This is a genomic window from Pseudoalteromonas rubra (genome assembly GCF_000238295.3).
GTDB lineage: Bacteria > Pseudomonadota > Gammaproteobacteria > Enterobacterales > Alteromonadaceae > Pseudoalteromonas > Pseudoalteromonas rubra.
Genome location: NZ_AHCD03000026.1, coordinates 288358 through 346028, shown reverse-complemented (window position 1 = coordinate 346028; position 57671 = coordinate 288358). Strand labels below are relative to the sequence as shown.

Here is a 57671-nt window from a genome sequence, read left to right as displayed (position 1 = left end):
GTGATCAGCGACTGAATATCGCGTTTTAAGCCACTAAACTCGCCTTTGATGGCAGCAATTGCCTGCGCATTGAGGTTGTGTTTTAAGTACAACACGTTGTCTTTTAGAGAATCCAGTACGGGCTGCATTTTTGCTTCACTGGCACGCATTGATCTCAGTAGCTTATCAAATTGACGTTGGGTCTGACGGAGCTTTTGTTCACTCTGACGTTTCAGTTTGGCACTTGAGTATTGCGTCAACTCGTCTTGCCATTCCGCAAACAAGGCCTCGGCAACATCCTCGACTTTGTCTATGTTGGTACGGACATCCTGCGCGGCGGCTTCACTGGCGAGATAGTCATCATTGAGTTGTTCATAGACGCTTTGTAACTCGCCACCGTCAAAGTTGATCAAGGTCGTCAGGCGCTCCAGTGCAGACTGGAACTCCTGCTGCGTGGCTTGTTGTGCTGCTTTGGTATTTTCCACCCGATCGACTAAGATTTCACGTTTGTGCACACCCACTTTTTCCCAGGCGGCATAGTAGGCGCTTTGACAGGCACTGAGCAAACACAGGGTGAAGATGACGAGGCTCTTTTTTATCACAGAATTGTTCATCGGCTTTCCTAATGCGGTTGAAACAGAACGGCTTATACTTAATTGAGACTCTATGAATTATGACTGGGATTGGTAAGATGTGCAAAACTCACTCTGTAAACCTGTGTAATGATGAATGAATTATGGTTACAGCGCCTGTTGCATTTGAGGCAGCAGAGCAAACTGTTTTTAAACGCTCAGCCGCTCTGGTGGCTGCGCTTTTATCAGCGCTGCCAGCAAGATCAGCTCATGATCAATGCTGGCTACCTGGCCTACGTCACCTTGCTGTCTTTGATCCCGCTGGTGGCGGTGGGGGTGGCGATATTTACGGCGTTCCCGGGCTTTCAGGATACACGCGACGCGATAGAGCATTTCATCTTCACGAATTTTGTGCCGACTTCGACAGATACCATTAAAGCCCATATCAGTGCCTTTACTGGCAACGCCAATCAGATGACAGCGGTGGGAATTGGCTTTTTGACGGCCGTTGCTCTGTTGTTGATCCGCAATGTGGACGCAGCCCTCAATCGTATCTGGCGAGTGGAAAAGTCCCGGCCGATGATGATTTCCTTCGCGATATACTGGATGGTACTGACACTGGGGCCGGTATTACTGGGAGCCAGCATAGGGGTGACCTCTTATATCGTGTCTTTGGTGTCGTTTGCCGATCAGGGGATCCCGGGCTTTAGTGGCTTTTTATTGAAGCTTTTGCCCTATGTTATTTCCATGGCAGGCTTTTTTATGCTCTATACTTTAGTACCAAATACACGCGTGTCTTATCAGGCAGCGATACCCGGGGCATTTTTTGCGGCTTTATTGTTTGAACTGACTAAAAAAGGCTTTGCCCTGTATATCAGCCATTTCCCCTCGTATGAGGTGATCTACGGTGCTCTGGCGACAGTACCCATCCTGTTTGTTTGGGTTTACTTGTCCTGGATGGTGGTGCTGTTAGGGGCTGAATTTACTGCCTGTTTGTCCGAAAAGGAATGTGAGGAACAAGACACACCAGAATAAAGAGGTGTGCAATGACTCAATTATATCGGCTGGAGTCTCCGCGACGTAGTTTTCACTTGGCGGTGTCCGATGGGCACCAGCTACATGTTGAAGAGTTTGGGCTGGAGAGCGGGTTGCCTGTGGTGATCTGCCATGGTGGCCCGGGCAGCGGCTTGTGCCGTAGCTCGGCCAGTTATTTTAACCCCCAACGCTATCGGATCATCTTATTTAGCCAGCGCGGATGCGGCCAGTCTTCGCCCCAGCAACTCACCCACAACACCACAGAGTACTTACTGCAGGACATAGATTGTTTGTTGACTTATTTAGGGATCGGTCAGTGTGTGCTGGCGGGTGGCTCCTGGGGTGCCACATTAGCGCTGTTGTTTGCGCAGCGCTTCCCGGAGCGCGTGCAGGGCTTGGTCCTCTGGGCGACCTTTCTGGGGTGTCAGAGCGATTTACAGTGGCTGTATGGTGTGAGCGGTGTGGGCGCGCAGTTTTACCCGGAGCGTTATCAAATTTTTAGCCAAGGGGAAGGGGACTATAAGGCGGTGCTGGCGCGCTATAGCCGCTTGTTGCACTGTAATGATGAAGTCGCCGTGCGGCGCGCTGCGCAACAATGGCATGACTGGGACCGTCAGTTGAGCATTGGCAGTCAGGCATTGCGTTATCAGCTGGACCATGAACAGGCGGTTGTCCAGCAGGCCCGGATCATGGTGCATTACTTCCACTCACGCTGTTTTATCGAGGAGCAGCAGATCTTTGCGTATGCTGACAAACTTAAGCGTCTGCCTGTCTGGATGATCCATAGTCGTCACGACTACGTCTGTCGTTTTGCGATGGCGCAGGCACTCGCGGAACAACTGAATGCACGGTTATTGATCCTCGAAGAAGTTGGGCACTGCGCCACAAATGCAGTATATTCCGAAGCCATACGTCGCGCCGCTGATCTGCTGCTGTGCAAGCTGGCACATTAGGGGCTTTATCAACTATCCGCAAACGATTGAGGTAACAGTGCAGGGATTAATTCAAAGAGTCAGTCAGGCCAGTGTGGTGGTCAAAGGTGAGTGTGTTGGTCAAATTGGCCAGGGGATCTTGGTATTACTCGGGGTAGAAAAGGCCGACGATCAAAAAAGTGCAGACAGCTTGCTGCATAAAATCAGTAACTACCGTATTTTTACCGATACACAGGGCAAAATGAATCTGAGTCTGAGAGACATCGAAGGAGAGTTGTTGGTGGTATCTCAATTTACGCTGGCAGCGGATACCAAAAAAGGCATGCGACCGAGTTTTTCCTCTGCTGCCACGCCAGCCCAGGCTGAGGCGCTTTACGAGTATTTCGTGGCTCAGGCAAGGGCGTCTGGGTTGCATGTTGCTACCGGCCGCTTTGCTGCAGATATGCAGGTCAGTTTATGCAATGATGGCCCTGTGACTTTTAATTTATCGGTGTGATCCTGCCGTGCGCTCAGCGCGTCAGAGAAATAATGTGATTGGCGTAGTCGGGCACTTTGTGTACGAAGGGTTTTTTACCAAAGTTAGTAATAAGCAGGTGCTCGAGCTGTTTTAGCTGCGAATCGTGCTCTGCAAGAAAGTTGATGTACAACCTGCCCCCCTCGTTGAGGGTGGCACGAATTTGTGTGTAAAACTTGTGTTCGTACAAAAATCGGGGGGCATCGAGCTGACTGAACAAATCCAGGATGATCCAGTCATAATGTCCGTTATTCTCCAGTGCCTGATAAGCATCGCTGCAACTGACATTAGAGATGGGATCGCCACCAAAATAGCGCTTGTAACAATGAATAATGTCAGGGTTATTATCGATAGAGGTGATCTGACAATCCGGGTAGCTGATGTGCAGATAATCCCGGATAGCACCTGCACCTAGCCCCAACTCCAGCACTTTGCCCGGGGCAGGACATTTTTGCCACAGCGCTGCTAATATCTGTAAATGCGGAAAAAGCAGCCTCTCCGGATGATTGAGCTCAATCACGGATTGCAGCGTGTCGTTTATCAGTAACCAGCGTAAGGTTTTTTCCTGGCGTACCTGTATGCTGACTTTGCCATGCTTATGCCAATATAGCAGGTGCCCGAGTTGATGACTCTGGTGCACAAACTCGTTACTGATGGTACCGGGTTCAGTAATAAAATCTTGCATAGTTACATCAGCATAGCTTGGCTTCACAGTTCTGCCACCGCGTTTCGTTGAATTTACATGACAAATTGACCAAATCTGGCCAATCATTCCCTGTTGCACACTTTTCTTGTAAGGTAAGGTCCATAAATTAGACAAAAGTTCCCCGCTAAAATGGGGGACCAGTTTGCACGAGCCGGGCACATCATCCCGCAGCGACAGGAAAAGCACAGGAGTCACCATGTTTCAAATAACAGCGCCACAGAGCAGTGAAGATTGGCAAGCGTATTATCAACTACGATGGCAGGTTTTGCGGGCACCTTGGGATCAGCCCAGAGGCAGCGAGCAGGATGATCTGGAGCAGGAAGCTGAGCATCGTTATATCAAAAATAACGAAGGTCAGGTGCTGGGTGTGGCACGCCTGCATTTTAACAATCAGCAACAAGCGCAGGTCCGTTATATGGCCGTTGATGAAGCGCACCGTGGTCATCATCTTGGTAGTCGATTACTGCATGAGCTGGAGAAAATTGCCTGGACGCAGAAGGCCGAAGAGCTGGTGCTGTTTGCCCGTGAACGTGCTTTAGCCTTTTATGAGCGTCACGGTTATCAGATGATTGAAAAAGCCCATCTGTCTTATGGCGATGTACAACATTGGAAAATGGTTAAGCAGCGGCCCTCAGAGCCTGGCTGGTTCCGCCATCCACAGTGGACCCAGGTGTTACAGGATACCTGGCGTGAGTCGATCCCTATCAGTGATGCCATGGGGATCAAGGTTGAAAGCTACACCGACTGGCAATTCTCCACTCGCGCAGATCTGAAAGCGAATCTGAATCTACATAACTCGATGTTTGCGGGATCGGTATATAGCATGGCGACCTTAACCGGATGGGGTGCGACGTATCTGGCGCTTAAAGAGTTAGAGCTGGAGGGCAATATTGTGCTGGCAGACGCCAATATTCAGTATCTTAAACCCTTAACCACAGCCCCCAGCGCCACGGTCACATTGGCCGATTGCAGTGGCGAGTTGAATGCGCTCAATGAAGAAGGTAAAGCCAAGTACCGTGTGCCGGTTAATGTCTACGACGGTGACGTGTTGGTTGCGAAGTTTGAAGGTCTGTTCGTGGTGATCAAATAATGTGCGGACGGCCTGCCCATGCAGGCCGTCATTGTAGTGCTTAGAGCAGATCGGTTACCGCTATACCCAAACCCAGGCGCTGAATGTGTGCGTTGTAGTCAATCAAGCTCTCGCCATAGCCATTAAAATACTGTACATAACCTCGCACCCGAGAGGAGCCAAGCAAAGGAAACGACCAGTCGAGTTGCACCGCACCATGGTTGTCACTGTTGAAGTTGTTGCGGGTCATAAAGCCAAACTCATGGTCGCCATGGCGATAAGCACCACTGAACTCAAAATAGCCCATGTACTTGTGAATATCCGGGTTATCATCCCCTTTTGCCGCCAATGGCTCGGGCTTGTCGTCTTCTGGCAGGCGATACCAGGGTTTGAAGCTAAACACGAAACCTTCATATTCCCAGATAAAGTTTGCATAGAGGCGGTTCCAGGAGCGAGAGTTAGGCTGGCTGCGGCCATTCGACTGGTGTGATGCGCCTAAAATGATGGCCATTTCATCGCCCCACAGCACATTGTCATCATCCAGGAAGTTGATCCAGAAGATCTCCGGTTCGTAATTGGTTTCACGGAACGGGGAGGAGATATCTTTGTTGTATAACTGCCAGTAAGACTGCAATGTGACCCCGACATACACCGCCTGATCTTTGTCTTCAAAATGGCGATAAAGGGGCACTTTCATCGATATTTGATATTTGACTTCCATGTGGTCGAGTGGCTCCCCTTCTTCTTCCTGAATGGCCTTTAAGCCATCAAAGGGGCGAGAGTTGGGGTTTTTGACATAGGTCACTGGCAGAATATAGTTGCGATTGTGTGGTGTCAGCACATTGCGGTTGTTTTCTGTGACCATTTCCCGCGCCATGCGGCGATCCAGTTTGCTGAGGCGAGTCTCTTGCAGCTTCTGACAGTAGAGTTTGAGTTGCTCAATCGTTTGTTGTTGATCACCCGCAATGATCTCATTCAGTACACATTGCTTTATCAACTCCAGATCGTCCTTCGCGTTTTGTTCATTGGCGAGTAGGGTAGAAGGGGCCAGTAAAGATAAAAAAGCGAGTATCCTGAGTTTCATAGGCAGCGCAGTCCTTAGTCAAAAGCAAATTATCATCATAGTATCATGGCAAAGAAAAAACTAAGAAGGGCAAAATTGTCAGCAATATATTTAGTCAAGCGGTGTTTGGTTGATTTTTGTTCATCTTGGCGCTAGGTTAATTAAGCACATTGCATAAAAGGAGATTGAAATGAAAATATCACTGAACAAAAAAAGTATTAAGCAACTGAGTAATAACCAACAGCTGGGCCTCGCTCAGACACCGAATGTAGCTGGTGGTGCATCGGGCCATCCGGCTTGTGAATCACTGGGTTGTGATACGGCGGTGTTCCTTGGGTGTCCGACTGGTCGGGATTGTTATTCTGGCCGTTTTGAGATCTGCATGCCAGATTAATCCCAATTTTACTTAATTCGTGTTCATTTTGACGGAGCAAATAGGACGCTATCTGCGTTAAAAATTTCTCATTTAGCATCTCTACCTTAAGATATAAGTTCGCAAATTTTTGCCTCGCCTATTTGGAAGGAGGTGCCTAAGCGATAGCAGGACGCGGTAGCGGTGTTAGCGACTTTATTTTCTCGCCTCAAAATGGACCAGTTAATTAAACAAATTGGTATAAAAAGGCCGGCGGCAACTTAGGTTGCCGCCCCACCTTAGCAAGTGAGGGTTTGCTCACCTACTCTCACGCAATCGTTGCTTCGCTGTGTATGTCATCGAGCCACAGTTTTGGCCAAGACAGATGGCTCCACTACAGTTCATAGTAGTTGGTGAAAAATTTATATAATTCAGTGCCCTGGTTGACACTGGCTGAAGCGAAATGCAGTATCGCAATGGCATCTTTTGCCAATGTGAGGCTGTGCAGAGGCGTTTCGGATAAATACTGTTCCATGCGCAAAATTCGCGCAATGCATTCCCCTGCTTTGATGTGTTCACCGAGCTGTGCTTTATATTCCACCATGCCACCCATAGGCGCATAGAAAGTCAGGTAATCTTTCAGTGCACAGGCGTAGCGTTTGATGTTCTTTGGCTGATGACTGCCATCTGCTACCACTTCTTTGTGTGTCAGGTAGCTGAGAATGCTGTTGGCATCATGTACGGCTTCATCCAGATCAATTTTTTCTTGTGAACCCAGTTCAACAGTAAAGGCTTCAACGGGCACGGCCAAGTCACGGCCTTGTGCTTTTAAGGCTGTGCTGAGTTGCCACCAGGGGCAGAAGCTGGCTTCATCCATTGCACCGTCAAACTCATTGGGGATCAGCAGCACATGAGGAATGTCAAAATAGCGCGCGCTGTCTGTGGCGTATTCCGGGCAATATAAGTGTTTCGCTGAGATAGGGCCGGTATGCAGGTCCAGTACGATATCAGCCTGATGCGCTAGTTTTTGCAGTGTGAGTGCAATGCGCTTGCCAGTAGTTAGTGTATGTGCCGGCGCATCGAGTAACGCATCGGTTGCCTGACACAGTTGTTCACGGAAGGCGGCGATAAGTGCCGCATCGGAAGCCTCACCGTGCTCAGCAAGGCAGCGCTGTACCTGATCACTATGGTCATGATACATGCGGTTCCAGTTCATGCCGGTAATGGGGTCAAATCTTCCGAGCGTAAACTCCCCCGATTTTTGATTACAGCCGATCGGGTTGGCATAGGGCACCAGAGTGATATCACCCGCCAGAGTGAGGTGCTTTAATTGTTCAAGCAGTGCATAGATCACTGCATTGCCTTGTACCTCCGCGCCGTGCATATTGGCCTGAATGTATACGCTCGGGCCTGTACCATTACCTTGCAAACGGTAGACCGGGATGGTCAAAGGCAGGCCATTGGCGATTTCCCCAACCTGAATATGTTGCTGTGTGATAGTGTTCATAGTTACCTCAGATAATAGTCGGCGGTTTCGCTGTGACGAATACAGTACAATTGACCCTGAGTGAAAACGTACTCTGCGGGCAGCTCATGACACAGGAAGTACGGCATGCTTTCTGTGAAGCCATAAGCACCACACTGGTCAAACACCAGCCAGTCGCCATAGCCGAGATCGTCAGGCAAGTTTTGTGTACCAAGGTGATCCAGGGCTGTACATAATGGGCCATGCAAATGATACTGGCGCTGAGCAGTATTAGATGCACGTAGTGCCTGCGCTGGAAAGGCCTGGCTGGTCACGGCCGGTCGCAACAGGTGGTTGATGCCACCTGCCAGGATGAGTTGATGTTCATCATAATTGCATTTTTGTTCCACCACCGGGTTAAGGTAGTAGCCACACTGCGCCACGGCATAGCGACCCAGCTCCATCCACAATTCTTGCACGCCCGCTTCGGCCTTAATTTTGGCCAGACTTGCGATGACCTGATCCCAGTCGAGTGCCTGCTGGCCTGACTCGTAAGGCACCCCTAATCCCCCACCCAGATCTAAGATCCTCAGGCGCATACCCAGCTGTTGGCTCAGTTCAGTCAGTGGGGGGACCATTTGTTGCCACAGGCTGGCCAGCTTGGAGGCGTCGAGCATGTTGCCCCATTGAAAAATATGCAGACCTGCAAAATCCAGCGCAGGGTAGTCGCGCAAAGTCAGTTGTTGCCACTGCTCACAGCCGAGCCCAAATGGGGTCAGGCTGTCGCCGCCAAGTGGATTTTTGTCTCCTGCCGGCCAGCGTAATTGAACGCGAAGCAGCACAGTTAAAGTCTGTTGACGCTGCTGTGCCGCGTCGTTCAGCCAGCGCACTTGATTGAGGCTTTCAGCAACAAAGGTGGTGACACCAGCATCGAGAAAATGCTGGATCTGGGCCGGGGATTTGGCCGGCCCAGTGTTGAGTACGCGTTCGGCCGCAATGTCCTGGGCCAAGACCTGTGTGAGCTCTCCCCGGCTGGCAACATCAAAGTTGAAGCCGGCTCGGTCCAGTGTTTTAAGGACACTGGATAACGGATTGGCTTTGACGGCATACCAGAGCTTAACCACGTTTTGGGTGGTCAGGTGATTAACATGTTCGCTCAGTGCATCCAGGTCGTAGACGAAGAATGGGATGTCCAGATCAGGGCACAGTGCAGTCAGTTGCTCACGCAGTGGCGTACTCAATGTGGTCATTAGCGTAGTACCTCTTCGAGTTCTAACGACGCATCACTTTGTTCGTCACGGTATTTCACAATCAGTGCACAGGACATGCTCAGCCCTTGTGCTTTGGCCCAGTCACTGGACGCTGGACGCGACCCCGGGATCACAATGGCAAAAGGCGGAATGGCTTCCCCTTTTTCCAGGGTGCGCTCATTCACACAGTCATACACTGGAATGCTGGCAGACAGGCGAACACCCGGTGCCAGCACTGCACCGCGTTTTACGACTACGCCTTCAACCAGCACACAGCCTGCACCAATGAACGCATCGTCTTCAACCACGACCGGGCTGGCACCGACAGGCTCCAGTACGCCGCCAATCTGAACAGCAGCACTTAGATGCACATTTTTACCAATCTGGGCGCAAGAACCCACCAGTGCATGGCTGTCGACCATAGTGCCGGTGTCGATATATGCGCCAATGTTGACGTAGGCTGGTGGCATGATGATGGTACCGGATGCGACATACGCGCCACGACGCACGCTGCTGCCTCCGGGCACCATACGGACGGCATCTTCGGCGGCAAAACCGCGAGGAGCAAGATTGTCTTTGTCTACAAATCCACCCGGGTATTCGGTATTTTGACCAGCCCGGAAAGCCGCCAGAATGCCTTCTTTGACTTCGACATTGGCGTGCCAGTTGCCGTGTTCGTCTTGGTTTGCAGCACGTTGTGAACCATTTTCTAAATTATCTAATAGTGTTGACCAGGTCATAGGGAGCCTCTTAATTCCAGGATAAAATCTGTTCGTTAGCAGCATTCAGTGCCGCATGATTGGTTAATTCCAGGTGTGTGAGCGGTGGCCTCAGATGGGGCGTCGTCAGCGTGCCCTGTAAATGCATCAGTGTCTTTACCGGGATTGGGTTGGCAACGGCAAACAGGCTGCTGATGGCATCGGCCCAGGTAGTGAACAGGTTAGGGCTGGTGCCACTGAGCGCACGGCGGACAAATTCGGCAGTTTGGCGAGGCCAGACATTTGATGCCACAGATACCAATCCGGCCGCGCCTGCCTGTGCAAAGTAAGGCAGCAATGCGTCATCACCACTGTATATCGCCAGGCTGGGTAAGGCACGACGAAACGCTTCAAACGTGGCGATATCACCACTGGCTTCTTTGAGCGCCCACAGGTTGTCGTGATGTGCCAGGTTCGTTAGCACTTCAGGTGCAATGGCAACGGCGCTGCGCCCTGGTACGTTGTAGATCATACAGGGGACGTTTGCTGCGCTGAGTAGCGTATCAAACCAATGGGTCTGACCAACGACACCGGGTTTGGCGTATAACGGAGAGCCGAGCAACAGTGCGTCGATTTGTTGCGTATTACAAAACTCGACCCACTCCAGCTGGGCTGCCAGATTGATACCGCCGACGGCAACCATAATGGGAACCTGGGGGGCAAGCGCACAGACAAACTCAACGATTTTTTTCTGCTCGGGCAGAGTCAGGGCCAGACCTTCACCGGTACTGCCAAGCAGCAAGATGCCATTGTTGGCCTCAACTTGCTGAGCAACGAGTTGCTGTAAACTGTGATAATCGACCTGATCGCACGCGTCAAAAGGCGTGACAAGGGCCGTCCATAACGGGTAGTCAGATAACTGATCAGATAACTGAATGTGTGATTTCATCTCTACCGAACTTCTTGCTGGTCCGGTAGTCAGGAAAGTGTCCTACTCCGAACCGTTTAAAATTCGAAGAGCAATGGACTTAAAAAGAATAGGCTGCTGGCCATATTGTTTCTAAGACCAGAAGCTCTCCACCAAATGTGTTGGTGACAGTCGCTGGGATTCAACCCAGTCGCCCGAAGCAGTACGCAAGCAAAGCGCAGTGCTTCTCGGCGTTAATTCCCCTCTTTGAGTTTCACGGGAGTTTGCTCTCCTCCACTCAAATACCTGAATAACGCACCTCTTCCAGCCCTAAGACGTCCACACTTTTTAGATGCATGGCCGTCTGGATAAAATAGGGTACGGGCGCATTGAAACATTTTGGCCGTCTGGGTGTCAAGTCACTCTCAGCAAAAGTTTGAAATTTAATCTAAACTGGGAAAGAGTCTGGCGCCTGGATGATCTGGCTGGTTTTTGGGAGGGATAATTTGGACAATCTGGTTACACGCTATCGCCTGAAATACCTAGTCGCACTGGTGATCATGTTGCTGGTGTTGACGATGACGACTGGCCTGACTTTGTATCTGCTGGAGCAGCAAAAACAGGTTGCCAGAGTGATCAATGTTGCAGGTATGCAGCGCATGCTGTCGCAAAAAGCCGCATTGCACCTGGAGTATGTCATCATCATGCGCGAACACAACGTGACAGCAGATCGTCAGGCACTGAACAATGCGCTGCAGCTTATGCAAGCCAACCATGATTTTTTGCTCCTGCGCGATGGCGAGCAATACAAGCACCTTAATGCCGAGCTTTATCAATGGTATTTCGCGCAGCCGGGCGATTTGGACAGGCAATTAAAACAATATATGGCGCTGTTGTCCGGGGTTGCCAATCAGCCTGATTTAGATCAGGTCCAGGAGATCCATACCCGTTCTCAACTGTTGTTACAGGACTTAGATCATGCGGTGTTACTGTTTGAGCAGTTTACCAATGAAAAACTTGAGAAACTGAGAAACCTGCAACTGCTGATGTGGTTACTGGGGTTAGCTTTACTACTCGCTGAGATTAAGTGGATATTTTTCCCCATGGAACGCAGTATCACCAGCGCGATAGACCGCTTGCAACAAACACGTCTGAAAGCTGAGCATGCTAACCAAAGTCGCGCCATGTTTCTGGCCCGCGCCAGTCACGAATTGCGGACACCCTTGCAGGCCGTGCTGGGGTATTTGCACTTGTATCAGGAATCACAGCGTGACAGCTACCTTGCGCAAGCGAATAAAGCAGCCCAGCAATTGAAGGCGCTGATCGCGTCTGTGGAGGACTACAATCGCTTGTCTGACGAACAGCAACCAGAGTTAAATTGTCACCCGGCCAGGCTGACCGATACCCTGGGTCAGCCTGTGGCTACTTATCGTCTGCTGGCCAGAGAGAAAGGCCTGGATTTTAGCTATCACTTTAGCAGCCACACGGAAAAAATATTTGCCTGTGATCATGAACGCCTGAGCTGGGTCATTGGTCAGCTACTCGACAACGCTGTTAAATTCACCGAGCAGGGCACGGTGAGGCTGTCCGCCCGCGTGGAGCCAGTCAATCCGGAAGAAGATGAGTTGAACTGGCGTTTTTACTGTGAAGTAGAAGACAGTGGCCCAGGATTTAACGTGGCGCAGATTAAAGCGTCTGCATCGGGCACTAGCCCGGATGGGCACCATTATCAGGGGCTGCAACTGGGGTTAGCGCGTTGTAACTTGTTGCTGGCGATTATGTCTGGTGAGTTGACTTTTTTGCCTTGTGAACCGCATGGCACAAAAGCATCGCTGAGCTTGCCGCTGAAGCGACTCCCGGAGCCAGAGCCAGTAAGCGGACTGGCCCGCCATAAAGTGTTGTTGGTGGAAGACAATCAATTGAATGCCAAAATCATTGAAAAAATGTTGGATAACATGGAGCTAACCAGTATTCATGCGAGCCATGGAGGACAGGCCATAGAGGTACTGGCACACCAGTCTTTTGATGTGATCCTGATGGATCTGAATATGCCGATTATGGATGGTTTTAAAGCCATTAAAGAGATCCGCCAGACGCTGATGTTGTCGACGCCAATTTTGGTACTGACTGCGAATACCTCAGAGCAGGCAATTAAATCGGCTGTGCAGCTTGGCGCGACCGATTATTTGTTTAAGCCTGTTGAAAAAGGGGCGCTGGAGCGCGCCCTGCACAAAATTCTGACCTTTAGCGACGCAACTTAATGTTGCCAACACCGACTTCGATATCCAGGCTGTGCTCACCCTGGCCATGATAGCGTAGGGTTTCACCCACCATATTGCGTTCCGTTTCAGCGTTACCCGGCAAGTCGGAGAGCTTGGTTTTACCGACTCCGGAATCGAATCGCACACGTCGGAAGTCTTTGGCGTCTGCTTCTATCGTGACATTGCCGACTCCCACTTCGACATCGGCGTCATTGTTTAATCCGAGCAATTTGACATTGCCAACATCCACCTCGACATCAAGTTCCATTGACTCAGGGACTTTCACAGTCCAGTCCTGTTTTACGTACTTACTGTTGAGGCTCAGGCTAAGCTCATTGCCTGCCCGGCGGCTTGCCAGCTGCACGTCTTCTAGCGCATCTGTCACTTTATCTATGTCATGCTCGACGGGTTCGAGCTCAATGGTGACCTTGATGGTTTTGCCTGAATGCGTTTGTGTTTTTAATTTACCAATAGGAAACTGGATCTCGAGCTCTGTGCTGTCGGCCAGTTCAAAGGAGTGTGTTAATGTGCGTGTCTCTTTAGCCTGAGCGGTGGCACTTAGCACCAACAGTGCCGCAGTTATCAGATTTTTCTTCATCCTGTTGTTCTTCCATTCTGTCGTATTGATATCTGTATGACGCGGGTAAAAACACAAAGGTTTAAAAGCGACGTAAAAAAATCGCTTTTAAGTGCATTACTTGACCTGTTGTACTGTGAATCCTCGTGCTGCCAGCTGAGTAAGCAGCCCATGCTGCTGGGGTAAATGTAGCGCACCCACGGCGATAAAGTGGGATGATTTGGCCAGCCTGGGTGTTAATGTCGTTACCCAGTTGTTATTACGCTGAATGAGCATGACTTGCTCGGCGTGCTGACCATACTCGGAGTCATCAAAACTCAGTTTATAGAAGGTATTTAGTTTCTGATAATTGCCTTGTTTCCAGGCTGTTATCATTTGGGTGAAGTATTGCTCAAAGTCCTCAACCTGCTTCAGTGTGTCGGCAATCATGGCATCGTTTTGATCGCCCAAAGTACTGAATAAGCTCAGCTGTTGCTCGAGACTTTCCAATTCCATAATGGGCTTTTTGATGCGGGTGGCAAACTCGATTATTTGCTTATCAATGCCATAGTCTTCACTGAATCCCGCTTGTTGATACTCCAGCCGCAGGATGGTGAGCATAACAGACCAGGGCTGATAACTTTCAAACAGCGCGATATCGATTTTGCGCTCAGAGAGATAATCTTTCACTTGTTTATAGGTCACCGGAGACAGGCTGGTTTGCAGTGTACTCCCCGGTTTTTGCAACATAAAAGGCAAGGTTTTGCGTTGTAGCTCCAGAGGACTAATGGCTTCGGTATTGAGTTCGACCACGACTGTCTGGCTGCTTTTTATGGCGGCTTTTATACGTGGATCCAGGCCGTGCATTGCGCTATCTCCAACGTGCACAGTACCAAATAGGTAAGATGTGATACCGTTTTTTTCTACGCTCCATAGTGCAGGTTGTGCGATAGCAATCTGGCTGAGGAGCAACAAAAAGAGTGTACAGACAAACTGTGTCAGGCGAATAAAGTGAGGCATGGTTCCCTCCAAATGTTCAAAACTGGGCACATCATAATCAATTCCCGGAGTAAATCATAAAAATTTAATGTTGTGATGAGCAAGAATGAATCGTGTGGGAAAAAACACTCACTTTAGTTTATTCCAGGTGGGGTGTTTAATTTTGGTATTTTTTATCCTTATTTTGGTGTTATTTTGAATTTTATTTTGTTTTAGTGTGATTCCGGCAAGGAAATGAGCATAATTTTTAGGGTTGACTTGTCGGGGGGCTACGGGTTACTAATAGAAAAAGAGCACAACAGAGCGCTTAGCGCACGTGCAAGGTATTCGTTTTTTCAGAAGAGCAGTGACATGTTAAAAACAGTTTCTCTACTAGTCGTGATTATCAACGTGGTGATTATTATTACCGCGGGGGCTGGTTAGTGCTGTTCGAAAAGTATTAGCAAAAAGCCCCCCGCACTGAAAAGTTCGGGGGGCTTTTTCGTTTTAGGGCCAAATTCAAAGACAAAGGGCAATGGGCAAAACAATGACAGGCGCACAATTGGTAATAGACATGTTAGTAAAACAAGGGGTGAGTTCAGTATTCGGGTATCCGGGTGGTGCCATCATGCCGATTTACGATGCGCTATACGGTGCGCCACTGAAGCATTACCTGACGCGTCACGAGCAAGGCGCCGGGTTCGCTGCGGTTGGCTATGCCAGAAGCACGGGTAAGCTGGGTGTGTGTTTTGCGACCTCAGGTCCGGGCGCAACCAATCTGGTAACGGCGCTGGCTGATGCCATGATGGACTCAGTGCCTTTGCTTGCGATCACCGGGCAAGTGCCTACCGCAGCGATTGGCTCAGATGCTTTTCAGGAAGTCGATGTCTTGGGCATGTCGTTGTCTTGTACCAAGCACAGCTTTATGGTTGAGCGTGGTGAAGACCTGGCTGAGGTGTTGCAACAGGCCATGCACATTGCGCAGTCGGGCCGCCCAGGCCCGGTATTGGTTGATATCCCTAAAGACATCCAACAGGCCCAGGTCCCTGTTCATGGTTGGCAGGCCGAAGCGCATCAGCCAACTCCGCTGTCGAGCTTTGAGTTGGACAAAGCCAACGAGTTGTTAGCTCAGGCGAAAAAGCCAGTTGCTTACGTGGGGGGCGGTGTTCACAGTGCGGATGCACAAGCCGAGTTGATGGCTTTTTTGCAGCGTACGCAGATGCCAGCGGTGTCGACCTTGAAAGCATTAGGCAGTGTAAAGCCTGACTATGCCTATGATCTGGGCATGTTGGGAATGCACGGTGGTCAGGCTGCCAATCTGGCAGTGCAAGAATGTGATTTGCTGGTTTGTATCGGTGCACGCTTTGACGACCGGGTAACCGGTAATCTGGCTAAGTTTGCCGCAGCAGCCAAAGTGATCCACCTGGATATTGACCCGGCCGAAGTTGGTAAGCGTAAACCTGCCGCGGCTTCACTGATCGCCGATTTGAAAGTTTCATTGCCTTTATTGCAGGGCGAATTGGCCCCGGCACCGTGGCGTGCTCATATCAGCGCACTGGCTGAGCAGCACGCCTGGCGCTACGACTACCCCGGTGACAAAGTGTTTGCACCTTATTTGCTCAATCGCCTGAGCCGTTTGATGCCGGATACCGGGGTGGTATGTTGCGATGTGGGTCAGCACCAGATGTGGGTGGCACAACATATGCGCTTTAGTCACCCCAGTAACCATCTGAGCAGTGGGGGAGCCGGGACTATGGGGTTCGGTTTACCGGCTGCCATCGGTGCCCAGGTTGCCCGGCCTGATGACATGGTGATCACGGTCTCTGGTGATGGCTCCATCATGATGAATATTCAGGAGCTGGCAACCATACGACGTAATAATTTACCGGTCAAAATTGTCATTCTCGATAACCAGCGTTTGGGTATGGTACGCCAGTGGCAGCAGCTCTTTTTCGATGGCCGCTACAGTGAGACCAATTTGTCAGACAATCCGGATTTTGTACAACTGGCGGCTGTGTTTGGGATCCCGGGGCAGACCATCACCCGTGCCGATGAAGTCGATGGTGCGGTTGATGCACTATTGGCTTCCACTGGCCCTTATATATTGCACGCTTGCATCGATGACAAAGAAAACGTCTGGCCACTGGTGCCGCCAGGCGCGGCTAACCATGAAATGCTGACGCAATCGCAGCAGCAAAACTAAACTTATTTCCTTTGACGGAGCGAATACCATGAAACATCAACTCACCGTAGCGGTAAACAATCAAGCCATCGCAGTCGAGCGTTTTTTGCGCGTCGCCCGTCATCGCGGGTTTCGCCTGACACAACTGGAACTCCAGGGCCACGAAGAGTTATTTCACGTCAAAATGACAGTAGATAGTGACAAACCTATCTATCTATTGACGTCACAATTAAATAAGCTTGTTGAAGTGCAATCAGTCGATCTGCACACACTACAGCAGGCAATATAATAAATAAGGTTTTAAATAATGACACAAACTTCACAATACATTTGGCACAACGGCGAATTGATCCCATATGAGCAAGCAACCACGCATGTGCTCAGTCACGCCATTCATTATGGTAGCTCCGTATTTGAAGGGATCCGCGCGTACGATACGCCAAAGGGTCCGGCTATTTTCCGTCTGAAGGATCACATTCAGCGCTTATTTGACTCGGCCAAAATCTATCGCATCGAGATCCCCTATACGCAGGAAGAGATCATGCAGGCATGTAAAGACGCGGTGGCTAAAAATGGCTTCACCAATGCTTACCTGCGTCCATTTGCCTTTTTAGGTCACGTTGGTCTGGGCGTGCATCCAAAATCACATCGGGCCGAGGTCACTGTCGCGGCGATGGAGTGGGGCGCATATCTGGGCGAAGGCAGCCTGGAAAATGGCGTTGATGCATGTGTCTCCTCCTGGCAGCGTCTGGCACCAAATACCATGCCAACGGCAGCAAAAGCAGGTGGTAACTATTTGTCATCTCAGCTGATCACCGCAGAAGCCAAGCGCCATGGTTATGTTGAAGGTATCGCACTGGACGTAAACGGCTATCTCAGTGAGGGCGCTGGTGAGAACCTGTTTGTGATCCGCAAGGGCATAATCTATACCCCGCCAACCACGGCGAGCATTCTGCCGGGCCTGACTCGTGACACCATCATGCACCTGGCCAAAGCGCGTGGTTATGAAGTCAGAGAAGAGCCAATCGCGCGTGAAGGTCTGTATTTGGCAGACGAGTTCTTTATGGTGGGGACCGCGGCTGAAGTGGTACCGGTGCGCAGTGTTGATCAGATCCAGGTGGGTGATGGTCAGCGCGGGCCTATCACCGCAGAATTGCAGCAGGCTTACTTTGATCTGGTGAAAGGACAAAGTGAGGATCCGCAAGGCTGGCTGGATTACGTGAACGAATAAGGCCAGCACATTAACGCTTACACGCCGGGCTGACTGGGTCCGGCATACATATTTTGGAATGAGGAAAGCCGTTGCCAGATGGGGCGACGCAAACTGGAAAAGGGGTCAACATGGCAAAGTTACGCAGCAAAACAACCACTGAAGGCAGACAACAAGCAGGCGCCCGTGCACTATGGCGCGCCACCGGTATGACCGACAGTGATTTTCATAAGCCCATTGTGGCGGTGGTGAACTCGTATACCCAGTTTGTGCCCGGGCATGTGCACCTCAACCAACTCAGCGAATTGATGGCGGACGCTATCCGGGAAGCCGGCGGCGTGCCGCGCGAATTTAATACCATTGCCATTGATGATGGCATTGCGATGGGCCATGGCGGGATGTTGTATTCCTTGCCGTCGCGAGATCTCATTGCTGATTCTGTAGAATATATGGTCAATGCGCACTGTGCAGATGCCATGGTGTGTATTTCAAACTGCGATAAGATCACCCCGGGGATGTTGCTGGCGGCACTGCGGTTGAATATCCCGGTGATCTTTGTCTCTGGCGGACCTATGGAAGCGGGCAAAACGCGCCTGGCTGATATCGACATTAAGCTGGACCTGGTCGATGCCATGGTCAAAGGGGCCGATCCCAGCGTCAGTGATGAAGACTCAGATAAAGTGGAGCGTTCAGCCTGTCCAACTTGTGGGTCCTGCTCCGGGATGTTCACGGCTAACTCAATGAATTGTTTATTGGAAGCGCTGGGGCTGGCATTGCCGGGCAATGGCACTACGCTGGCCACGCATGCCGATCGCCGTTTCTTATATGAAGGCGCAGCAAAGCGCATCCTGGCGTTGTGTGACGAGTATTATGGGAAAGATAATGAGGCGGCACTGCCGCGAAACATTGCTAATCAGGCCGCGTTTACCAATGCGATGACCTTAGATATTGCAATGGGTGGCTCATCTAACACGGTATTGCACTTGCTCGCCGCTGCAATAGAAGGGGGAGTTGAGTTCGATATGGCTGACATCGACCGCTTATCTCGTACAACTCCTTTCCTATGTAAAGTGGCACCGGCAACGCCGCAGTATCATATTGAAGATGTTCACCGGGCCGGTGGCATCATGGCAATTCTGAATGAACTGGCCAAAGCCGACAAACTCGACTTAGCAGTAGGCCATGTGGCAGGCGGCACCCTTGGTGAGGTCATTAAGCGCTGGGATGCGACCGATCCGGCCAATGAGCGGGCGCAAACTTTCTATCGTGCTGGTCCCGCAGGTATACGCACCACCCAGGCAATGAGTCAGGAATGTCGCTGGGACGAACTGGATCTGGACCGCGAGGGCGGCTGTATTCGCAGTGTTGAACATGCATTTCGTCAGGATGGCGGGCTGGCGGTGCTGACCGGCAACCTGGCACTGGACGGGTGTATCGTTAAAAGTGCGGGGGTGGAAGACGACATGCTGTGCTTTGAGGGCACGGCTGTGGTGTTTGAATCTCAGGACGATGCGGTTGAAGGGATCCTGGGTGGCAAGGTGAAAAAGGGCGATGTGGTGGTGATCCGCTACGAAGGCCCGAAAGGTGGGCCCGGGATGCAGGAAATGCTGTATCCGACCAGCTACCTCAAATCTATGGGGCTGGATAAAGATTGTGCTTTGTTGACGGATGGTCGCTTCTCCGGCGGGACGTCTGGTTTGTCGATAGGCCATGCCTCTCCTGAGGCGGCCAGTGGAGGCGCGCTGGCACTGGTAGAAAATGGCGATATCATCCGCATTGATATTCCCGCACGCAGTATTGATGTATTGCTTGATGCACAGCAACTCGAGGCACGCAAAGCACAGCAGGCGGCACGTGGTAAAATGGCTTATAAACCGCTGGATCGTCAGCGTTATGTGAGCCCCGCTCTGAAGGCCTATGCCTTGCTGGCAACCAGCGCAGACAAAGGTGCGGTACGCGATTTCGAGAAGCTGGAGGCATTGAGTTAATTATGGTGGCAAAAGAGCTCGATTATTTTCGTGCTGTTGTGCAGGCCAATGTCTCGCCGCTGGTCCGGGAAACCGAGGTCAGCGAGCTGAGCGGGCTTTCGGCCCGGCTCGGACATCAGATCTGGCTCAAGCGCGAAGACCAACAACCCGTTTATTCATTCAAGCTGCGTGGGGCATACAACAAGCTGAGCAAACTACCCACTGGTAGCCTGGTTGTTACAGCATCTGCTGGTAATCATGCGCAAGGGGTAGCATTAAGCGCCGCACACCTGGGCCATCGCGCCATCATTGTGATGCCAGTCACGACGCCTGAGATCAAAGTCAATGCAGTGCGTAATCAGGGAGGCGAAGTAGTACTGCATGGTCATCACTTTGATGCCGCTCAGGAGTATGCGCAGTCCTTGTGTCAGTCACAAGGGGGCGTGTTTGTGCCACCGTTCGATGACAAAGAGGTGATCATTGGTCAGGGCACCGTCGCACGAGAGCTGATGCAGCAACTTCATCATTTGGATGTGGTCTTTATTCCGGTGGGCGGCGGCGGTTTGCTGGCTGGGATGGCGGTTTATATTAAGTCTTTGCGCCCGGAGATCCGGGTGATTGGCGTGGAAGCGCAAGAAAGCGCCTGCCTGAAGGCTGCGATGGAAGCCGGGCGGCCGGTTGAGCTGGAGCGAGTCGGTAGCTTTGCTGACGGTGTGGCGGTGAAGCGCATTGGCAGTGAGACTTTTCGTCTTGCCGAGCAGTTTTGTGATGACGTGGTCACGGTCAGTGCAGACGAAATCTGTGCGGCGGTACAGGATATTTTTGTTGAAACCCGCGCCATCGCTGAGCCTTCCGGGGCACTGGCCACGGCCGGGCTCAAAAAGTGGTGTCAGGAGCGTGACGAGCGGGGCTTAACACTGGCTGCTGTGCTATCCGGCGCGAATCTGAATTTTGACCGCTTACGGTATATTGCTGAGCGCACGGCACTGGGTGCACGCAGTGAAGCCCTGTTGGGTGTGACCATTGAGGAATCCAAAGGCAGTTTTAAACGCTTTTGTCACACTTTGTCTGGCCGGGCAATCACGGAGTTTAATTATCGTTACGCCGGTGGCGATACCGCACAGATCTTTGCGGGGGTCGGTTTACGTGGTGGTGAACAGGAGTTGCAGGAGCTTAAAACCAGCCTGAGTGAAGCGAATTATCAATTTACTGACTTGTCCGACAACGAATTGGCTAAGCTACATATCCGCTATATGGTTGGTGGCAAGCCACCCGTTGCACTGAGTGAGCGGTTATTTCGCTTCGAGTTTCCAGAATATCCCGGTGCTTTAGCGCGCTTTTTAGAGACTTTAGGGAGCAACTGGAACATTACCCTGTTTCACTATCGTAATCATGGTGCCGCGCAGGGAAATGTGCTGGCGGCGTTTGAACTGGGCGCACAAGACAGTGCCCGGTTTGATGAGCATTTGCAGCGTCTGGGTTATCAGTACCAGGAAGAGACCGACAATCCGTGTTTCAGGCAGTACCTTCAGCATGACATGATGCAGGCGGATCGCCGCGTCAGCTAGTTTTGCATTCCGTCCGGCGCCTTCTATAGTTGTAACAGGGCAGGCTCCGGGCGCGTATCACAATGAGTTATCATCACTTTGTATTGGCCATTGCGCTGTGGTGGAGCAGTGCGCTTAGCGCATTGGAAGAGGTGACACTACAACTCAAATGGACCCATCAGTTTCAATTTGCCGGTTACTATATGGCCCTCAACAAAGGCTTTTATCGCCAGCAGGGGTTAAATGTTAAGATTGTGCCTGCCGATCCGGATAACCCGGATGAGCAATTTAAAGTGTTGTCAGGTCAGGCGCAATTTGGCGTAACCCACTCAGGTATCTTACAGCAGCGCTTGCAGGGTAAGCCATTGGTGGCCCTGGCCGCTATCTTCCAGTCTTCTCCTTATTGCTGGATGGTGCGTGCCGACAGTGATATTTATGTCCCCAAAGATTTTGTGGGGAAAAAAATCAGCCACCTTGGGCGAGTTGAGGGGGCTGAGCTGGTGGTGATGCTGGAGCGGGCGGGGATAGATGTCCCACACTTACCCCTGTATGCCGGGCTGGAACCCATCAAGGATTTTATTGCCGGGCGCTTTGATGCCTTGCAGGTCTATATTTCAAACGAGCCTTTTAAGCTGGCACAGCAGGGCATAGCTACCCGGCAGATTTGCCCTAAGCACTTTGGTCTGAACGTCTATGCGGACATTTTATTTACCTCGGAAGATGTCCTGAATTATCGCCCGCAAACGGTTGCCCGCTTTCGCCGTGCCTCCTTACAGGGCTGGCGCTATGCTATGAGCAACCCTGATGAAGCGCTGGCAGTCACACAGGCGGAGTATGCAACCACCAAGAGCATTTCTGCGCTGGCAAACGAGGCCGATAAGCTGATGCCCTTTATTAAAGCGCCAGGCATTGCACTGGGTGCCATGTCTCAGGCTCGTTGGTTGTGGATTGCTCAGCTCTATCGGCTCGATCTTGCTGATTTTCATGAGCAAAAACATCAGTTTCTTTATACTGAGCCGGATCAAGAAGAAGATAGCTGGTCGTGGATGTTGACCCTCGCGGCGATAGTGGGTGTGATCTGTGTGCCCATGTACATACATTTGATCTTCTTCCGTCACCGGCGTTTTACCTTAAAATAACCGCCTGTACTTTGCGAGATGGGCGCAAGCGCATACAATGAGCGCCCTTTAGTTAGTTCGGTATCGGTGGCCAGCATGCACAGTTCCTTTTCTTCTCAGTTTTTAGCCCTGGATGCGTTGCTCACAGACACGCGTCGCTACTGGCAATTACTGGCATTCGATCATACCGACATCCCCTGGCCAGACCTGGAAGAAGCGTTGTTATCGCTGAGTGATGAGGACGTGACGGCTCTGGATCGGGATCCGGAGTCGCTGATAGCGTTTCTTGTACCTTATATTCCGGCATTGCAAACGCTCCCGACGCTGACTGCGCTGACATTGGACGCCACGAGTCGACCAGAGTTTCCCTTTTGGCTCAGCAATGGTATCAAGGGCCGTAAACTGACTCAGTTACAGGACTTCGTTGCGCAGGTATATCAGCCAAAGCTGCCAGTGCTGGAGTGGTGCGCAGGTAAAGGACACCTGGGCAGGTTGCTGGCTTATCTGGGCGCAGAGCATGTCGACAGTGTTGAGCTACAGGCGGCCTTATGTCAGCAGGGGCAGCACAGTGCCGAGCAACAAAAGTTGGCCATGACCTTTCACTGTGCCGATGTACTTAATGATCCGATTGCACAGTATTTTCGACCACGACAGCAGGCCGTTGCACTGCATGCCTGCGGTCGCTTACATCAGACCTTTATGGAGCAGGCGAGCGCTGCACAGTGTGAGCAGATCAGCCTGTCACCCTGCTGTTATCATCTGTTTACTGAGCCCACCTACCAGCCGATGAGTGACGTTGCAGCGCACAGTGCTTTGGATTTGTCACACAGTGACATGAAACTGGCGTTGCAGGAGACGGTTACTGCACCAGGAAGGGTCGCGAAAGTACGTAAACGAGAGGTCCAGTGGCGACTGGCCTTTGATGCGCTGCGCCGTGATGTGACTGGCGATACCCAGTACCTCAGTGTGCCTTCCGTGAACAAGGCGATTTTTTCCGGACCGTTTGTTGATTTCTGTCACTGGGCAGCTGAGCAAAAGCAGTTAGACTTACCGGCACACTTTGATGCTGACTATTACCTGGCACAGGGGCGCGCACGTCAGCGTATCACTGAGCGCATAGAGTTGGTGCGCCATGCGTTTCGTCGCGCCATAGAAGTGTGGCTGGTGCTCGACAGGGTGTTATATCTTGAACAGGCCGGGTATGATGTCAGCCTCTCAGAGTTTTGTCATAAATCACTGACGCCAAGAAATATCTTGATCCAGGCTACACGGTGTCAATCAGCAAAATAAGGAAAAACCATGTGCCAGTCTGACAGCCAGCTGCAACATCTGCTCAATAATAATCGCCAGTGGGCGAAACAGACTCAGACCAATAACCCGGAGTTTTTTGCCAAATTATCCATGCAGCAGAATCCCAATTATCTGTGGATTGGCTGCTCGGACTCCCGGGTGCCGGCCAACCAGATTGTTGATTTGATGCCGGGAGACTTGTTTGTCCACCGCAATGTGGCCAACGTGGTGGTGCATACCGATCATAACTGTTTGTCTGTGATGCAGTACGCCATTGAGGTGCTGAAAGTTGAACATGTACTGGTCGTGGGTCACTACGGCTGTGGTGGGGTACGTGCTGCTTTGGAAGATGCCCGTCTGGGTTTGATTGATAACTGGCTACGCCATGTCGGTGATGTCAAAGAGATGCATCAGGCGATGCTCAATGAAATACACCCTGAACAACGCTGCGATGCCTTATGTGAGCTGAATGTGATAGAGCAGGTTAGAAACGTCTGTCGAACCAATGTGGTGCAGGATGCCTGGGCGCGGGGCCAAAAGTTAACCATTCACGGTTGGGTGTATGGTCTGGCGGATGGCTTGCTCAAAGAGCTGAATACACAGATTGAGCAGGAAGAGCAACTGGCAGCGCACTATGAACGGGCCCTGGTCGATCTGGCCAGGCGATACCAGTTGTAGGGATTACTGTTCTGGCTGGTCGCTGTCTTGTGCTGCCAGCTTAGCCTCTAGTTCGGCCACTTTGGCTTCGAGTTCGGTGAGTTTTTCACGGGTTTTGATCAGTACTTTGCTCTGAATATCAAACTCTTCACGACTGACAAAATCCATTTCTGCCAGTTTATTCTGAATAGCCTGTTTGGTTTTGCTTTCAAAAGTGTCTGCAAGGTTTTTCACACCTTGTGGCATGTTACTGGAGATCTGCTTGGCGATTTCTTCAATTTTTGCTGGGTTGATCATGGGCTGGCCTCTAAGCTTGATTATTGTCTCTATCTTACCTAAAGCGGTCACCGGTTAAAAGCGCTTGGGATCCACTTGAGCATTACGGTAAACTTAGCAGCTTATTGACTAAAGGTGATCACAGAATATGAAACTGAACCCGAAACAAGACGAAGCTGTAAAGTATATCAGCGGACCCTGTCTGGTACTGGCCGGTGCCGGCTCTGGAAAAACCCGGGTGATCACCAATAAAATTGCTTATCTGGTACAAAAATGTGAATACAAGGCGCGTAACATTGCGGCGGTGACCTTTACCAATAAAGCTGCCAAAGAGATGCGTGAGCGGGTGTCACAGACGCTGGGTAAACAAGAAGCCAAAGGCCTTTGGGTATCGACCTTCCATACGCTGGGGCTGGAGATCATCAAAAAAGAAGTCAAAACGTTGGGTTACAAGCCCGGCTTTTCCTTGTTTGACGATCAGGATACGAATCAGTTACTGGCCGAATTGACAGAAAAAGAGCTGGATCGTGACAAAGATCTGCTCAACCAGCTAAAAATGCAGATTGGCAACTGGAAAAATGAACTGATCCAGCCAGAGCGGGCGATCCGAGAGGCCAAAGAGGCACAAAAGGCATTATTTGCGCAGCTTTATGCCCGCTATCAGACCCAGCTTAGAGCATACAACGCGCTGGATTTTGACGATCTGATCATGATCCCCACCTTGTTGCTAAACAGTTCCGTCGAAGTACGCGAACGCTGGCAGGCCCGTTTTCGTTATCTGCTGGTGGATGAGTATCAGGATACCAATACCAGCCAGTATCAGCTGGTAAAGTTGTTGGTGGGCGAGCGCGCCCGCTTTACCGTGGTAGGGGATGACGACCAGTCCATTTATTCATGGCGTGGTGCCAAACCACAAAACCTGGTGCTGCTGAGCAAAGATTTCCCGGGGCTACGCCTCATTAAGCTGGAACAGAACTATCGTAGTGCCGGGCGGATCCTGAAAGCGGCGAATATTCTGATCGCCAATAACCCGCATGAATTCGACAAAAAATTGTTCAGTGAATTGGGTTATGGGGATCCACTGCGTTTGATTGCAACCCGAGATGAAGAGCATGAATCTGAGCGGGTCGTTGCAGAGATCATTTCGCACAAGTTTATGAAGCGGACCAGCTATCGTGATTACGCCATTCTGTATCGGGGTAACCATCAGGCAAGGGTGTTCGAAAAAGCCCTGATGGCGAACCGTATTCCTTATAAAATCAGCGGCGGTATGTCGTTTTTTGCCCGCAGTGAGATCAAAGACATCATGGCGTATTTGCGCCTGCTGGTAAATCAGGATGATGACAATGCTTTTTTGCGGATCGTCAACACGCCACGTCGTGAGATAGGGCCCGTTACCCTGGAGAAACTCGGCAGTCTGGCCAACGATAAACACATTAGCTTATTTGCCGCGTGTTTTGAGCCTGAGTTGCCACAACGCCTCAGTGGTCGCGGTCTGAATGCCTTGATGGGATTTGCCCGTTGGGTGGTTGAACTGAGTGACCGGGCAACCCGGGGAGACACACTCGAAGCGGTTAAAGACATGGTGCGAGAGATCAATTACGAAGCCTATTTGTATGAGTCATCGCCCAGCGCGAAAGCTGCCGAGATGCGCATGAAGAACGTCTCGGAACTGTATCGCTGGATCAGCGATATGCTGACCGGCGATGCGGATAATCCGCCCATGACTTTACCTGAGGTGGTTAGCAAACTGACACTGCGAGACATGCTGGAGCGCAACGAAGAAGAAGACGACAGCGATGCGGTGCAACTGTTGACGCTGCATGCCTCGAAAGGCCTGGAATATCCCCATGTCTTTATGGTCGGAATGGAAGAAGGGTTACTACCGCATCAGACCAGCATCGATGAAGACAATGTTGAAGAAGAGCGGCGTCTGGCGTATGTGGGCGTAACGCGTGCACAGCAGACGCTGACCATGACCTATGCCAAAAGCCGTCGTCAGTTTGGTGAGCAGATCACACCTGAGCTCAGCCGGTTTGTTCAGGAAATGCCGCAAGATGACATTCAAAGTGAGGGCAAGAAACCCGTACAGTCGCAGTCTGAACGTATGGAGAAAGGCCAGGCCAGGGTTGCGAATCTGCGTGCGATGCTGAAACGTTAAAGCGGCAGAGATTCGTGTGAGGAGGGCACTTCGCTTGGCTTAGTGCCCGATAAACTCTGTTGTTTACCAAAAAATAAACTCAGCCCGTGGCGTTCCAGTAAACTTCTGAAGTTCAGGATCGCAGGGCCTTTGGCGATGACCTGAATGGCTTTCAGGGCGGTGACTGCAAGGATCCCCTGCAATTGCACATCATAGCTGTTTTGTTGCAGCACCCGTTTGCTGAATGTTGAGCTGAGCAGCAGATATTTAAAATCAATATGGCTGAGCAGTGCCAGATCGCAGCGGTCTTTGGCAAAATCATTGAGACCTACGGCAATGCCCATGCTGCACAGCTCTTTGAGATTTTCGAGCTGCATGCTGGAGGCGTAGCGGATTTCGCTCTCATCAAACAACAGGCACAGGTGGCTGGTGCGTTGGCTCAATAATTGTTTCAGCTCTGCAAAGGTGGTGCTTTCGAGGATCGCACAGGAGCAGGCAAACAGCACATCCGCAGTTTGCGCTTTGGCTACGCGCCCGGCTTGTTCGAGTGCCTGACCCAGCAGCTGCATTTCTATTTTTAGCTGCTCATCTTTCGCCGCAGCAAATTTCTTAAGGATATCGAAACTGGTGCTGCCCAAAACCGGGTGTTCACCAAAGGCTTCGAGCATCACAATATGCTGACCATGGTTGGCCATATTGACAATCTCAGTGCTGCGAAAATGGATCGGCAGGGCACTCAGGTGATGATATTCCGTTTGTTTGCTTTGCGTGCTGGCTGCGCTGAGCAGTGGGTGATAAAACTCATAACGGCCACGACCGGCATTCTTAGCGTAGTACATGGCGGCATCGGCATCGCGGATTATCTCGTCGGTATCTTTGTAGTCTTTGTTGCTATAAGTAATACCAATACTGGCACCACTTTGCATGCACAGACCTTTCATGCAGAACGGCTGTTGCATGACTCTGATCAGGCGTTTCGCAACGTCTTCTGCTTGCTGGCGATCGCTCAGGTGATCCAGCAGGATCACAAACTCATCTCCCGCCAGGCGGGCTAATAAGTCGTGCTCACGAATGCATTCTGAAAATGCTTTACTGACCCAGATTAAAAACTGATCACCTGCCTGATGCCCAAGCTCATCGTTGATGTCCTTGAATTTATCCAGGTCGATAAACAGCACGGCAAAATTATTTTCCGGATAACGCTGATACTTTTGTAAGGTTTTTTCCAGCTGAGTCAAAAATAACAACCGGTTGGGCAGCGTCGTCAGCGGGTCATGGTGGGCATCATGATAGAGTTGCTGCTCAATCTTTTTCCTTTCCTCGATTTGCATCTGCAAATGTAAGTTGGTCTGGCGCAATTCTTTGGTTTTTTCTGCGACCCGATGTTCCAGTTCCAGGTTACTGGCCTTGAGTGCCTGGTTGGCGAGATGCGTTTGTAACACTGAGGCGATTTGATTCGAGACAAATGAAATTAATTCAACATCCTCGTGATTATATTCGTACTCATGGTTATATGCCTGGCAGGCAATGAGACCAATGACCCCTTTGGCAGTTTTCAGCGGTGCGCCCAGCCAGCTGGTTGCCGCGTTTTGTAGCTGATAATTGTCCGGGCGTTTGACGATTTCATTGTCGATCAATACCTGTGCCCGCTTGGTGTCTATCAGTTGACTGCGTTCAGTGGTGATCACTAACTCGCTGTAACCATTGGCAAATGGACGCGGTTTGTACTGAGTCATCTCATCCACGCTGTACGGGAAGCTGAGCCAGTCTGAGGCCTTGTCATGCAATGCGATAAACAGGTTATCAGCAAAGGTAATGGACCGCATGATCTGGTGAACTTGCTGGTATACATCGTCGATATCACTGAACTGAGTCGCCAGCTCCGCGATCTTAAAGAGGATTTGCTGGCGTTCCAGTGCCCGTTTACGTTGCTCTATTTCCGTATTCAGTGCCTCGTTACTCTGCATTAGAGCACGGGTACGAATTTTAACTTCAGATTCTAACAACTCGCGCTTTTTAACCCGTTCAATGGCGGTTGCCAGGTACAGGGACATGACTTCGAGTAATTCTACCTGCTGCTCACTGTAATGCTGATCCGGTGCATAGTTTTGTGACACCATGACGCCAATAATGGTTTTTTCGCGGAAAATAGGCACACCGACCCAGTGTTCAGCTTGAGTGCCGAGCGCTTTAAACAGGCCTTGCGCACTCATTTGCTCCATCTGCTGACGCTTGAGGTACAAAGTTTGTCGGTTCTTAAAAACGTAGCCCGTTATGCCCTGGCTGAAGTGATTTGCTTCATGCAGCGGCACTGAGATGCCGTCTTTTTCATCGACAAAATAAGACAGCTCCAGCCCCTGAGTGAACTGGTTTTGCAGCACAACATAAAAGCTTTTGCTCGGTAAGTATTGCTCTAAAATGCTATGGATAGCAGGATATAGCAGCGTCAACTCCGCAACTGTGCTGGCCTGCTCGGATAACTGGATCAGGGCATGCTGCAAGTGAGAGTGTTGTTTGTATTTTTTCAGCAAGGACTCTAAACGGTGGTTTTTCCGAGTCAGTTTGCGAACTAAGACGCTGGGATCTTCCAATGATGAAACCAAGAGTTGTTATTGTCTATTTATTGTTCTTATATTTTCATTTTTACAATGAGGGGTCAAGTGCAAAATTTTAATAACAATATGGTGATATTTGTCGTGAACTTTGCGACAAGAGGCGCCTATTGAAGGGGATGTATTACCATCCCCAAGCGATGATTATTTACTTAATCATAAAATCGATGGCTGCTGCAATCTCGTCATCGCTACAGTCCATACACGTACCACGAGGAGGCATGGCATTAAAGCCATTGATTGCGTGGTCTAGCAGTACGTCGTTGCCTTTAGCAAGACGTGGTGCCCAGTCATCAGCTGTTTTAGGTGCACCCAGTGCGCCCGTGCCATGACAAGCGAAACAGGAAGCTTGATATACTTGCTCGCCTGTACGTGGGCCTGTAGGGGCCGCTGCAGCAGTATCTTCGGCACCCGCCAAGTAGACCGAGCCGACAGGCTCAAGACGCTTTTTGATCGCTTCTTCAGTTAAAGAATTGTCGAATGGCTGTGCGATTGCCGCAGTAGATAGCAATAACAGTGCTGCTGAAAGTTTCTTCATTTACCTTGCTCACTTCAAATTGAACGTGATCTATCACGATGGATGACGGAATTAAGCCGATTATAACGTCACCAACTAATTTATAAAACGTAAACTTGATTATAAGCGACTAAAAAATAAAATTTATTGCGTTAGGGCAAAAAATCGCTGGGTTAAGTAAGGAGGAGTTTAGCTGTTCTGCTGCTTTTTTGAGCATGAAGCGCAGAGTAGGCGGCATGTCACCGCCTACCTTCGGCTTACGCGAACTCAAGTAGCTTTTGCACAGCCTTTTCAATGCCTGTGGATGCTTCACTGATAGAGCCTGCCAGCATATAGGCCGGTGTACTGATCACTTTGTGTGTATCATCGACCACGATATCAGCGACACCACAATTCACGTGGCTGGCCCCCAAGGCTTCAACTGCCTGAGCAGTGGCCTCATCATTGCCTATGGTAGCCAGCGTGCCTGCAGGATGGATATGACCAATCAGCGCAGGTGCAATACATAAATAAGCAATGGGTTTTCCGAGTTGGTTAAAAGCCTGACAACTTTCTTTGACTGCAGCCAGAACGCTGGATTGCGCACCTTTAAAAGCAAAATCAGAGAGGTTTTTGGCTACACCAAAGCCGCCGGGTAAGATCAGTGCGTCAAAGGCACTGGCATCGAGTGTATCCAGTGATGCCACGTCGCCACGGGCAATGCGTGCTGCTTCTACCCGAACATTGCGTTGCTCATCCTGCTCTTCGCCGGTGAGGTGGTTGATCACATGATGCTGCTCAATGTCCGGTGCAAAGCACTGATAACGGGCGCCCTGGCGTTCTAGGTGCAGCATAGTGAGTACGGATTCATGGATCTCAGCACCGTCAAAGACGCCACAACCGCTTAAAATGATCGCTACTTGTTTCATCGGGATCTCCTTTTAAGGTCTTTAAATTTCAATATATGCAATTTTGTCATTACGCTAGTAAGAAAAAAATATAAAGGATCTGCTTTGATCTTTGATCGTTTGTGTTAGTATACGCCTCCGCCTGAGGAAAAGCGGTGAATTTATAGCCACTCAATCACTGGCTGTAAACTGACTCCAAAGTCACTGTCCACAATCTTAGCTTAAAGCATATAAAAGAGTAAAAAGAAATTTCCTTTTATATTCATTGTTTTACATACCTATCCTAAATCTTTTTTTGAGATTTGGGCCGATAGCCCCTGTTTATCTACAAAGTTATCCACAGGCCATCCCCATTTTTCATGAGCCGTTTTGGATTGTATCAGACTCGTTTTATGCTCGCCCTTATGGCATGCTAACCCAGATTTAAAACTTCCAATTTTAGGATCCCAATAACTATGTCTCAGATCCCTGAAAACCCGCTGATCCTGGTCGATGGTTCGTCGTACTTATTTCGCGCGTATCATGCGCCACCGCACCTGACTAACTCAAAAGGAGAAGCCACAGGCGCCATCTATGGTGTCATCAACATGCTGAAAAGCTTGCTCAAGCAATATCAGCCCAGCCATATGGTGGTGGTGTTTGATGCCAAAGGGCCGACTTTCAGAAATGAGATGTACAGTGAATATAAAGCACATCGTCCACCCATGCCGGATGATCTGCGCACCCAGATCGCGCCGATCCACGATATTATTCGTGCCATGGGCCTGCCCCTGGTCAGTATTGAAGGGGTAGAGGCGGATGATGTCATTGGCACCTTTTCCCGTTTGGCGTCTGAGCAACAAAGACATGTGCTGATCAGCACTGGTGATAAAGACATGGCTCAGCTGGTCAATGAGCATGTGACTCTGATCAATACCATGACTAACACCATTTTGGACCCACAAGGGGTGGTGGATAAATTTGGCATTGGACCGGAATTGATCATCGACTATCTGGCGCTGATGGGCGACAAAGTAGATAACATCCCGGGCGTACCTGGCGTGGGTGAAAAAACGGCGCTGGCGATGCTTCAGGGGCTGGGGTCGATTGACGAGCTTTACGCTAACCTGGATAAAATTGCGGATCTGGGTTTCCGTGGCTCTAAGACCATGTCGAAAAAGCTGACCGAAAATGAAGCACAGCTTAAATTATCCTACGAATTGGCGACCATCAAGCTGGACTGTGAAGTTGAGCAGGACCTGGAACAGTTCAAGATCCAGGAGATGGATAAAGATCAGTTGATCGCGCTGTATGGACAGTGTGAGTTCAAACGCTGGCTTGCAGAGTTGCTGGATGGTCAAAGTGCACCAGAAACGGCCGCTGATACTGAACAAGCGTCATTGGTGACGCCACCGGTTGAGGTTGCGTATGAGACTATCCTGGAGCGAGCACAACTGGATCGCTGGCTGGACAAGTTACGTGACGCTGAACTGTTTGCCTTTGATACTGAAACCACCAGCCTGGACTATATGCAGGCTGAGCTGGTCGGCATGAGCTTTGCTGTTGCCGCAGGTGAAGCTGCGTATCTGCCGCTGGGTCACGACTATATGGGCGCACCTGAACAGCTGGATAAGGCGTTGGTGTTTGAGCTGATTGGTCCGATCCTGGCGGATCCTAACTGTAAAAAGGTCGGGCAAAACCTCAAATACGACAAAAGCGTATTGGCACGTGCTGGACTGGAGCTCAATGGTATTGCCTTTGACACTATGCTGGAGTCTTACGTCTTCAATAGTGTGGGCACGCGCCATGATATGGACTCGCTGGCACTGAAGTATCTGGGTCATAAAAATATCAGTTTTGAAGAGATTGCCGGTAAAGGTAAAAACCAGCTGACCTTTAACCAGATTGAGCTTGATAAAGCGGCGCCTTATGCCGCTGAAGATGCCGACATTACCTTGCGACTGCACCAGCACTTATGGCCGCAATTACAGCAACATCCGACGCTGGTTAGTGTCTTTGAAGAGATCGAGTTGCCCTTGGTCGGTGTATTGTCTGAGATTGAACGCACCGGTGTTAAAATCGACAGCAATATGCTGGCGCAGCAAAGTCACACCATTGAAACGCGACTTAAAGAGCTGGAACAGGAAGCTTTCGAACTCGCCGGGGAAGAGTTTAACCTCAGTTCTACCAAGCAGCTGCAGGCAATTTTGTTCGATAAACTTGAACTGCCCGTATTGAAGAAAACACCCAAAGGTGCCCCGTCGACAGCGGAAGAAGTCTTGCAGGAGCTGGCCCATGATTACCCGCTGCCGAAACTGATCATCGAGCACCGTGGTCTGGCCAAACTGAAATCGACCTATACCGACAAGCTACCTAAGATGGTTAATGCACAGACACAGCGTGTGCACACTTCGTATCATCAGGCCGTGACGGCAACAGGCCGACTTAGCTCGACGGATCCAAATTTGCAGAACATTCCAATCCGCAACGAAGCCGGACGTCGCATTCGTCAGGCCTTTGTGGCAGATCAGGACCATGTGATCATGGCGGCGGACTACAGTCAGATTGAACTGCGGATCATGGCACATCTGTCTCAGGATGCAGGCCTGCTGAAAGCGTTTGCTGAGGGCAAAGATGTTCACAGTGCAACCGCTTCAGAGGTTTTCTCTGTGCCGCTCGAAGACGTGACGTCAGACATGCGTCGCAAAGCCAAGGCGGTGAACTTCGGACTGATCTACGGCATGAGCGCATTTGGCCTGGCCAGACAGCTGGATATTCCGCGTCACGAAGCACAGCATTATATGGATAAGTACTTTGAGCGCTTCCCGGGTGTATTGGAGTACATGGAATCAACACGCGAGAAGGCAGCCGATCAGGGCTATGTTGAAACCCTCTTTGGCCGACGCTTGTATCTGCCTGATATTAAAGCTCGCAATGGTGCGCGTCGTAAAGCGGCTGAACGCGCTGCAATTAATGCCCCGATGCAGGGCACCGCGGCAGACATCATTAAAAAGGCCATGATCAAAGTGGCTCAGTGGCTGGCAACACAACAGGACTGTGACATTAAACTGCTGATGCAGGTACACGATGAATTGGTCTTTGAAGTTAAAGCCGACAAAGTGGCGCAGTTTAGTGAACATGTGTGTCAGCTGATGAGTGAAGCTGCCGAGCTGGATGTTCCGTTACTGGTAGAAGCTGACCATGGCGACAACTGGGAACAAGCCCACTAACCTCCCTCTTTGGTAAAAAAACACGGCCCCGGCCGTGTTTTTTATTGCTCAGATCCCAGTAATGGCGGGCCTTGCAAATGTATCTGGTGTAACTCAGAGGTAAAAATGCGCAGCCTGATGTTTAAAAAATATCAAATTGGCGCATAACTTGCTTTTGATGGTTTATTTCCCCCAAGTGATTTGCTACAGTGCGCGCGTCCTCTTCCTGTAGGACATCCTGTTGATGATGTATCTCTCCTAGTGAAGATACAGTGTATTGATAGCTTCTCCCCAGATTGCTATAACGGCTCGCAATGTGAATGGTGCGAGCCGATTTTTCTTTCTTTATTTCATCCCGGAATTTGCAAATAACCTCGCCAGAAGTCAGGCCATTATTAGGGACACCGCCATTGCATCTGTTCAAGATATACAGTTAATATGAGCGTTTTCATTCTCAAGGAATACGTCATGCTTAAACCTTTTCTTTTCTCTGTTCTTGGCTTGTCCGCTCAGTTTGCCCAGGCATGGCAACTGGATGCAACACACAGCGATGTGAGTTTTACCTCAATTAAGGCGGGTAGTGTTGCCGAAAACCACCATTTTAAACAACTGACAGGCTCTATTAATAAAGCTGGCGAGCTGGATCTGCGATTAGATCTGAGCAGCATTGAAAGCCTTATCCCAATTCGCAATGAGCGCATGCAAAAAATGTTGTTTAACGTGGCTAAATTTCCTGAAGCGCAGATCACGGCGAATGTCAGTCAGCATTTAAAAGCGTTAAAGCCGGGTGTGCAGATCCTTCGTAAAGTGCCCGTTACGCTTGCTTTGCATGGCCAGGTTGCGACATTGAATGTTGATTTGGTGGTCAACAAAGGTGCTCAGCAACTTCAGGTGACCCCATTGCGTGCCGTACTGATCAACAGCCGCGATTTTGGTCTGGATGTAGGTATCGAAGCGCTGCGCAAGGTTGCCGGCCTGAATACCATTGCTACTGCGGTACCTGTCACGTTTAACCTGGTGTTCAGTGAGTAAGACTGAGGCGCTGATCGAGCATTATGTTACGCAGCATGCCCCAACCGGGCGCTGGCATGCGGATGAATGTGGCGTCGGCGCGTTTGAAATTGATGCACAAGGTCGCTGGTTTCACGACGGCGCGCCGATCAGCCGAGCAGGGTTGGTCAGGCTGTTCGCCAGTGTGTTGTGTTATGAGAAGGGCCAGTACCTGCTCAAATCACCCGCTGAAACGTGCCCGGTAAAAGTCGCTGATAGCCCCTTTGTGATTGTGAGCTGGCAGTATTGCGACCTGGCGCCAACCTTGGGCTTGTCGACGACTTTAATCGCACAGGATAATCTGGGCCGGTTATGGCCTGTTTGCAGCGAGTTTCCCTTGGTGCTTAAACCCTATCAGGGTCAGCCAGTCCCGTATTTGATGCTCAACTATGGTTTGTCTGCACGCATTAGTCGTTCGGTCTATTATCAATGGGCTGAGTTGGCTCAGTCTCGCGGTGACGAGTTTGTGTTGACGTCGGCAAATACGTCATTTGTGATTGGCTAGGCTACGTCAGGGACGTAGCCTGTGAGTCTATTAAGCCGATGGGGTATCCTGCTCTGCTTCTTCTTTGACGTATGGCCCCAGGAACCAGTCGTCCAGCTGCCAGGCTAGTTCTTTGAGCCCCAGACCTTTGAGCGACGAAAACGCATGAACGGTGATATCGGCATTGAGCTCTGCCAGTGCTTTGCGTACCTGTAGTACCTCTGCTTTACGCTTACCTTGCTTGAGTTTATCGGCTTTAGTTAACAGCGCCAGCACCGGAATGTCGCTACCAGCGGCCCAGTTGATCAAGTCCATATCCAGGTCTTTCAGTGGGTGACGGATATCCATCAACACCACGATACCTTTCAAACTCTGTCGTTTTTGCAGGTATTCGCCCAGTGATTTTTGCCATTTCTTTTTCATTTCAAGCGGTACTTTTGCAAAGCCGTAACCGGGTAGGTCAATCAGGCGCTTGTCTTCGTCCAGCGAGAAAGTATTAATGAGCTGAGTACGGCCCGGCGTTTTACTGGTCCGTGCCAGTTTCTGATCAGTCAGAGCATTCAGTGCACTGGATTTTCCCGCATTGGAGCGTCCAGCAAACGCTACTTCAATACCGGTATCGGCGGGTAAACGGGAAATATCTGGGGCACTCGTTACAAACTGAGCACGGTTATACGGCATGCGGGATTTTAGCACTTCGACTCCTCAAGGGGATTGATCTCATTATTGTCTATTTTATTATACTTGGTTGCTAAAGCAAAAGCCGATAAAATCTTCACCCTGGGTGAGTTTTTACGCTATGCCCTGGATGGGAAACTTAATCCAGGTCAAATCCCTATAATTTATGGGCTTAATGTGAGCAGAAAACGTGCCAGAGAAATTAATATCGTGTAGAATGTAGCAATTGCAACGTAAAACTCGAGTCCGTTGACTTTGGCTGTGCCAATTAGTGCACATTTAGCAAGCTTGGTCAGTCGGTCTCAAATAAGATTTGCCCACGCAGTAAAAGAAACGAGGCTTTTTCGGCTGGGGTCAAAATTACAGGGTCGGAAACAGAGAATTTACCATGAAAAAAATAGCATTAACTTTAACTATGTTGCTAGGGTCCTTGTCAGCCAGCAACGTCGCGGCATTTGATGGCGATGCGCAAGCCGGTAAAGCAAAAGCTGCAACCTGTGCGGCGTGTCACGGTCCGGATGGCAATGCTCCTGTTACTATGTATCCGAAAATCGCCGGCCAACACGCCGACTACCTTTATAAGCAACTGAAAGAGTTCAAGCTAGGTATGACGTCTGGTGGTAAAGAAGGGCGTATGGATCCTGTGATGAGCGGTATGGCAATGCCACTGTCTGATCAGGACATGAAAGATCTGTCTGCATACTTTGCGTCTCTGCCAATGTCTTCGGGTACTACACCAGAGGATGTGGTAGAAGTTGGCCAGAAGCTTTACACTGCCGGTGATGCTGAGCGCGGTATTCCGTCTTGTGCAGCGTGTCACGGTCCACGTGGTAACGGTACGTCACTGTCCAAGTTCCCGAAAATCTCATTCCAGCACCCTGAGTACATCAAGGCACAACTTGAAAAGTTCCGCAGTGGCGATCGTAACAACGATCCAAACGGTATGATGAGCGATATCGCAAAGAAACTGACTGACAAAGACATCGAAGTATTATCTAAGTACTTGGGTGGCCTGCACTAAAGTCGTATAGACGAAAAACTAACCCAGTGTAAACGTTGGGTATTGTAAAAAAGGCAGCAACTGAGCTGCCTTTTTTTGATCTTGGATTGTGAGATATATCTCAGTGATGATGTAGGATATGTACCTATACGATCTGTACGACTTGACTTAATTTCATTTTGTGTTCAGTTGTAACCTATTGTAATAAAATTGATTTGATGTTGTTTCAAAATATTCAGGTAATAATTTTGTTATTGTTTAGTTGTAACTGTTTCAGATCGGCGTAGATTATTCGTTGTCGCCAGATAATACAAAAACAGGGACAATTCGTATCGGAAGCGTCGGTGGCAGAGTTAAGTATTCAGTTGTGAATACACAGGATGATTAAGAAAGCGTCAGGAAGACCGACAATAAAAAATGCATTGGAAGTTTGATAACAATAACAATATGGAAAGTGTTCACGGAAGTGACAACAAAAACAAAACGGAAGATACCACAATAAAAATAACAATGACTTAAAAGTCGAAGGGAGAAGTGTCCAGTTTGTGACGCTCAGATTAGTAAGCGGTAGAGAGCAATCTCTGCCGCTTTTTTATTTTTTCGTGCATATTTGTTCACTAATTGATTGCTGTTACAATACAGCCTTTAAGGCATTTCGGTTTATCTCAGTTGCAAAATCCTCAGTCATGGCGTTGTGGCCTTTGTGAAGGCGACTCACTGACGCATTACCATCAGGACAAATTTAGAGACTACTGGCAGTGTCAGCGCTGCAAGCTGGTATCTGTCTCCCCCGAACAGCGATTGAGCGCTGAGCAGGAAAAAGCCATTTACGACAGCCATGAAAATAGCCTGACGGATCCAGGTTACAGACGGTTTTTATCCCGACTGGCTGAGCCCTTGTGTGCCCGCTTGCCAGCTGCGCAATCCGGGCTGGACTTTGGCTGTGGTCCGGGCCCTTTACTGGCAAAAATGCTGACCGAGGCGGGACACCGGATGGCCGTCTATGATTTATACTATGCCGATGATCCCAAAGTGCTGGACCACCAATATGACTTTATCACGTGTACTGAAGTGATTGAGCATCTGGCTCAGCCAGGCACGGTGCTGCGCAGGCTGTTAACCATGTTGAAACCTGGTGCGCCTTTAGCATTGATGACTAAACTGGTGATAGATCAGGCACGCTTTGCAACCTGGCACTATAAAAACGATCAAACCCATATTGCGTTTTTTAGCCGGGAGACGTTTGCCTATATTGCAGAGCAATTTAATACCCAGGTTGAAGTGATCGGCAATGATGTCATCATTTTGACTAAGCGATAGCGAAGAATGAGTAAAGACTAGTATGACGAGAAAGAAAAAATCCCGTAAAGTGGGTAATATAGGTACTCCCAGACTCAGCAAAGAAAAGCTGCAGGAGCTCAGAGCACTGAAAGATCAGCGTTCTAAAAAGCATAAGGGTAAAAAGCCTGGATCGCGTAATGCACAGGAAGCCAAAGTGGAGGAGAGTCAAACCACGGGCAGTAAAAAGGATCCGCGTGCGGGCAGTAAAAAGCCTGTTGCGCTGGTCCCTCAGTCTCAGCAGCCAAGTCAGCCGAAGTTAAATCGTGACCTGAAGCCTCAGGTGGAGCTGAAGAAAGTGGCGCAGGTGACATTAACACCAGAAGAAGAGCTGCGACAGCTGGAAAATGATGAGCGCCTGATGGCGCTGTTAGAGCGTCATGAGCGTGGTGAGCTACTGACGGGCAAAGATGCCAAGTACTTCAATAAGTCGGTGGCTCGTCACCAGGCGTTATGTGAGTTACTGGGCATTGATGATGAGTTTGAAGAAGCCGATATGGCTCAGGAAGATGAGCTGGATCAGTGGATGAGCAATGATCTGGCTGATGAGTGGTTAACAGACGAAGACGAGGAGCGTTAAACTATGTGGATAGCCGCGATTGTGGTAGGCGCGTTGATCATTGCCGGTTTGGCCTTTTATGCCGGCAAGCTGCTGTGGCAGCTGAAAGTTCAGAAAGACACGATAGCAAAATTGCAGCAGGAGCAAAAAGAGAAGCTGGCGCGTTCTCGTCAGGAACGAAATGCTAAGCTATCCGATAGTATCAACCTGATCGCCAAAGCGATGCAGCAGAAACAGTGTGAGTACTCAGAGGGCTGTTTGCGAGTGTGGGTACTGATGTCTCAGTACAGCTTTGATGAGGAAATTGAGCTGAGTCAGAGTTACCCGGGTGTGCATGAAATGTACGAAGAAGTCAAAGAAATGCCAACCCATGAAGCGCGTAAAAAATACAGCAAGAAAGAGATCTACAAAATGGATGCGCAGCGCTGGCGTGCTGAAGAGCGTCTTGAAGCACAGATCCTGGAAGACTGTGAAAAGCTACTGAGTCGTTTTAAGCCCTTACCGGGCAGTGAAAACGTGGTCTTTCAGTAGCCATATGCTTCACTGGGAGCGCGCAGTGCGCTCTGCTTGCAAGGTGGCGGGTGAAAAACCCGTCACCAACATAGTGCCCGTTAATACCAGCACCATCCCGCCTAATGTATTGAGCCCAACCTGCTCGTCTAATATCAAATAGCCCCAGATGATCCCAAACAAGGGGATTAAGAAAGTAACCGATAGCGCAGAAGCCGCGCCTACCTCTGAAATTAATCGAAAATATAATAAGTAAGCAATGCCGGTACAGATCACGCCCAAGGCGAGTACAGCAGAGATCTCTGTACTATCTGGCACCGCCCGCATGGGTATGAAAGGAAGCAGTGGCAGTAGCCAGACGACGGCGGCCCACATGCTGCCATGGGCATTATCAAATGCGGGGATCTGGGGCGCATTTTTAGCATAGTTGCTCGCAACCCCGTAACTGACTGCGGCCAGTACACCTGCCAGGACGGGCCAAATTAGCTTTTCTGAAATAAGTGTCTGGTCCCAGCCAACTAAGATGACAACGCCGCATATCCCCAGCACCATGCCGATCACGGATTTGATAGAAAGGGGTGTTCGGTGCCAGAAAAAAGCGATTAAGGCGCCCCAGATGGCCGCCGTGGCGTTCAAAATGGCTAACATAGAAACCGTCAGGGTTTGTGCCGCATAGGCAAAGAGCACGAAGGGCAGTGCGGTATTGAGCAAACCCAAAATAAAATAGTGACGGGCGTGGGCGCGAAAGTGCAAATATTGCTTCAGATATAAAGCTATCACGAGCAACGCCAGTGCGGCAAAGCTCACTCTGAATTCAATTAAATAAGCAGGGCCAAAGGTCGGCGCGGCAATGCGCATAAACAAAAATGAACCGCCCCAGATTGCTGCTAAACAGATCAAACGTAAAAAGCTGGTTAAAGGCATAAGGTTCCCTTTTACAGAGCCAGTCTGCGAATGAGAGAAGTGATAGTCTTAAAGTGACCGAACAGACGCCCTAATGCAATGAGAAATACAGAGTGAGTTCTGAAAGTGGCCAGGTGAGGGCTTGGAGGAGGTAAGACACGCAGGAGCACATTGGCCCCTGCGTAAACGGGCTTACAGGCCCAGTTTCTTTTCCAGATAGTGGATGTTTGTGCCACCGTTTTGGAAGTTTTCGTCCGCCAGAATTTTCTTGTGTAGCGGGGTATTGGTTTTAATACCGTCAATCACAAGTTCATTCAAAGCGTTACGCGCTCGGGCAATGGCCACGTCACGGTTTTCACCGTAAGTGATCAGCTTACCGATCATTGAGTCGTAATGCGGCGGGACTGTGTAATCAGCATAGATATGGCTGTCCCAGCGAATGCCCAATCCACCGGCTGGGTGGAAACGTGTGATCTTGCCTGGAGACGGAATGAAACTGTCCGGATCTTCAGCATTGATACGACACTCAATCGCATGGCCGCGGATCACAACGTCATCCTGAGTGATAGACAAGGGTTGACCCGCAGCAATTTTCAGCTGCTCTTTGATTAGGTCGACGCCAGTCACCATTTCAGTCACCGGGTGCTCTACCTGGATACGCGTGTTCATCTCGATGAAGTAGAATTCACCATTTTCATACAAGAATTCGAAGGTACCTGCACCGCGATAGCCGATCTCAATACATGCACGCGTACAACGATCACCAATGAACTTACGCATTTCTGCAGTAATACCAGGTGCCGGCGCTTCTTCCACAACCTTCTGGTGACGACGTTGCATTGAACAATCGCGCTCACCCAGGTGGATAGCATTGCCTTGTCCGTCAGCCAGTACCTGTACTTCGATGTGACGTGGGTTTTCAAGGAATTTCTCCATGTATACCATGCCATTACCAAAGAACTGTTGGGCTTCAGTTTGCGTCAGTGCGATTGAGTCAAGTAGCTCTTCTTCAGAGCGTACAACACGCATACCACGACCACCACCGCCACCGGCAGCTTTGATGATCACCGGGTAACCGATACGCTTAGCGATCTGTACGTTGCGCTCATTGTCATCCGTTAGCGGACCATCTGAACCTGGTACACAAGGGACGCCTGCTTTACGCATTGCTTCAATCGCTGACACTTTATCACCCATCAGACGAATGGTATCGCCCTTTGGACCGATAAAGATAAAGCCGCTCTGTTCAACCTGATCGGCAAAATCTGCATTCTCAGACAGGAAGCCGTAGCCTGGGTGAATGGCAACGGCATCAGTAACTTCAGCTGCAGCAATGATGCGTGGAATATCCAGGTAACTTTCACTGGCGGCGGGTTTACCAATACAAATGGTTTCGTCTGCAAGTAGCACGTGTTTGAGGTCACGGTCGGCAGTCGAATGGACCGCAACTGTTTTAATCCCCAGCTCCTTGCAGGCACGCAATACGCGAAGCGCAATTTCGCCTCGGTTTGCAATGACTACTTTATCTAGCATAGTGTTAACCTTCCAGGGGCATTATTCGATGATGAACAGAGGTTGATCGAACTCAACCGCGTCGCCATTCTCAAGCAGGATCGCCTTCACAACACCGGCTTTATCAGCTTCAATTTGGTTCATCATCTTCATCGCCTCAACGATACACAGGGTGTCACCTACGTTGACTTGTGAGCCTACTTCTACGTACGGAGCAGCCGTTGGTGAAGAAGCTGAGTAGAAAGTACCAACCATAGGTGACTTCACCTGATGGCCAGCCGGCGTGTTGTTTGCTGCTGCCGGTGCTTCTGCGGCTGGCGCAGCTGGTGCTGCTACTGGTGCTGGGGCCGCTGCTGCTGCTGGTACTGAGTACTGCTGTGGCTGAGCAATAACCGGTGCGCTGCTGTGACGATTGATACGTACAGACTCTTCACCTTCGGTGATTTCCAGCTCTGCAATGCCTGATTCTTCTACTAATTCGATAAGTTTCTTGATCTTGCGAATATCCATAACTTGACCCGCCTGTTAGTTAATTTGAGTTATCTTGTTTGCGCAGCTTGGCTACGGCGGCCATCAATGCCGCTTCGTAGCCCAGCGCACCTAATCCACATATTACCCCCTGCGCCACATCCGAAAAGTAGGACTTGTGACGAAAGGGCTCGCGTGCATAGACATTTGATAAATGCACTTCATAAAACGGGATGCTGACGCTCAATAAGGCATCTCTCAGCGCAATACTGGTGTGCGTAAATGCCGCCGGATTGAAAATGATGCAATCAACACGATCATATTGTGCGTGAATATGATCGATCAGCTCGGCTTCGCTATTGCTTTGAAAGTGACTCAGCTCAACATCGTAATTTACTGCGCTCTGCGTGAGGTCCTGCATGATGTCTTTTAAGGTCCGGGTGCCGTACTTATCCGGCTCACGTCGGCCCAGCATATTCAGGTTTGGGCCATTCAGGACTAAAATCTTTAAATTTGTAGACATAATGCATGAAATTCCTTTATTTAGAAAACAAAGCGACTTTTATTAGCAAAGACCTTGTTAACTTAAGCGTATGCACAGTAAATAGCAAATATTTCTCACGTTCGCGAACTATTATAGAGAGTTCAAGGTAAATAGCAGCAAAATACTGGTCTAATCAGCATAAGAAGAGACGAGACACAGAGGCAAATCTTCAGGCCTCTGTGTCTGGATAGCGGAACACTCGCTAAAAAGGCAGGTTACAGGACGTATTGACGTACTTTTTCCAGATGTGCGGCGAACTCGTCAGCGTCCTGGAACCCGGTAACACGCAATTCGGGGATCTCATTGCCCTGCGCGTCAAAGAACAAAATACTGGGCAGACCGAACACGGTAAACGCTTCCATGATCTCTATGGTGGTGTCGTTACTTTCGGTCAGGTCGAGTTTTAAGGTATCGAAGTAGGCAAACTGGGTCTGTACCTGCTCAGTTGGGAAAGTGTATTTTTCAAACTCTTTACAGGCCACACACCATTCTGCATACAGATCCACCATGGCAATTTTACCTTTGCTGTTGGCTTGCTCGATTGCAACGTTCAGTGCAGCCAGGTCGTCCAGCAGTCGGAAATCTTGCTTGTCTTCATTCTGCGCAATGCTGACCGGGGCGGTGTTAGTGTCCGGAAAAACCACGCTTCTTGCGGTGAGTAAGCCGACGACAAACAAGCTGGTTGCCATTGCCCAGAGTACAGTTTTACCTTTACCTTGTGCCTGTCCACTTTGCCAGTGATGCAAATACAGAGCGGTTGCAACTGCCAGCACTGATGCCATGCCCAGAATAATGTTAAAGTCGAGGATCCGCTCAAGCAGGATCAAAGGTACAAACAGCATGACAAAACCGAACAGGGTTTTAACCTGATCCATCCAGCCCCCGGCTTTAGGCAGTAGCTTACCACCTGAGGTACCAAGCAACAGTAGCGGCAGACCCATACCCAGACTTAGCGCGTACAGTGTCAGGCCGCCCACCATAAAGTCGCCACTTTGAGCAACATAAAGCAGGGCTGCAGACAAAGGGGCCGTGGTACATGGTGAGGCAATCAAGCCTGACAACACACCCATGGAGAACACCCCGACATAGTTGCCGCCACTTTGCTGATTACTGATCTCAGTCAGCTTGCTCATCATGGAGCTGGGTAGTTTGATTTCGTACCAGCCGAACATCGCAAAGGCCAGTAACACAAACAGTAAACTAAAGCTTATCAACACCGCTGGATGTTGCAGATAGCCCTGCACCTGGCCACCAAAATAGGCTACGACCAGACCCAGCGCCGCATAAGTTACCGCCATACCCTGAACATAAACAAAAGACAGGCTAAAGGCTTTTTTAGTCGACAGATGTTGTTGTCCGGCGATCAGGCTAGACAGGATTGGAAACATCGGGAAGACACAAGGTGTAAATGCCAGACCCACGCCAACCGCAAAAAAGACCGCCAGGTTGGTGAGTAGTGATTGCTGTGCAAGACGTTCAGTGAAGCTCAGGTCGTCGTCATTACCAGAGGAGACATCCGGCTGGCTGGTTGCTTTGGTGGCGGGTGGGGTTGCATCATCATCGGCACTGACTAAGGCCGTTAAAGGGACAGTAATCACTTCTGGCGGGTAGCATAGCCCCGCTTCGGCACAGCCCTGGTAACGTATTTTGACTACTGCACCGTCTGTGATATTGCTGAGTCGGGAGATCACCGCAAACTGGTCAAAGTACACTTCGGTTTTACCAAAAAACTCATCTTCTATCATTTCACCCTGGCTGTATTCGGGTACAGTGATGTCAGCGCCTTTGGCAATGATCTCCAGTTTCTTCTTATATAAGTAGTAGCCGGGGGCTATATCCCAGCCGGTAAAGAGCACTTTGCCCTGTTGATCGAAGTCAAATTTAAATGCCTCATCGACCGGTAAAAACGTTTGCTGCTTGGGCGCCAGTAAGCTATCTAGCACAGTGGCATTGCCAGCTGCCTGAATGGCAGGGCTCATCAGCATAAATAGGCTGATAAAAACGGCCAGTATGCCGCTGGGTAAAAAGTGCGTCAGCATTCGCATTAATTCAGTACCTCATCAATCCAGTTAAAATAGTCCCGTGATCCTGCACCAACCTCGATGACCTGTATTTCAGGTACATCATAGGCATGCAGGCGGTGAATGGTCTCCATAACAGCAGTGACAAAGTCAACATGGGTTTTTATCATCAACTTGTACTCGCTGTCCTGAGTAACCTCGCCCTGCCACATATAAATGGACTCAACGCTTGGCAAAATGTTCACACAGGCTGCTTGTTTATTTGTCACCAACTGCCGGGCAATATCACGCGCCTGAGTTTGTGTGCCACAGGTCGTCATGACCAATCGGTAAGGCGTCGCCATGGTTATCCTTTCACTTGAGCTAAATTTGCTCTAGTGTAACTAAACATGCTGGGTATCCCAAGCGCTTCACCTGCTCTTTCATCGCATTGGTCGCGTACTTTACAGTGCCAGATGCACGGGCTTGAAATAAGACCCGAGGACCCATACATCTATTTCAGTTATTTTGGAGATCTTATGTTTAAAGTCCTTTTTCTACTCTTTATTGTTATTCCTATCGCTGAAATAGCCCTGTTATTGCAAGTTAGTGACGTCATTGGCGGATTTGCCACGTTGGCGTTGGTGATCCTGACGGCGGTATTGGGCGCACGCCTGGTAAAACAACAAGGTCTGGGAGCCTATGCAAATGTGCAGCAACAAATGGCACAAGGCCAGCTGCCTGCCAGCGATTTGTTTGCCGGGATCTGTGTGATCATCGCCGGTGTGCTGCTGATGACTCCGGGTATTATGACCGATGTGCTGGGCTTTATGCTGCTCACACCTGCCATTCGTCAGAAGCTGGCAAAGGCCCTGTTGCAGCGTGCTACGGTGCAGGTGCAAAGTGGTGGCATGTTCAACCAGCATTCGGCACAGCAGGAACAGCAGTTCGACCCGTTTGCTGGTCGTACTTCTGCTCATGTGCAGCCTGAACGGGGCGAAGGGAACACCACATTAGAAGGCGAGTTTAAGCGCAAGGACTAAAAAAATTGAAAAAAATGCTTGGGTTTTGTTTTGCCCATCCCCATAAAGTGAAGCAACTCAAGCATTAATTAGTTAGCCCCTTATCAACGGGTAAGGTTGAACGGGCAAACATCTACACTATGTATTCTGTCACTGTTCAGAAACTGTTAGGAGAACTAAACACATGAACATTCGTCCTTTACATGATCGCGTTATTGTTAAGCGTCTTGAAGAAGAAACAAAGTCTGCTGGCGGTATCGTTTTAACTGGTTCTGCCGCTGAAAAATCAACCCGTGGTGAAGTGGTTGCTGTGGGCAACGGCCGCGTGTTGGACAATGGTGAAGTGAGAGCATTACAAGTTAAAGCGGGCGACACTGTATTGTTTGGCTCGTACGTTGAGAAAACAGAAAAAATCGAAGGTCAGGAATATCTGATCATGCGCGAAGATAACATCCTGGGCATTGTAGAGTAAGCCCGGTCGTCGCACTCAACATTTAACGGTTAATCGAAAGAATTTAGAGGAATAAATATCATGGCAGCTAAAGAAGTTCGTTTTGCAGGCGATGCCCGCACTAAAATGCTTAAAGGCGTAAACGTACTGGCAGACGCAGTAAAAGTAACTTTGGGTCCAAAAGGCCGTAACGTGGTACTGGATAAGTCATTCGGCGCACCTACCATTACTAAAGATGGTGTATCTGTTGCAAAAGAGATCGAACTGGAAGACAAGTTCGAGAACATGGGCGCACAAATGGTAAAAGAAGTGGCGTCTAAAGCAAACGATGCGGCGGGTGATGGTACTACCACTGCAACGGTTCTGGCACAAGCTATCGTGAACGAAGGTCTTAAATCAGTGGCTGCGGGTATGAACCCAATGGATCTGAAGCGCGGTATCGACAAAGCAGTGATTGCTGCGGTTGAAGAACTTAAAGCGCTCTCTGTTCCTTGTTCAGACGCTAAAGCGATTGCTCAGGTAGGTACTATCTCTGCAAACTCTGACAAAGAAATTGGTGACATCATTGCTGAAGCAATGGAAAAAGTTGGTCGTGAGTCTGGTGTTATCACTGTAGAAGAAGGCCAGTCACTACAGAACGAATTAGACGTTGTTGAAGGTATGCAGTTTGACCGCGGTTACCTGTCTCCTTACTTCATCAACAATGCGGAAAAAGGCCAGGTTGAACTGGACAACCCACACATTCTGTTGGTTGACAAAAAAGTATCTAACATCCGTGAATTGCTGCCAACGTTGGAAGCAGTTGCAAAAACCAGCAAGCCTCTGTTGATCATCGCTGAAGACCTGGAAGGTGAAGCGCTGGCGACTCTGGTTGTGAACAACATGCGTGGTATCGTAAAAGTTGCAGCGGTTAAGGCGCCAGGTTTTGGCGACCGTCGTAAAGCAATGCTTCAGGACATCGCTATCCTGACTGGTGGTACGGTTATTTCTGAAGAGATTGGCCTGGAGCTTGAGAAAGCAACAGTTGAAGACCTGGGTACTGCGAAGCGTGTTGTTATCACTAAAGATGACACGACTATCATTGATGGTGCGGGCGAGCAGGAAGGCATTGACGGCCGTGTTGCACAAATCAAAGCACAAATCGAAGAAGCCACTTCAGATTACGACAAAGAGAAACTACAAGAGCGTATGGCTAAACTGGCCGGCGGTGTTGCAGTGATCAAAGTCGGTGCAGCAACTGAAGTAGAAATGAAAGAGAAGAAAGACCGCGTTGAAGATGCATTACACGCAACTCGCGCAGCGGTTGAAGAAGGTGTGGTACCAGGTGGTGGTGTTGCACTGGTTCGCGTTGCGAGCAAGATCGAATCTCTGACTGGCGACAACGAAGATCAGAACCACGGCATCAAAGTTGCGCTACGCGCGATGGAAGCGCCACTTCGTCAAATCGTATCAAACGCAGGTGATGAAGCGTCTGTGGTTGTTAACGCTGTGAAAGGCGGCGAAGGTAACTATGGTTACAACGCAGCGAACGGTCAATACGACGACATGATCGAAATGGGTATCCTTGATCCAACTAAAGTAACGCGCTCTGCACTGCAGTTTGCAGCGTCTGTAGCTGGCCTGATGATCACCACAGAAGCCATGGTTGCTGAAATTCCGAAGGAAGAAGCAGCGGCTGCACCAGACATGGGCGGCATGGGCGGAATGGGTGGCATGGGCGGCATGATGTAGTGCGACGAGAGTCGTGTAGGTCACTAGCCTAGCAGGCTACACCGTAAGCAGGTACTCACGTATCTGTTCACCCTTCCTGCAAAATTAGTAGTCGACACCGGTAATCGGTATACATAAACCGATTGCCGGAATCTTCTGTCTGAAGATGTCGCGCAATTGTGTTTATATACAATTGGTTGAAGAAAATCGGCGAAAAGTTCTTTTCTGCCGTCAAAACGTAAAAGTAACTACAAGCTTTAGTCGATCAGTTATGCGATCGGGAAAAAAATGGGCGACCTTTGTCTGCCCTCAATACGGCCTTGTGCCCTTGTAGTGTACTTTCCAATCTATGAAGTAGTTTGACTAAAGTTGATAGGCTTAGCGGCTTATTTACTTAATCGTAATTACTTTATGCGATATGCCTTTTTAAGGTGTCTATTTGGCTACTGGAGTGATCTTCCGGTGCAAGCCATTAGAGTTATTGTCTCGACATATTCATTTATATGTAGTGAGACCAACTTTGCGACAAGTTGTAGTCTAGGGATAGTGCATTACTGGTAACGGTTTTGTGCGAAGCTTCCTGACAATGTACCTCGGCGTCAGCCGTATTCTTCTCGTGAGAGGGGATATAACTCGTTAACAATAAATGAGTTGAGGGCTAGGCTAAACAACAGGGTTAACGTATGTGAACTACTGATAAACACCGTCAACCGCAATAAGCGAAATGTTGTTGATACGCTTAAACCAAAAGGTGCGCGGCTGGTTATTTCTTTTACATCTAGAAATACGTCGTCATTGAGCCGTCGGTGGATAGGTAGAACCTAAATTGTTTATGTAACTTTAATGGAACTCGGTAAGCCTAATTATTCGCTTAATCTATTTGTTATTTGAATGATTAAGCAGGGGAGCTGTAAAGCAAACTGTTGAGTAAGTGGGTAAAGGAGGTTAGAGAAAGCGAATGCTATATTGTAATGATTTAGATAGATGCGAAATGCATTAACTGGAAACAGTGCTAACTTCTAACTGGTTTTTAATCGCGAAATAGACGTGTAAAGCCGTCGTTTAATTTGCTCCTGACAGGGTAAGAATAACTCTTCCCGTCAGGGGATAGTTACGTCTTGCTCTTGTTAGGTTCATTACTAATAGGAGAAAAGCAAGATGAGTACGGCATTTGTTGTACCTGCGTTCTCCCATCCAGCACATAGTTGGCATACCATTGATTGGTATTCAATTGAGTGTCAGGTGAGAGGGCTACAAGTACGGATCGCGAAGGCGACTAAGCAACAACAGTGGCGTAAGGCGAAAGCTTTACAACGCATGTTGGTGCGCTCGTTTGCGGCTAAGTGTTTAGCAGTAAGACGAGTAACTGAGAATCGAGGCAAAAGAACTGCTGGTATCGATGGGGAGTTATGGAGCACACCTGATAGCAAATGGTTAGCTATATATCGGTTAAAACGGCACGGGTATAAACCTAAGCCACTGAAACGGATATATATTCCCAAGAGCAACGGCAAACGCCGACCTCTAGGAATACCGACTATGTTGGATAGGGCAATGCAGGCATTATTTCTGCTCGCTCTTGAACCAGTGTCGGAAACAATTGCTGACCGCAATAGCTATGGATTTCGACCAATGCGTTCTACGGCTGATGCGATAGAACAATGTTTTGTCAATTTAAGTCGTAAAAGCTCGGCAGAGTGGGTGCTTGAGGGAGATATTAAAGGGTGCTTCGATAACATTAGTCACGACTGGTTACTTGCTAATGTAATGTTAGATAAACAAGTACTTAAAAAGTGGCTAAAAGCAGGATTCGTTGAATTTGGTAAGTTGAATCCGACAGATGCGGGTACACCACAAGGTGGAATTATTTCACCTGTATTGGCTAATTTAGCGCTTGATGGTTTGGAAGATGTGTTGTTTTCTCATTTTGGGAAGAAGAATACAAAAGCCGCTTACAAGTCTAAGGTCAATTATGTGAGGTACGCTGATGACTTCATTATAACGGGTATATCGAAAGAAATACTCGAAAATGAAGTTAAGCCCCTTGTTGAAGCTTTTATGGCTGAACGAGGGCTTACGTTATCACCAGAGAAAACGGTAATAACGCATATTGATGATGGATTTGATTTTCTTGGGCAAAACCTACGTAAATACAATGGCAAGATGTTAATTAAGCCTAGTCGTAAAAGCGTTAAGAGTTTGCTTGGGAAGGTTCGCAAAATAATTAAAGATAATAAGACTATGAGGGCAGATTTGTTAATTAGTCAGTTAAACCCAATCCTCAGAGGTTGGGCTAACTACCATCGTCACATTGTGGCGAAGGAGATCTTTAATTATGTGGATTATCGAATTTGGAAACTTCTATGGCAGTGGTGCCGACGGCGACATAACAATCGTCACAAACGCTGGATTAAAGCTAAGTACTTTAAATCAGTGGGCAAGCGAAACTGGACGTTTTCAGGGATAACAGCCGATGGTTTTGAAAAGAGGCTGATATACACTAACGATACTGTGATAAAGCGGCACACTAAATTGAAAGCAGAGGCTAATCCGTATGATTTAGCATTTGAAGAATACTTTGAAAAGCGCTTAGAGCGAGTTTGGAGAGATTCAATGTTAGGTAAACAGAAAGTGCTCATGCTTTGGCTCAGACAACAGAAATGCTGTGCGATTTGCCGTCACAAAATAACCAAAGAAACGGGATGGAATATTCATCATATCGTGGAAAGGGTGAAAGGTGGCAGTGATGACATGAGCAATTTAGTGTTGTTGCACCCTAATTGTCATCGGCAATTGCATATCGTTAAAAAATAAGCACTTTATGGTTGTTTTTTTCTGCAAATGCCCCCATATAAATAATATTCGTAAAGGTTTAGTAGTACTTTATGAATAAGGATGTTCAGGAAAGGTTAGTAATAGCTTTTTCGTGTATTTAACTGAAAATTTATAGAAGGTATTTAAAGATGGATAAGTGGGAATTTTACAAAGACAACTCTAATGAATGGCGATGGAGAAGAACTGCTTCTAATGGCCGTATAGTTGGAGCCTCAAGCCAAGGATACGTAAACAAGTCTGATTGTGAAGACAATGCGAGACGAAATGGCTGGACTGGTTAAGGTCGCTGGTCTTTACTTTGGTATGGACTTATAAAGGCTTGAGCCGTATGCGGGGAAACTCGCACGTACGGTTCTTAGGGGAGGGGTAGCCAGTAATGGCTGCTTCTTACCCGACATCATCCCCAGACACTGACGCTTTAAAAAACCCGGCTTTGCCGGGTTTTTTGCGTTAAATGGGCAGGTTTTAAACCCGCATTGGCAAAGAGATTGAAGAAAATGTAGATCTTCAATGTGCGATATATCTGTATATATAGGTATAAATAGACTTATTCGAAATGGAATGAATATAAATAAATTAATACCGGAATAGGGTGATTAAAATTGGGTTATTTATTTCTCACCTTAATGTTTTATATATCTCTCTACTTGTACTGCTATTAAGTGAATGTAAGATAGAAGGTGGCTGTTTATTAAGTATTTATTGGCTTTGGTATTTTTGTGGTAAAGTTTCTGAAATAAAACTGAGGTTGACGATTTTATATTCGTTTATATAATCGATGCTGAAAACCCTCACTGATAGAGGGGAGTAAGATCAATAAGGATGAATATGTCTTTTTTCAAAAAAGCACTTGGCGCTGTGGGTATTGGCGCGGCAAAAGTCGACACATTGTTAGATCACCATCAGGTTGCACCTGGCGAGGAAATTTCCGGCACAGTTAAAATTAATGGGGGTAAAGTCGCTCAGGAGATCAACAAAATCGATCTCAAAGTGATGTGTATTTACACTGTTGAAAGAGAGAACAGTGAAGGTGAGTCGGAAACGGTGACTAAGCAACACACCTTGGCCAAATTTTGTATTAATGAGCGTTTTACCATTGAGCCAGGTGATGAAAAGCATATTCCCTTTGCATTCGATTTAGACCTGGAAACGCCTATCACTGTCGGTGAGTCTCAAACCTGGATTGCTACCAATCTGGACATTGATATGGCATTGGATAAATCCGATCGTGATTATATCCGCGTTGTTCCAACCGAGCTGCAACAAGCCGTTATCGATAGCATGGAAGAACTGGGTTTCAAATTGTATGAATCAGACTGTGAAGGTATTGAAGAGGCTTCCTTCTCTCGCTTGCCATTCGTACAGGAGCTGGAATTCAAAACTTTTGCCGGCGAATTTCATGGCCGTTTCGACGAAGTAGAGATTGTCTTTTTCAATCGTGGTAGTCAGCTGGAGGCCATTTTTGAAATTGACCGCAAAGCTCGGGGCTTCAAAGGCTTTTTTGCCGAAGCACTCGATTTAGATGAGTCAAAAGCCCGCCTGGTCATCGACGAAGATAGCCTGGAGGAGCTGGAAGATCTGATTTATGACCTGCTCGAGGATAACTGTTAACACACAGGTTTAATACCAGGCCTGCGGCCTACAGCACGGCAATTATGCCGCAGGCACTTGACTATTTTATAGATAATTATAAGGACTATAATGAAAGCACTCACTTCTTTGGTAACTATCCCGGCGTTATTATTACTTGCTGCATGTGGCAGCGAATCACAACAGACAGAATTACCTCAATGTGACGATGAGGATGTGATGGAATTGGTCCATGATATCGTCAAAGATGAAGTCAAATCACAGTTGTTCGATGTGATGCTGGCACAAGCCGGTAAATCTGGCGAAATCACATATGAGCGTGCGGTTGAAGTGAAGGGCCGTTCAACCGAGCTGGCAACGGTGCTGGATGCTGTTGATGAGGCCGTCGAGCAACAAGATTTGCGATATTCTGAGATTACCCAGTCTTCAGAGGACACTGCCTTACAAAAAGTATGGTGCAGTGCCAATATGATGAGCCCGGGCGGTGAAAAGCCTGCAATCATCAATTATACCGCATTGTATTCAGGCGATGATGTAGAGGTGCTGGTCACCTTCTAGATTGTTATACGTGCCTTAGATGTGGGCAACATTATGCTGCCCACATACTATGTTTGCCAGGTTCGCGTCGTGCTATATAAGACGAGTGAAGTGTTTTATCACCGATATATTACATTTTCGTCTCTCGCATTTTGCCACCATTTTAATATGACCAATCAAGGGTATGGCCCACTAAAATAGGTTTTATCGGCATCCGGGATATGTTGTTTATTGCCTGAACTAATTTTGTCGCTTGGTTATCCATCGCAATTATGTAGAATAGAAAATCTGAATTCGTATCAAGGTAGATTAGGTGACAATGAATGTCCGATTTTAAAGTTTGGAAACTGATAAGTCTGCTCTGTATCATGTTTTTAATGGTCGGGTGTGAGTCGAAAGAGGAACGCATCCAGCAGACAATTACCCACTCACTTCAGGACGCGTCCCGTGCGATCAACACCTTAGGTGATGCGCTGGATAAAAACCAAGTGCGCAATGCTAATCTCCTGGTCGAGTATGGCAATGTGCTGGGCCAGCAAAATCCGCAACTGAACAATATTGCTCAGCTGGTTGCACAGGATGCAACCAGTGGTGGTCCTTTGTATCAGAACTTACTTTCTCGCTATCAGGCGCTGAAATCTCCCCAACCGGGCATGAGCAGCGATGACATCATCGAACAGGCAATTTTGCTCAAAGAAGCCGCTTCTTTGAGTCTGTTTAATGATGCGCTGACCGACCCCATTAACGTACTCGCCGATATGTCCAATGGGACGCTGGCTCGAGTTGGTGCCATTAGTCAGTCTGCAGAGCAGGCTGCCAGTAATGGCCAACCCGCTGTAGGGAACCAACTGGTTGGTAATGCCAACTATGGCGAATGGCAGACCAACTCTAATGGCACCAGTTTCTGGATGTGGTATGGCATGTACCGAATGCTGGGTGATTTGGTGGGAGATGTTGAATATGACAGCTGGAGCAAACGCCGTAAATACAGCTATTACAGCGACTATGGCCGTAAACGCTACACCAGTTATCAGGGCTATAAACGCCAAAGCGCAATAGAGCAGCGTACGCGGCAGTCTTATCAGCGGCAGGGGCGACAATTTACCAGTCCTTATGCGAAAAGAAAGGCGGGCGCTTCAGGCCTTAGCCGTGCCAGTCACACCCCATCAGCAGTATCGCGAAGCAGCTACTCGAGAGCTAAGTCGAGCTCGGGCTCAATTCGCAATAGTTCAAACCGGACCTCTCGCGGCGTGAGCCGGGGCAAGTAGCGCATCAGATAGCGGAGTTAACACATGTATCAATTTAACGGATTAACAGCCTGGACATTACAGGCACTTCTCATCGATATGGCGGTGATCATTGCCCTGTTCGTGAGTTTAAAATATATCAAAGGGTGGGTGTCCAACCTGCATGCCAATGATGAAATTACCGAGCGAGACAATTTTGCTTTTGGCCTGAGCTTTGCCGGTGGCCTGACCGGACTGGCCATTGTATTGACGGGGATCACCAGTGGCGCCTTTGCCAGTACACTGACCCAGGAAGCGATGCAAATGGCGGGTTATGGCCTGGTTGGTATTGTACTGATCAAGCTTGGCCACTTTTTTCAGGATAAAGTGGCACTGCGTAAAGTCGATCTGCACAGCGAAATCATTAAAGGCAACATCACCTCAGCCCTGATTGATTTTGGTCATGTGGTCAGTGTCGCCATCGTGATCCGCTCAGCGTTACTCTGGGTGCTGACTGAAGGCTGGTACGGCTTGCCAATCGTGGTCGTCGCCTTTGTCATTGGCAATGTGTGTATGTTGCTGGTGAGTCAATATCGTGTGCAACTGTTCAAGCGTACTAATCGTAATGGTGATTGTCTGCAACAAGCTATCCTGGATAACAATGTTGCGGTCGGGATCCGTTATGCCGGATTTCTCATTGGGGCTGCATTGGCGCTCACTGCGGCGTCTGGTCTGGCACCGTATGTTGCCGATAACATGGCGAGTAGCCTGATTTACTGGAGTATTGCTGCACTGGGCAGCATAGTGTTGTTTGCTTTGTTGCACCTAGTGATGATCAAGGTGATCCTCGCTGGCACTGATATTTCTGATGAAGTTAATCGTCAAAAGAACATTGGTGTGGCAACCATCTCTGCCGCTGTCTCTTTTGCTGTGGGTGTAACCATGGCCACCTTGTTAGGTGCGTAATTCTTGAGCGTATCGGTACCGTCAAATCAATCTAAAGTGACCGGCAGCATGTCGCTGTTTGGTCACGATGTGTTACTGATCGGTGTTATGGCCATTCTGGCTGGCTGTGGTCTGATCTATGAATACTTACTGTCGCATTACGCAGGCAGGGTGCTTGGCTCGGTGGAAAGCGCCATCTATGCCATGATTGGCACTATGATAGTGGCCATGGGGATTGGGGCATTTTTAGCTCGCTGGTTTAAAGATCCTTTCACTGCCTTTGCCTGGCTGGAGAGTGTGATTGCGTTATTAGGCATGAGCAGTATTTTAATCATAGCCAGTATTATTGCCCTGACCTACACCTTACCACATACGCTCTCCACGCTTTATAATCTGCCGCCTGATAGCATACTCGATGGCAGGCCCCTCCAGCTGCTACAGGATTTTGCCCGCTTTTTACCTTATATATTTGGGCTTATTCTCGGCATTTTGATTGGTATGGAAATTCCATTAATTGCGCGTATTCGTCAGCAGGTATACGGTCGATTTTTAGAGAATAATGCGGGCACCATTTATGGCGCTGACTATATCGGGGCAGGGGTAGGTGCTGCTATCTGGGTGACAATCATGCTGGCATTACCGATCATGCAAGCTGCTGCCTGGACAGCGTTATTCAATATCGTGGCCGGATTGATTTTTTTATGGCGTTACTTTGCGTTTGTACGTTTTGCAAAGTTGCTGTTGATCTGTCATCTCTTGTTGCTGGGTATATTCGCGGTCATCTTGCACCAGGGAAGCGGGTGGATGAAAGATCTCAGTAATGTCTTATACAAAGACAAAGTGATTTATTCAGAGTCAACTAAGTATCAGCATGTGGTGATCACTGAGCGCCTCAGTCGGACGCAGTCGGCACCCATTAATGATTTATTTTTAAATGGCCGGTTACAGTTCTCATCAATAGACGAGCAAATCTATCATACTATGTTGGTCTATCCGGCTATGCTGGCATCAAACCGGCACGACAAGGTGTTGATCATTGGTGGAGGAGACGGCCTGGCGTTGCGTGATGTACTTAAGTGGCCAGTGCACAGTGCGACCCTGATCGATCTGGATGGTCAGTTACTGTCGCTATTTGGTCTGCAGGGGCAGGAATTTGAATCACGGCCAGAGATCACGGCTAAGCTTGTTCAGCTGAACCACAACGCACTGAATGATCCCAGGGCAGAAGTCATTGTGGCAGATGCTTTTTTAGAAATCGAAAGCATGCTGGATCAGGGTCTGCAGTTCGATACCATCATCATTGATCTACCGGATCCCAATCATCCGGATCTGAACAAACTGTATAGTGACTATTTCTATAATCATGTCAGGCAATTGCTCGCACCGGATGGGGCACTGGCTATCCAGTCTACCTCTCCCTATCACGCTAAAAATGCTTTTATCAGCATTGCAAAAACCGTCAAGCAGGCGGGCTTTGCTCATGTTGAACAGTATCAGCAAAATATTCCCTCCTTTGGTCAGTGGGGGTGGACCATTGCAACCCGAACGGGTCAGCCAGCCAGTGCAAGAATTGCAGCAGTTGAAGCGCTGCCGGTTGCCAGTAACTGGGTCAGCAAAAAATATTTATTGTCCTCATTTGTCTTTCCAAATCACTTTTTTGACAGGAATAAAGAGGTTGAGGTCAATCGCTTAGGGACTGGCGTGCTGTACGACTATTATCGTCAGGCATGGCAAACGGAAGATGAGTTGTATAAAAATTAACGCAACAGTGTTGACATATTATGTCACACATGCAAATCTTAACTCAGACATAATATGTCAAAACGAAAAGGTAAAGAAAGATGGAATTAAACGAGTTATCAATCAAATTGGCATCATTTGAAACTGAAGGTGCGAACTTTGAATCCTTCCTGATCGCGAATGAAGGTGAACAGGATGTATTACAAGTGATTGTTGAGGGAAATGACGAATTACCGATCTTTGTCACTCAGACCGAAGAACAGTTAGTGTGTATCAGCTATCTGTTTAATGAAAATGAAGTGAAGCCTGAGTTATTGAACGAGTTAAATGAAGCATTGTTAAAACTCAATGTGCCGATCCCTTTGAGTGCGTTTGCTAAAATTGATGAACAGTACGCTATCTTTGGTGCACTGGCAGTTTCCTCCTCCATCGATGAGATAACGCACGAACTGGTCACGTTGGCAGACAATGCCATCGAAGCCCTGGATGCTGTGACTGTGTATTTAAAAGATTAATAGTGGAGAAGTGAGATGAGTATCTTAAAGAAATTATTTACCGCAGTGCGTGGTGGTGCCCGTGAAGTGGGTGAGTCGATTGTCGATGCCAACGGCATCCGTATTTTTGAGCAAGAAATTGCTGAT

Annotated in this window: 54 protein-coding genes and 1 riboswitch (2 of these 55 only partly in view); of the genes, 34 read left to right on the top strand and 20 right to left on the bottom strand. The window is 48.9% G+C overall.

The window, feature by feature from the left end; all coding sequences use genetic code 11:
- A protein-coding gene (locus PRUB_RS04165; protein WP_010383792.1) for a DUF2959 domain-containing protein crosses the window boundary here: on the bottom strand, positions 1-593 show its 5' portion. The gene continues 70 nt to the left of window position 1, outside the view; 593 of the gene's 663 nt are visible here — the first part of the coding sequence; the start codon lies at positions 591-593; its stop codon lies beyond the left edge, outside the window.
- Between the two features lie 108 nt (positions 594-701).
- On the opposite strand from PRUB_RS04165, the gene PRUB_RS04160 reads away from it, so the two are divergent.
- Genes PRUB_RS04160 through dtd form a run of 3 tightly spaced genes read left to right on the top strand, consistent with a single transcriptional unit; the run spans position 702 to position 3014 of the window.
- Positions 702-1586 carry a virulence factor BrkB family protein gene (locus PRUB_RS04160; protein WP_010383791.1) on the top strand — a complete coding sequence of 295 codons (885 nt, stop codon included), beginning with the start codon at positions 702-704 and terminating at the stop codon, positions 1584-1586.
- 11 nt (positions 1587-1597) lie between these two features.
- Entirely contained in the window at positions 1598-2539 is a 942-nt protein-coding gene (locus PRUB_RS04155) for an alpha/beta fold hydrolase (RefSeq protein WP_010383790.1), read from the top strand.
- Between the two features lie 37 nt (positions 2540-2576).
- Positions 2577-3014 (top strand): D-aminoacyl-tRNA deacylase, encoded by a 438-nt coding sequence (gene dtd / locus PRUB_RS04150; protein ID WP_010383789.1) that lies wholly within the window; start codon positions 2577-2579, stop codon positions 3012-3014.
- 13 nt (positions 3015-3027) lie between these two features.
- On the opposite strand, the gene PRUB_RS04145 is transcribed toward dtd, so the two are convergent.
- Entirely contained in the window at positions 3028-3717 is a 690-nt protein-coding gene (locus PRUB_RS04145) for a spermidine synthase (RefSeq protein ID WP_040644601.1), read from the bottom strand.
- A gap of 217 nt (positions 3718-3934) precedes the next feature.
- Here PRUB_RS04145 and PRUB_RS04140 point away from each other — a divergent pair, with 217 nt between their 5' ends.
- Positions 3935-4828 carry a bifunctional GNAT family N-acetyltransferase/hotdog fold thioesterase gene (locus PRUB_RS04140; RefSeq protein WP_010383785.1) on the top strand — a complete coding sequence of 298 codons (894 nt, stop codon included), beginning with the start codon at positions 3935-3937 and terminating at the stop codon, positions 4826-4828.
- 40 nt (positions 4829-4868) lie between these two features.
- Here the strand turns inward: PRUB_RS04140 and PRUB_RS04135 are convergent, their stop codons facing one another.
- Entirely contained in the window at positions 4869-5891 is a 1023-nt protein-coding gene (locus tag PRUB_RS04135) for a phospholipase A (RefSeq protein WP_010383784.1), read from the bottom strand.
- A gap of 169 nt (positions 5892-6060) precedes the next feature.
- Between PRUB_RS04135 and PRUB_RS04130 the strand changes: the two genes are divergently transcribed.
- Positions 6061-6264: a hypothetical protein gene (locus tag PRUB_RS04130; RefSeq protein ID WP_010383783.1), complete on the top strand. Its 204-nt coding sequence runs from the start codon at positions 6061-6063 to the stop codon at positions 6262-6264.
- Positions 6265-6616: 352 nt separating this feature from the next.
- Here PRUB_RS04130 and PRUB_RS04125 read toward each other — a convergent pair whose 3' ends face one another.
- Genes PRUB_RS04125 through dapA form a run of 4 tightly spaced genes read right to left on the bottom strand, consistent with a single transcriptional unit; the run spans position 6617 to position 10584 of the window.
- Positions 6617-7729, bottom strand: coding sequence for a succinylglutamate desuccinylase/aspartoacylase family protein (locus PRUB_RS04125; protein WP_010383782.1), 1113 nt, complete (start codon positions 7727-7729; stop codon positions 6617-6619).
- 2 nt (positions 7730-7731) lie between these two features.
- The gene (locus tag PRUB_RS04120; RefSeq protein ID WP_010383781.1) at positions 7732-8937 is read right to left on the bottom strand and encodes a PLP-dependent decarboxylase; all 1206 of its coding nucleotides are present in this window, start codon (positions 8935-8937) and stop codon (positions 7732-7734) included.
- Positions 8937-9677, bottom strand: coding sequence for a 2,3,4,5-tetrahydropyridine-2,6-dicarboxylate N-succinyltransferase (locus PRUB_RS04115; RefSeq protein ID WP_010383780.1), 741 nt, complete (start codon positions 9675-9677; stop codon positions 8937-8939). The genes PRUB_RS04120 and PRUB_RS04115 overlap by 1 nt, the downstream gene beginning before the upstream one ends.
- 10 nt (positions 9678-9687) lie before the next feature.
- Complete coding sequence (gene dapA / locus PRUB_RS04110; RefSeq protein WP_010383779.1) at positions 9688-10584, bottom strand: 4-hydroxy-tetrahydrodipicolinate synthase; 897 nt, start codon at positions 10582-10584, stop codon at positions 9688-9690.
- Between the two features lie 113 nt (positions 10585-10697).
- A riboswitch (Lysine riboswitch) is annotated at positions 10698-10874 on the bottom strand.
- Positions 10875-11048: 174 nt separating this feature from the next.
- Between dapA and PRUB_RS04105 the strand changes: the two genes are divergently transcribed.
- Positions 11049-12803, top strand: coding sequence for a response regulator (locus PRUB_RS04105; protein WP_162144639.1), 1755 nt, complete (start codon positions 11049-11051; stop codon positions 12801-12803).
- Here the strand turns inward: PRUB_RS04105 and PRUB_RS04100 are convergent.
- A complete protein-coding gene (locus tag PRUB_RS04100; protein ID WP_010383776.1) occupies positions 12787-13401 on the bottom strand; it encodes a hypothetical protein in 615 nt (204 codons plus the stop codon). The genes PRUB_RS04105 and PRUB_RS04100 overlap by 17 nt on opposite strands.
- Positions 13402-13497: 96 nt before the next feature.
- Positions 13498-14379, bottom strand: a complete 882-nt coding sequence (locus PRUB_RS04095; RefSeq protein WP_010383774.1) for a TraB/GumN family protein — start codon at positions 14377-14379, stop codon at positions 13498-13500.
- Between the two features lie 505 nt (positions 14380-14884).
- On the opposite strand from PRUB_RS04095, the gene ilvG reads away from it, so the two are divergent.
- The 8 genes from ilvG to can all read left to right on the top strand — a co-directional run bounded on the left by ilvG (position 14885) and on the right by can (position 24329).
- On the top strand, positions 14885-16540 hold the full coding sequence (ilvG, locus tag PRUB_RS04090) for an acetolactate synthase 2 catalytic subunit (protein WP_010383773.1): 1656 nt from the start codon (positions 14885-14887) through the stop codon (positions 16538-16540).
- Between the two features lie 28 nt (positions 16541-16568).
- Positions 16569-16808: an acetolactate synthase 2 small subunit gene (ilvM, locus tag PRUB_RS04085; RefSeq protein WP_010383772.1), complete on the top strand. Its 240-nt coding sequence runs from the start codon at positions 16569-16571 to the stop codon at positions 16806-16808.
- 18 nt (positions 16809-16826) lie between these two features.
- The gene (locus tag PRUB_RS04080) at positions 16827-17750 is read left to right on the top strand and encodes a branched-chain amino acid transaminase (RefSeq protein WP_010383771.1); all 924 of its coding nucleotides are present in this window, start codon (positions 16827-16829) and stop codon (positions 17748-17750) included.
- A gap of 110 nt (positions 17751-17860) precedes the next feature.
- Positions 17861-19717 carry a dihydroxy-acid dehydratase gene (gene ilvD, locus PRUB_RS04075; RefSeq protein WP_010383770.1) on the top strand — a complete coding sequence of 619 codons (1857 nt, stop codon included), beginning with the start codon at positions 17861-17863 and terminating at the stop codon, positions 19715-19717.
- Positions 19718-19719: 2 nt separating this feature from the next.
- Positions 19720-21264, top strand: a complete 1545-nt coding sequence (gene ilvA / locus PRUB_RS04070; protein ID WP_010383769.1) for a threonine ammonia-lyase, biosynthetic — start codon at positions 19720-19722, stop codon at positions 21262-21264.
- Between the two features lie 62 nt (positions 21265-21326).
- On the top strand, positions 21327-22382 hold the full coding sequence (locus tag PRUB_RS04065) for an ABC transporter substrate-binding protein (protein WP_010383768.1): 1056 nt from the start codon (positions 21327-21329) through the stop codon (positions 22380-22382).
- Positions 22383-22457: 75 nt separating this feature from the next.
- Complete coding sequence (locus PRUB_RS04060) at positions 22458-23651, top strand: methyltransferase (protein ID WP_040644573.1); 1194 nt, start codon at positions 22458-22460, stop codon at positions 23649-23651.
- Between the two features lie 9 nt (positions 23652-23660).
- Positions 23661-24329, top strand: coding sequence for a carbonate dehydratase (gene can / locus PRUB_RS04055; RefSeq protein WP_010383766.1), 669 nt, complete (start codon positions 23661-23663; stop codon positions 24327-24329).
- 3 nt (positions 24330-24332) lie between these two features.
- On the opposite strand, the gene ubiK is transcribed toward can, so the two are convergent.
- On the bottom strand, positions 24333-24605 hold the full coding sequence (ubiK, locus tag PRUB_RS04050) for a ubiquinone biosynthesis accessory factor UbiK (RefSeq protein WP_010383762.1): 273 nt from the start codon (positions 24603-24605) through the stop codon (positions 24333-24335).
- Between the two features lie 127 nt (positions 24606-24732).
- Here ubiK and rep point away from each other — a divergent pair, with 127 nt between their 5' ends.
- A complete protein-coding gene (gene rep, locus PRUB_RS04045) occupies positions 24733-26745 on the top strand; it encodes a DNA helicase Rep (protein WP_010383761.1) in 2013 nt (670 codons plus the stop codon).
- Here rep and PRUB_RS04040 read toward each other — a convergent pair.
- From PRUB_RS04040 to elbB, 3 genes are all read right to left on the bottom strand, one after another.
- Positions 26742-29315, bottom strand: a complete 2574-nt coding sequence (locus tag PRUB_RS04040) for a sensor domain-containing diguanylate cyclase (protein ID WP_010383760.1) — start codon at positions 29313-29315, stop codon at positions 26742-26744. The genes rep and PRUB_RS04040 overlap by 4 nt on opposite strands.
- Before the next feature lie 169 nt (positions 29316-29484).
- The gene (locus tag PRUB_RS04035) at positions 29485-29874 is read right to left on the bottom strand and encodes a c-type cytochrome (protein ID WP_010383759.1); all 390 of its coding nucleotides are present in this window, start codon (positions 29872-29874) and stop codon (positions 29485-29487) included.
- Between the two features lie 236 nt (positions 29875-30110).
- On the bottom strand, positions 30111-30761 hold the full coding sequence (elbB, locus tag PRUB_RS04030; RefSeq protein WP_010383758.1) for an isoprenoid biosynthesis glyoxalase ElbB: 651 nt from the start codon (positions 30759-30761) through the stop codon (positions 30111-30113).
- Positions 30762-31195: 434 nt separating this feature from the next.
- Between elbB and polA the strand changes: the two genes are divergently transcribed.
- From polA to PRUB_RS04015, 3 genes are all read left to right on the top strand, one after another.
- Entirely contained in the window at positions 31196-33949 is a 2754-nt protein-coding gene (polA, locus tag PRUB_RS04025; RefSeq protein ID WP_010383757.1) for a DNA polymerase I, read from the top strand.
- 447 nt (positions 33950-34396) lie between these two features.
- Positions 34397-34960, top strand: a complete 564-nt coding sequence (locus PRUB_RS04020; RefSeq protein WP_010383755.1) for a YceI family protein — start codon at positions 34397-34399, stop codon at positions 34958-34960.
- Positions 34953-35483 (top strand): DUF1285 domain-containing protein, encoded by a 531-nt coding sequence (locus tag PRUB_RS04015; protein WP_010383754.1) that lies wholly within the window; start codon positions 34953-34955, stop codon positions 35481-35483. Before PRUB_RS04020 ends, PRUB_RS04015 begins: the two co-directional genes overlap by 8 nt.
- 30 nt (positions 35484-35513) lie before the next feature.
- Here PRUB_RS04015 and yihA read toward each other — a convergent pair whose 3' ends face one another.
- Positions 35514-36158, bottom strand: coding sequence for a ribosome biogenesis GTP-binding protein YihA/YsxC (gene yihA / locus PRUB_RS04010; RefSeq protein WP_040644572.1), 645 nt, complete (start codon positions 36156-36158; stop codon positions 35514-35516).
- Positions 36159-36528: 370 nt separating this feature from the next.
- Between yihA and PRUB_RS04005 the strand changes: the two genes are divergently transcribed.
- The 4 genes from PRUB_RS04005 (at position 36529) to PRUB_RS03990 (ending at position 39568) form a co-directional block, all read left to right on the top strand.
- A complete protein-coding gene (locus PRUB_RS04005) occupies positions 36529-37161 on the top strand; it encodes a c-type cytochrome (protein WP_010383752.1) in 633 nt (210 codons plus the stop codon).
- Positions 37162-37809: 648 nt separating this feature from the next.
- The gene (locus PRUB_RS04000) at positions 37810-38460 is read left to right on the top strand and encodes a class I SAM-dependent methyltransferase (protein WP_010383751.1); all 651 of its coding nucleotides are present in this window, start codon (positions 37810-37812) and stop codon (positions 38458-38460) included.
- 22 nt (positions 38461-38482) lie between these two features.
- Complete coding sequence (yihI, locus tag PRUB_RS03995) at positions 38483-39058, top strand: Der GTPase-activating protein YihI (RefSeq protein WP_010383750.1); 576 nt, start codon at positions 38483-38485, stop codon at positions 39056-39058.
- 3 nt (positions 39059-39061) lie between these two features.
- On the top strand, positions 39062-39568 hold the full coding sequence (locus PRUB_RS03990) for a DUF2489 domain-containing protein (protein WP_010383749.1): 507 nt from the start codon (positions 39062-39064) through the stop codon (positions 39566-39568).
- 9 nt (positions 39569-39577) lie between these two features.
- On the opposite strand, the gene PRUB_RS03985 is transcribed toward PRUB_RS03990, so the two are convergent.
- The 6 genes from PRUB_RS03985 to cutA all read right to left on the bottom strand — a co-directional run bounded on the left by PRUB_RS03985 (position 39578) and on the right by cutA (position 45339).
- Entirely contained in the window at positions 39578-40471 is an 894-nt protein-coding gene (locus PRUB_RS03985) for a DMT family transporter (protein WP_010383748.1), read from the bottom strand.
- A gap of 171 nt (positions 40472-40642) precedes the next feature.
- Positions 40643-41983, bottom strand: coding sequence for an acetyl-CoA carboxylase biotin carboxylase subunit (gene accC, locus PRUB_RS03980; protein WP_010383746.1), 1341 nt, complete (start codon positions 41981-41983; stop codon positions 40643-40645).
- Between the two features lie 21 nt (positions 41984-42004).
- Positions 42005-42472, bottom strand: a complete 468-nt coding sequence (gene accB, locus PRUB_RS03975; protein WP_010383745.1) for an acetyl-CoA carboxylase biotin carboxyl carrier protein — start codon at positions 42470-42472, stop codon at positions 42005-42007.
- Between the two features lie 19 nt (positions 42473-42491).
- Positions 42492-42953: a type II 3-dehydroquinate dehydratase gene (aroQ, locus tag PRUB_RS03970; RefSeq protein WP_010383744.1), complete on the bottom strand. Its 462-nt coding sequence runs from the start codon at positions 42951-42953 to the stop codon at positions 42492-42494.
- A 236-nt stretch (positions 42954-43189) separates the two neighbouring features.
- Entirely contained in the window at positions 43190-45019 is a 1830-nt protein-coding gene (locus tag PRUB_RS03965) for a protein-disulfide reductase DsbD (protein ID WP_010383743.1), read from the bottom strand.
- Complete coding sequence (gene cutA, locus PRUB_RS03960) at positions 45019-45339, bottom strand: divalent-cation tolerance protein CutA (protein ID WP_010383742.1); 321 nt, start codon at positions 45337-45339, stop codon at positions 45019-45021. Before cutA ends, PRUB_RS03965 begins: the two co-directional genes overlap by 1 nt.
- A gap of 174 nt (positions 45340-45513) precedes the next feature.
- On the opposite strand from cutA, the gene PRUB_RS03955 reads away from it, so the two are divergent.
- From PRUB_RS03955 to PRUB_RS03900, 12 genes are all read left to right on the top strand, one after another.
- Positions 45514-46017, top strand: coding sequence for an FxsA family protein (locus PRUB_RS03955; protein WP_010383741.1), 504 nt, complete (start codon positions 45514-45516; stop codon positions 46015-46017).
- Positions 46018-46180: 163 nt separating this feature from the next.
- Positions 46181-46468, top strand: coding sequence for a co-chaperone GroES (locus tag PRUB_RS03950; protein WP_010383739.1), 288 nt, complete (start codon positions 46181-46183; stop codon positions 46466-46468).
- A 60-nt stretch (positions 46469-46528) separates the two neighbouring features.
- On the top strand, positions 46529-48178 hold the full coding sequence (gene groL / locus PRUB_RS03945) for a chaperonin GroEL (RefSeq protein ID WP_010383738.1): 1650 nt from the start codon (positions 46529-46531) through the stop codon (positions 48176-48178).
- Positions 48179-49315: 1137 nt separating this feature from the next.
- On the top strand, positions 49316-50971 hold the full coding sequence (ltrA, locus tag PRUB_RS03940; RefSeq protein ID WP_010383737.1) for a group II intron reverse transcriptase/maturase: 1656 nt from the start codon (positions 49316-49318) through the stop codon (positions 50969-50971).
- A gap of 149 nt (positions 50972-51120) precedes the next feature.
- On the top strand, positions 51121-51273 hold the full coding sequence (locus PRUB_RS03935; protein WP_010383736.1) for a YegP family protein: 153 nt from the start codon (positions 51121-51123) through the stop codon (positions 51271-51273).
- 547 nt (positions 51274-51820) lie between these two features.
- Positions 51821-52603, top strand: a complete 783-nt coding sequence (locus PRUB_RS03930) for a sporulation protein (RefSeq protein WP_010383735.1) — start codon at positions 51821-51823, stop codon at positions 52601-52603.
- Between the two features lie 90 nt (positions 52604-52693).
- Entirely contained in the window at positions 52694-53140 is a 447-nt protein-coding gene (locus PRUB_RS03925; protein ID WP_010383734.1) for a hypothetical protein, read from the top strand.
- Between the two features lie 302 nt (positions 53141-53442).
- Positions 53443-54387 (top strand): hypothetical protein, encoded by a 945-nt coding sequence (locus tag PRUB_RS03920; protein ID WP_010383732.1) that lies wholly within the window; start codon positions 53443-53445, stop codon positions 54385-54387.
- Between the two features lie 24 nt (positions 54388-54411).
- The gene (locus tag PRUB_RS03915; RefSeq protein WP_010383731.1) at positions 54412-55311 is read left to right on the top strand and encodes a DUF350 domain-containing protein; all 900 of its coding nucleotides are present in this window, start codon (positions 54412-54414) and stop codon (positions 55309-55311) included.
- A gap of 3 nt (positions 55312-55314) precedes the next feature.
- A complete protein-coding gene (locus PRUB_RS03910) occupies positions 55315-57051 on the top strand; it encodes a polyamine aminopropyltransferase (protein WP_021032733.1) in 1737 nt (578 codons plus the stop codon).
- 80 nt (positions 57052-57131) lie between these two features.
- A complete protein-coding gene (locus PRUB_RS03905; RefSeq protein WP_010383729.1) occupies positions 57132-57545 on the top strand; it encodes a DUF2170 family protein in 414 nt (137 codons plus the stop codon).
- A 15-nt stretch (positions 57546-57560) separates the two neighbouring features.
- Positions 57561-57671, top strand: partial view of a PspA/IM30 family protein gene (locus PRUB_RS03900; protein WP_010383728.1) — the 5' portion only. Its footprint extends 579 nt past the window's final position; only the first 111 of its 690 coding nucleotides appear in the window; the start codon lies at positions 57561-57563; its stop codon lies beyond the right edge, outside the window.

Bases quoted from the DNA above. Each gene is read 5' to 3' on its own strand.
- accC (WP_010383746.1), bottom strand. From the start codon at position 41,983: ATGCTAGATAAAGTAGTCATTGCAAACCGAGGCGAAATTGCGCTTCGC.
- cutA (WP_010383742.1), bottom strand. From the start codon at position 45,339: ATGGCGACGCCTTACCGATTGGTCATGACGACCTGTGGCACACAAACT.
- PRUB_RS04115 (WP_010383780.1), bottom strand. From the start codon at position 9,677: ATGACCTGGTCAACACTATTAGATAATTTAGAAAATGGTTCACAACGT.
- PRUB_RS04125 (WP_010383782.1), bottom strand. From the start codon at position 7,729: ATGAACACTATCACACAGCAACATATTCAGGTTGGGGAAATCGCCAAT.
- PRUB_RS04060 (WP_040644573.1), top strand. From the start codon at position 22,458: ATGCACAGTTCCTTTTCTTCTCAGTTTTTAGCCCTGGATGCGTTGCTC.
- ilvG (WP_010383773.1), top strand. From the start codon at position 14,885: ATGACAGGCGCACAATTGGTAATAGACATGTTAGTAAAACAAGGGGTG.
- PRUB_RS04140 (WP_010383785.1), top strand. From the start codon at position 3,935: ATGTTTCAAATAACAGCGCCACAGAGCAGTGAAGATTGGCAAGCGTAT.
- PRUB_RS04160 (WP_010383791.1), top strand. From the start codon at position 702: ATGATGAATGAATTATGGTTACAGCGCCTGTTGCATTTGAGGCAGCAG.
- PRUB_RS04065 (WP_010383768.1), top strand. From the start codon at position 21,327: ATGAGTTATCATCACTTTGTATTGGCCATTGCGCTGTGGTGGAGCAGT.
- PRUB_RS03985 (WP_010383748.1), bottom strand. From the start codon at position 40,471: ATGCCTTTAACCAGCTTTTTACGTTTGATCTGTTTAGCAGCAATCTGG.
- PRUB_RS03955 (WP_010383741.1), top strand. From the start codon at position 45,514: ATGTTTAAAGTCCTTTTTCTACTCTTTATTGTTATTCCTATCGCTGAA.
- PRUB_RS03925 (WP_010383734.1), top strand. From the start codon at position 52,694: ATGAAAGCACTCACTTCTTTGGTAACTATCCCGGCGTTATTATTACTT.
- ltrA (WP_010383737.1), top strand. From the start codon at position 49,316: ATGAGTACGGCATTTGTTGTACCTGCGTTCTCCCATCCAGCACATAGT.
- ilvA (WP_010383769.1), top strand. From the start codon at position 19,720: ATGGTGGCAAAAGAGCTCGATTATTTTCGTGCTGTTGTGCAGGCCAAT.
- accB (WP_010383745.1), bottom strand. From the start codon at position 42,472: ATGGATATTCGCAAGATCAAGAAACTTATCGAATTAGTAGAAGAATCA.
- ubiK (WP_010383762.1), bottom strand. From the start codon at position 24,605: ATGATCAACCCAGCAAAAATTGAAGAAATCGCCAAGCAGATCTCCAGT.
- PRUB_RS03905 (WP_010383729.1), top strand. From the start codon at position 57,132: ATGGAATTAAACGAGTTATCAATCAAATTGGCATCATTTGAAACTGAA.
- PRUB_RS03965 (WP_010383743.1), bottom strand. From the start codon at position 45,019: ATGCGAATGCTGACGCACTTTTTACCCAGCGGCATACTGGCCGTTTTT.
- groL (WP_010383738.1), top strand. From the start codon at position 46,529: ATGGCAGCTAAAGAAGTTCGTTTTGCAGGCGATGCCCGCACTAAAATG.
- PRUB_RS04095 (WP_010383774.1), bottom strand. From the start codon at position 14,379: ATGCCTCACTTTATTCGCCTGACACAGTTTGTCTGTACACTCTTTTTG.
- polA (WP_010383757.1), top strand. From the start codon at position 31,196: ATGTCTCAGATCCCTGAAAACCCGCTGATCCTGGTCGATGGTTCGTCG.
- dapA (WP_010383779.1), bottom strand. From the start codon at position 10,584: ATGAAATCACACATTCAGTTATCTGATCAGTTATCTGACTACCCGTTA.
- PRUB_RS04020 (WP_010383755.1), top strand. From the start codon at position 34,397: ATGCTTAAACCTTTTCTTTTCTCTGTTCTTGGCTTGTCCGCTCAGTTT.
- ilvM (WP_010383772.1), top strand. From the start codon at position 16,569: ATGAAACATCAACTCACCGTAGCGGTAAACAATCAAGCCATCGCAGTC.
- yihI (WP_010383750.1), top strand. From the start codon at position 38,483: ATGACGAGAAAGAAAAAATCCCGTAAAGTGGGTAATATAGGTACTCCC.
- PRUB_RS04155 (WP_010383790.1), top strand. From the start codon at position 1,598: ATGACTCAATTATATCGGCTGGAGTCTCCGCGACGTAGTTTTCACTTG.
- PRUB_RS04145 (WP_040644601.1), bottom strand. From the start codon at position 3,717: ATGCAAGATTTTATTACTGAACCCGGTACCATCAGTAACGAGTTTGTG.
- PRUB_RS04120 (WP_010383781.1), bottom strand. From the start codon at position 8,937: ATGACCACATTGAGTACGCCACTGCGTGAGCAACTGACTGCACTGTGC.
- PRUB_RS03920 (WP_010383732.1), top strand. From the start codon at position 53,443: ATGTCCGATTTTAAAGTTTGGAAACTGATAAGTCTGCTCTGTATCATG.
- PRUB_RS04035 (WP_010383759.1), bottom strand. From the start codon at position 29,874: ATGAAGAAACTTTCAGCAGCACTGTTATTGCTATCTACTGCGGCAATC.
- PRUB_RS04135 (WP_010383784.1), bottom strand. From the start codon at position 5,891: ATGAAACTCAGGATACTCGCTTTTTTATCTTTACTGGCCCCTTCTACC.
- ilvD (WP_010383770.1), top strand. From the start codon at position 17,861: ATGGCAAAGTTACGCAGCAAAACAACCACTGAAGGCAGACAACAAGCA.
- PRUB_RS04100 (WP_010383776.1), bottom strand. From the start codon at position 13,401: ATGAAGAAAAATCTGATAACTGCGGCACTGTTGGTGCTAAGTGCCACC.
- PRUB_RS03930 (WP_010383735.1), top strand. From the start codon at position 51,821: ATGTCTTTTTTCAAAAAAGCACTTGGCGCTGTGGGTATTGGCGCGGCA.
- aroQ (WP_010383744.1), bottom strand. From the start codon at position 42,953: ATGTCTACAAATTTAAAGATTTTAGTCCTGAATGGCCCAAACCTGAAT.
- PRUB_RS03990 (WP_010383749.1), top strand. From the start codon at position 39,062: ATGTGGATAGCCGCGATTGTGGTAGGCGCGTTGATCATTGCCGGTTTG.
- PRUB_RS03935 (WP_010383736.1), top strand. From the start codon at position 51,121: ATGGATAAGTGGGAATTTTACAAAGACAACTCTAATGAATGGCGATGG.
- rep (WP_010383761.1), top strand. From the start codon at position 24,733: ATGAAACTGAACCCGAAACAAGACGAAGCTGTAAAGTATATCAGCGGA.
- PRUB_RS03915 (WP_010383731.1), top strand. From the start codon at position 54,412: ATGTATCAATTTAACGGATTAACAGCCTGGACATTACAGGCACTTCTC.
- elbB (WP_010383758.1), bottom strand. From the start codon at position 30,761: ATGAAACAAGTAGCGATCATTTTAAGCGGTTGTGGCGTCTTTGACGGT.
- can (WP_010383766.1), top strand. From the start codon at position 23,661: ATGTGCCAGTCTGACAGCCAGCTGCAACATCTGCTCAATAATAATCGC.
- PRUB_RS03950 (WP_010383739.1), top strand. From the start codon at position 46,181: ATGAACATTCGTCCTTTACATGATCGCGTTATTGTTAAGCGTCTTGAA.
- PRUB_RS04080 (WP_010383771.1), top strand. From the start codon at position 16,827: ATGACACAAACTTCACAATACATTTGGCACAACGGCGAATTGATCCCA.
- PRUB_RS04005 (WP_010383752.1), top strand. From the start codon at position 36,529: ATGAAAAAAATAGCATTAACTTTAACTATGTTGCTAGGGTCCTTGTCA.
- PRUB_RS04130 (WP_010383783.1), top strand. From the start codon at position 6,061: ATGAAAATATCACTGAACAAAAAAAGTATTAAGCAACTGAGTAATAAC.